Origin of the sequence: Saccharopolyspora sp. 6M, from assembly GCF_020176775.1 — a bacterium.
GTDB lineage: Bacteria > Actinomycetota > Actinomycetes > Mycobacteriales > Pseudonocardiaceae > Saccharopolyspora_C > Saccharopolyspora_C gregorii.
Genome location: NZ_JAIUJZ010000101.1, coordinates 1 through 43,363, shown reverse-complemented (window position 1 = coordinate 43,363; position 43,363 = coordinate 1). Strand labels below are relative to the sequence as shown.

Genomic DNA, 43,363 nt, shown 5'->3' with positions numbered 1-43,363 from the left:
GGGGCGCGGGGGGGGGCCCCGCGGGCCCCCCCCCCGCCGCCCCGCCCCCCCCGGGGGGGGGGGGGGGGGCCCCCCCCGCGGCTGGATCAGCGGATCACCACTGCGGGGGCTGCTGCCCCGGCTGCTGCGGGTACCCACCGGGCTGCTGCCCGTACTGCGGGGGCTGGCCGTACGGGGGCTGTCCGGGCTGCGGCTGGCCGTAGGGCTGGCCGTACTGCGGCGGCTGGCCGTACGGCTGCTGGCCCGGCTGCGGCTGGCCGTACTGGGGCTGGCCGTACGGCTGGCCCGGCTGCGGCTGCCCCGGCTGGCCGTACGGGTTCGGCTGCCCGAACTGCTGGCCGGGCTGGCCGTAGGGGTTCGGCTGGCCGTACGGGGGCTGGCCCGGCTGCGGCTGCCCGGGCTGGCCGAACTGCGGCTGGGCCGCGTACGGCTGTCCGGCGAAACCGGGCTGCGGGCCGCCCTCGGCGGCGGGCGCGGCGGCGATCCACTCGCGGGTGGCGGGCAGCACCGCCAGCACAGCAATGGCGATCGGGATGATCGCGCCGAAGATGTAGCCGATGAGCAGTGGCACGGTCGTGGCGAAAGCGATCGCGGTGATCAACGAGATCAACGCGGTGAGACCCGCTCCACCTGCGGTCAAGTACGGCCCGAGCTGCTGGCGCAGGATCAGGAACACACCGCCGACCGTCATCACGATCACGCCGAGGAGGCTCAGCAGCGCCAATCCGCCCGGGAACCCGATCCCTGGGATGAACATCCCGATGAGGGAGAAGAGCACGTTGAGCCCACCGAGGACGGCGGCCACCCAGCCGGTGACCTTGGCGAGCATGCCGTTCCCCGCCCCCGGCTGCCCGTAGCCACCCGGCCCGGCCTGCGGCGGCGGTGCGCCGAAGCCGGCCTGCGGCGCCGGGAACCCGCCACCGGGAGTACCGGCCTGCGGGGGCTGCTGCGGGAAGCCACCGGGCTGGCTCTGCGTGCCCGGCTGGCTGTACATCGGCTGCGGGGGCTGAGCCGACGGCGGCACCATCTGGGTAGCGGCCTCGCCGCCCTGCCCGGCGAGTCCCGGCTGCTCGTACATCGGCTGCGCGGGCTGCATCGACGGTGGCACGACCTGGGTGGAGTCCCCACCGGTCTGCTGCGGGCGCACCACCTGCGTGGCGTGCGCGGACGGCTGGTCCGCGGCCTGCTCCGTCTGCGCGGGGCGGACGACCTGAGTGGCGTCCGCGCCGGAGGACTGGTCGGTGGCCGGGGTCTGCGGGTCCAGCTGGGAACCGATCTTCGACTCGGCGGCCTGGGCCTCCGAGTCCGGTCCCTGCGGTTGCTGTCCCTGCTGACCGCCGTCCGGCGGCTGCGGAGAGCTCATCGGGTTTCCTGACCCCCTTGGGCGTGGAACGTGGATCTGCGGAGCGTGTTGATCGTGCACACGCTATCCGATGTGTCGCAGCGTAGCGGCCGTTCGTGACCAGAAGTCAACGTCCGGCGATGAAGGCGAGGACGTCCTGGCGCGTGACGACACCGGCCGGTTTGCCGCCGATGAGCACCATCGCCCCGTCCGCGTCGGTCAGCGCCGCCATCGCAGCGCTGACCTCCTCGCCTGCGCCGATGGTGGGCAGCGGCGGGGACATGTGCTGTTCGATGCGGTCGGCGAGCTGCGCGCGGCCGGCGAACAGCGCGTCCAGCAGGTCCCGTTCGTTCACCGCTCCGGCGATCTCGGCGACCATGACCGGCGGTTCCGCGTTGACGACCGGCATCTGGGACACGCCGAACTCGCGCAGGATCGCCACCGCCTCGGCGACGGTCTCGTTCGGGTGAACGTGGACGAGTTCGGGGAGGGTGCCGTCCTTGCGCAGCAGCACGTCCTTGATGGCGCCGCCCGCGTGGTCCGGGGACAGGAAACCGTACTTCGCCATCCACGAGTCGTTGAAGACCTTGCCCAGGTAGCCGCGGCCGCCGTCGGGCAGCAGCACCACGACCACGTCGTCCGGCCCGGTGCTCTCGGCGACGCGCAGCGCGGCGGCCGCCGCCATCCCGCAGGAACCGCCGACCAGCAGCGCCTCCTCCCGGGCGAGGGCGCGGGTCATGGTGAACGAGTCGGCGTCCGAGACGGGCACGATCTCGTCGCAGATGTTCCGGTCGTAGGTCGTCGGCCAGAAGTCCTCGCCGACGCCTTCCACGAGGTACGGCCGCCCGCCGCCTCCGGAGTACACGGAACCCTCCGGGTCCGCCCCGATGATCTTGACCTTGCCGCCGGAGACCTCCTTGAGGTACCGACCGATGCCGGAGATGGTGCCGCCGGTGCCGATGCCCGCCACGAAGTGCGTGATCCGGCCCTCGGTCTGCCGCCAGATCTCCGGGCCGGTGCTCGCGTAGTGCGACTCCGGGTTCGCGGGGTTGGCGTACTGGTTCGGCTTCCACGCGCCGTCGATCTCGGTGACCAGCCGGTCCGAGACGCTGTAGTACGACTCGGCGTGCTCCGGCGGCACCGCGGTCGGGCACACCACGACCTCGGCGCCGTAGGCCTCCAGCACGGCCCGCTTGTCCTCGCTGACCTTGTCCGGGCAGACGAACACGCAGCGGTAGCCCTTGCGCTGGGCCACCATCGCCAAGCCCACGCCGGTGTTGCCGGAGGTCGGCTCGACGATGGTGCCGCCCGGCTTCAGCTCGCCGGACTCCTCCGCCGCCTCCACCATGCGCAGCGCGATGCGGTCCTTGACGCTGCCGCCGGGGTTCAGGTATTCGACCTTCGCCAGCACCGGCGTCGAAGCCGATCCCGCCAGCGAGTTCAACCGCACCAGCGGGGTGTTGCCGACGAGGTCGATCACGTGCTCGACGTAGTCCACAGCGAGTCCCTTTCGCTCTCCGCGACGTTGTGCGGCTGAGCCTAAGCGGCGGTTTCCCGGCTCGTGGCGCACGGGTGGTCCCTGGGCGCGCCGCCCGGATCGCCCGAAGCGGCGGCCCGGTGGGAACGTTTTCCCGGCTGAGGGCGTATTCATGTACAGGACGAGAATTCGCGGAGCGTCGGTGTGGCGCGAGGAGGAGCGGGCATGGTCGGAACGCGGATGCTGCGGCTGGCACTGGTGGCGGCGGGAGCCGTCGGCGGGGTGTCCGGCGCCGCGTACGGCCTGCTCAACGGGCAGTCCTGGTACGCGCGCCGCGCGATCGGCGAGCCGACCGGGGTGCCGTTTCGCGCCGACGGGGTGCACCTGCCGGACGGCACCGGCCCTGTCGCCGCCTCCCCCACCGGTGAGTCCCCGCTCCTGTTCGCGGTGCTCGGGGACTCCTCGGCCGCCGGGCTCGGCGTGGACGCCCCCGACGAGCTGCCCGGGGTGCGCATCGCCCGCGGCGTCGCCGCCGAACTGGAGAACCCCGTCGAGCTGACCACCTACGCCATCGTGGGCTCCACCTCGCGGGACCTGGCCGCGCAGGTCGAGGCATCGCTCGTGGTGCCACCGCGGCTCGCCCTGATCATCATCGGCGCGAACGACGTGACCGCCCGGCAATCCGTGGCCGAATGCGCCGCGCTGCTCGGCGACGCGGTCGCCCGGCTGCGCGAAGCGGGTGTCGGCGTGGTCGTCGGCACCTGCCCCGACCTGGGGGCGATCCGGCCCATCCCGCAGCCGCTGCGGTCGGTGGCCTCCTCGTGGAGCCTCGCGCTGGGCCGCGCGCAACGGCACGCCGTGGAAGAAGCGGGCGGGTTCGCGGTGCCGCTGGCCGACCTGCTCTCCCCCGAATTCCTCACCCGCCCGCAGGAGCTGTTCAGCCCCGACCGGTTCCACCCGTCGGCCGCCGGGTACGAGGCCGCCGCCGGACTGCTGCTGCCCGCGCTGTGCTCGGCGATCGGCGAATGGCACGGGCCGCCGGTGCCGCAGCCACCGGTCCGCTCCTCCGCCGCCGAGGCCAGGCGCCCCACCAGCCGCGTCGTCGCCCGGCTGAACCAGCGCTTCGGCAGGCACCCCGGCAGCTGACCGGCCTGCCGACGGCGCTCCCACCGAGGTGCTGGTGACGGTCGTCTCAGCACGTCCCGGCCGGTGGCGGTCTTACAGTGGCGCGAGAAGTCGACCTCGCGGTCGGCGCCGCGACCCGTAGGCGAACGAAGGAGTTCCCGCATGCCCGAAGCAGTGATCGTGTCCGCCACGCGCTCGCCCATCGGCCGCGCAGGCAAGGGTTCCCTGGTCGATGTGCGCCCCGACGACCTCGCCGCGCAGATGGTGCGCGCCGCCCTGGACAAGGTGCCGGAACTGGACCCGGCGGAGATCGACGACCTGATGCTCGGCTGCGGTCTCCCCGGCGGCGAGCAGGGCTTCAACATGGGCCGCGTCGTCTCCGTCCTGCTCGGCTACGACCACCTGCCCGGCACCACCATCACCCGGTACTGCTCGTCGAGCCTGCAGACGACGCGGATGGCGCTGCACGCCATCAAGGCCGGTGAAGGCGACGTGTTCATCAGCGCCGGGGTGGAAGCCGTGTCCCGGTTCGCGAAGGGCAACTCGGACTCGCTCGACGACACGCAGAACCCCGTGTTCGCCGACGCCGAAGCCCGCACCAAGGCCACCGCCGAGCAGGGCGCCGACGAGTGGGTCGACCCGCGCGAGTTCGGCGAGGTGCCCGACGTCTACATCCCGATGGGCCAGACCGCGGAGAACCTGGCGCGCGCCAAGGGCATCGGCCGCGACGAGATGGACGAGTTCGGGGTGCGCTCGCAGAACCTCGCGGAGAAGGCCATCGCCGACGGCTTCTGGGCCCGCGAGATCACCCCCGTCACCACGCCGTCCGGCACCATCGTCGACACCGACGACGGGCCGCGCGCCGGGGTCACCAAGGAAGCAGTGTCCGGTCTCAAGCCGGTGTTCCGCCCCGACGGCCGGATCACCGCGGGCAACTGCTGCTCGCTCAACGACGGCGCCGCCGCGCTCGTCGTCATGAGCGATGTGAAGGCCAAGCAGCTCGGCCTCACCCCGCTCGCCCGCGTCGTCTCCACCGGCGTGTCCGGGCTGTCCCCCGAGATCATGGGCCTCGGGCCGGTGGAGGCGTCCCAGCAGGCGCTGCGGCGGGCCGGGCTCGGCATCGGGGACATCGACCTGGTGGAGATCAACGAGGCGTTCGCCGCGCAGGTCATCCCGTCCTACCAGGACCTGGGCATCCCGCTGGAGAAGCTGAACGTCAACGGCGGCGCCATCGCGGTGGGCCACCCGTTCGGCATGACCGGTGCGCGCATCACCACCACGCTGATCAACTCGCTGCAGTGGCACGACAAGCAGTTCGGCCTGGAGACGATGTGCGTGGGTGGGGGACAAGGCATGGCCATGGTCCTCGAGCGGCTGAGCTGAGACTGTTGTCTCGCTCGTTCTGCTGAGCGGGGTGGGTGGCGGAACCTCAGCGGTCGGGCCGGTTGCTCAGGTGGTCGTTGTTCAGCGGCTTCGCCGCTGACGGGATGAAGGCATGGGAAAGGGCCTCTCTCCTTGTGGAGGGAGGCCCTTTCTCGTCCTGGTGCTAGTCGTTCTGGAAGTACGACAGCAGTCGCAGGATCTCCAGGTACAGCCAGACCAGGGTGGTCATCAGGCCGAAGGCCACGTACCAGGCGAACTTGGCGTCCACCCCGCTCTTGATGGCCTTGTCGGCGGCGTCGAAGTCCAGCAGGAAGCTGAACGCGGCGATGCCGATGCACACCAGGCTGAACACGATGGCGAGCGGCCCGCCGTCGCGCAGCCCCAGCCCGCCGGCGGTGAAGAAGCCGGCGACCAGGTTCAGCAGCATCAGGATCGCCACACCGGCCGCCGCGCCGATGATCCACTTGGTCAGCTTCGGCGTGACTCGGATGGCGCCGGTCTTGTAGACCACGAGCATGGCCGCGAACACGCCCATGGTGCCCGCGATGGCCTGCATGATGATCCCGGAGCCACCGCCGCCGGTGAAGTTGTCGACCGCACCGCCGATGACGTAGCTGATGCCACCGAGGAACACGCCCTCGACCGCCGCGTAGGCGATCACGAGGGCGGGGCTGACCTTCTTCTTGAAGATGATGACCAGCGACAGCACCAGACCGATGATCGCCGCGGGCAGCGCGAGCGCGTACAGGCCGGAGACGTAGGTCGCCGCACCGGTCGCGATGGTCAGCGCGAGCGTGATCGCCGTCTTGGTGACCACGTCGTCGATGGTCATCGGACGCGTCGCCTGCGGCGGCGCGGCCGGTGCCTGGCCGGGCGCGCCGAAGCCGCCTTGGCCGTGGTTGAAGTTCGCGTACCCGCCGTTGCTCGGCAGGTTCTTGAACGCTGGGTTGCTCGTAGTGCGCAACTCGTCCTCCTGGGCGTGCTTTGCGCCGTCTCCGGTACAACGACCGAAGCTGCCGGTCGGTTCCCTGCGGGTAAAGCAGACTTTACCCCCGCCGCGACGGGCGGCTCCGCCCCCGGTTTCCGCGCCCGCCCGCGCGCGGCCAACTGGCGAAAACCCGGTCACGGAACGTCGCAACCTTTCACAGGTGTCGCCGCGCGTGCCTGGTCGGCTCGTGAACGGGTGTTGCGCTGCGACCGAACGAGTGAGGACCGGCGGAATCCGGCTGGGAAAAACGCGGCGCGTCATGGCCGCGAATAGATCGGTTGGCCCCTTGTGGCCACCCTGCGTGATCGGAAGGATGCGGCTCGGGTGTCCGTGTGCCGTGTCGGGGGCTTTCGCACCCGGTCCGCACCACATCGCGGTGGTGCGCGCCGGAGAGCAAGCACGCCGACGCCCTGATCTCCCAGACCGAGACTGGAGCATGCATGCGCACGTTCAGGAAGTTGATCACAGCGGCGGTGGGTTCCGCTGTGCTCGCCGGCAGCGGACTGCTGGCGACCACGGGAACGGCCATCGCCGCGCCGGAGGAAGGGATAGGCCACGAGACGACACCGGGACAGCCCTACGCGGGCATCGAGCGCGACCGGGACTGGCTCGGCTCCTACATCGTCGGCGACAAGCAGGTGTGGTGCGTCCGGTTCGCGCTGAAGGCGCCGGACACCGGCGAGCAGTACGAGCCGGGCGACGAACTGCTCACCAAGTGGGGTGACCCGCTACCGGACGACGTGGCGGCGAACATCTCCTACCTGCTGCTGCGCTACGGCAACACGCAGGACGCGGACGAGGCGGCGGCGCTCGCGCACCTGCTGCACTCGTGGACCTCCGCGCCCCGCGACCCCAGCGACCTCGACCCGGGCAAGCCGTTCCAGGAGATCGGCTACGACATCGACTTCCAGCTCGGCAAGCTGCCGCAGGGGGCCAAGGACGCCGTGGAGCAGCTGCGCGGGGACGCGGAGAAGAACCGCGGACCGTGGGAGGCCTCGCTGACCGCTCCCGAGCAGGAGCAGGTCATCGGTGAGGCCGCCGACTGGACCGTCACCGTCGAGCACCCGGACGGCACCGGCGTCACCGGCGTCCCGGTGAAGATCACCGCCACCGACGCCGAGGTCGAAGGCCTCGACGAGGACGGCACGATCACCACGCCGGACAGCGGCGACCCGCTCACCCTGAAGGTGACGCCCACCGGGCCGAATCCGAAGGTCGAAGGGGAGCTGTCCACCCCCGCCGAACGCCCCTACGTGCAGCAGGCCGTCGAGAACCCGGACGGTGTGCAGCGCGTGGTGTCCACCGGCGGGGAGGACCAGGTCAAGGTCGAGGACGTCACCACCGCGGTCACCGCGCCCGGCAAGGTCGCCGTCGGCAAGATCGACGAGGAGAGCGGCGCGGGCATCGCCGGTGTCGCGCTGCGGGTCAGCCTGCCCGACGGCAAGCCGGCGCTGAAGCAGGACGGCACCGAGCTCACCGGTCCCGACGGGCAGCCCGCCGTGGTCACCACCGGCGACCAGGGCACGGTCGAGATCGCGGACCTGCGCACCCCGCAAGAGATCATGATCACCGAGGTGGCGCCCGCGAAGGGCTACGAGGAGGCCTTCGACGCGGCGAACCCGCCGTCGGTCGCGGGCACCGTCGAACCCGGCGGCACGCTGGCGCTCACCGTGACGAACAAGGCCAACACCCCCACCGTGCCGATCTTCATCCCGGCCGGTGACCCGGGCACCAGCGGTGGCGTGGTGGAGCTGAGCGCCGTCGGTGGCGACGGTGCCGTCTCCCCCGGCCTGCTGGGTCTGGGTGCGCTGGCGCTCACCGGGACCGCGGTCGCCGGTGGCGTGGCGTGGCGCAAGCGGCTCGCGACGGCGGGTGAGCGTTGACCGCGCCGAAGCGGCGCCTGATCACGCTGGCCCTGGCCGGCGTGGTCGCGCTCGTCGCGGTGGTGGCCGTCGTGACGGGCATGGTGCTGCGCACCGAGGAACCGGCCGCGGCGCCCCGGGCGGCCGCGGTCGAGCCGGCACCCGCGCCCGTGCAGGCCGCGGACCTGCCGCCGCAACCGGTGCACGTCCCGGCGGGGCAACCACCGGGAACCGTCCGGCTACCGCAGGGCGGCCAGGCGGAGCTGGTGCGCAAGGAGCTCGACCGCAGCGGCACCCTCCCGGTGCCGGACGGCGTCGACGAAGCCACGTGGTGGGGTGCCGGGCTGGACTCCCCGAAGGGCGCGACGGTGCTGGCCGGGCACGTGAACTGGAAGGGAGCGGTCGGCCCGTTCGAAGAGCTGTGGGACTCCGCCCCCGACCAGCTGGTGACCGTCGTCGACGACGACGGGGCGGAGCACCGCTACCAGGTCTCCGAGATCGTCACGCTGTCCAAGGAGGAACTGCCCGCCCGCGCCGCCGAGCTGTTCGGCCAGGGCGGCGAACACCGGCTCGTGCTGGTCACCTGCGGTGGCCGGTACGTGGGCGGTGACCTCGGCTACGACGAGAACCGGATCGTGGTGGCCACCCCGGCCTGATCGAGGCCGGTGCTACGACGAGAGCGGGGTTCCCACTTCGGGACCCCCGCTCTTCGTTCGTCCAGGACCGGCCCGGCTAGCGCCGCTTCTTCTGGCCCTTCTTCGCCGAAGCCGCCTGCTTGCCCGGTCGCTTCTTCTGCTGCGGGCGCCGGTTGCCACCGCCCCCGCCGGAGTTCGCGGTGGCCTTGGCGCCGTTCACGGCGGTGGCCGAGGCGGCCGAGTCCTCGCCGCCGGACTCGCTGTCGGCGGTCTCCTCCGCCTTCTTCACCTGGCCGGGCTTCTGCCCCGGCTTCGGCCGCGGCGCGTCCTTCTTCGCCGCCAGCTCCTTCTGCTTCTCCCGCTCCTGCTCGCGGTCGATCTTGTTGCTCAGGAAGTGCTGCTGGCCCAGCGTCCAGATGTTGTTCGCCATGAAGTACAGGACGATCGCGATCGGCAGCACCCAGCCGGAGAACAACGTGCCGACCGGCGCGACGTACATCATGAACTTGCCCATCATGGCCGTCTGCGGGTTGGCCATCGAGGCGTCTGTCTGGCGCTTCATCGACATGCGCATCGTGGTGAACGTCGCGATGGACGCGATCACCATCAGCGGCAGGCCGACCGCGATCATGTTCAGCCGCGTGGTGCCGAAGGCTTCGAGGACCGCGGCGGGCTGGCTCAGCCAGTTGCCGAGCTTCGCGCCGAAGATGTCGGCGTTGATGAACGACTCGACCCCGGCGCGGTCGAAGATGTAGTTGCTCTGCGCCTGCGGCGTGAACCCGCGCAGCACGTGGAACAGGCTCAGGAACACCGGGATCTGCAGCAGAGCAGGAAGGCAGCCGCCGATCGGGTTCACCCCGTGCTCGGACTGCAGCTTCTGCATCTCCTGCGCCATGCGCTGCTTGTCGTTCTTGTACTTCTCCCGCAGCTTCTGGATCTGCGGGGAGAACTTCGCCATCTTCCGGCCGGCGCGCATCTGGCTGATCGCCGGCTTGAGCAGCACCACGCGCAGCGTGAACACCAGGAAGAACACCGACAAGGCCCAGGCGAACCCGTTGTCCGGCCCCAGCACGGTGCCGAAAACCCTGTGCCAGAACCACAAGATGGCCGACACGGGATAGAGGATAAAGTCGAACACTCAACCACTCCTGGTCATCGCCCGGCGATCGTCCCGGGCCCGCTCGCACGGCCGCGCCCGCCCTGTGCGCACCGGCCTCAGCCCTACCAGGGTGCCATGCCCGACGACCCGGTCGAGGCGGGGCGGGGTATTACCACGGAGGGTGATGGCGCGGTCGCGGAACGTCCGGCGCGAGCCGCGTGCGACCGATCTCGTCGCGCGAACCTCGGCACCACGCCGGGATGGCGCCGGATCGAGCGGCAGCGCCGCACGCAGGGCGAGGTCCGCGGGCGGCCCCGGAAGCTGATCCGGGACCGCCTCGCTCACTCCTCTTCCAGCACGTCCAGGAGTGACCGGCCGTACTTGGCCAGCTTGTTCTGGCCCACGCCGCTGATCGCACCCAGCTCGTCGAGCGTGGCCGGGCGCTGGGCCGCGACCTGGCGCAGCACCGCGTCGTGGAAGATCACGTAGGCGGGCACGCCCTGCTCCTTCGCGGTGGCCGCGCGCCAGGCGCGGAGGCGCTCGAAGAGCGGGGCCGCCTCGGCGGGCAGCTCGACCTGCTCGGACTTGCGGGCCTTGGCCTGCTTCGGCTCCTTCGCGGCCTTCTCCGGCTCGCGCCGCAACCGCACCTCGCGCTCCCGGGACAGCACCGCGCCGCTCGCCTCGGTGAGCACCAGCGTGCCGTAGTCGCCCTCCACCGCCAGCAGGCCCTGGGCCAGCAGCTGGCGCACCACGCCCCGCCACTCCGCTTCCTTCAGATCCGCGCCGACGCCGAACACGGTGAGCTCGTCGTGCCGGAACTGCTGGACCTTGTCGTTGCGCTTGCCGAGCAGGATGTCCACGACGTGCCCCGCGCCGAACTTCTGCCGACGCTCGTGCAGCAGCCGGTACACCGTGGAGAGCAGCTTCTGCGCGGCGATCGTGCCGTCCCAGGACTCCGGCGGGTTCAGGCAGGTGTCGCAGTTGCCGCAGGGCTCCCCGTCCTGGCCGAAGTAGGCCAGCAGCTGCACCCGGCGGCACTCCACCGTCTCGCACAGCGCGAGCATCGAATCCAGGTGCGCGCCCAGCCGCCTGCGGTGCGCGTCGTCGCCCTCGGAGTTGTTGATCATCTTGCGCTGCTGGACGACGTCCTGCAGCCCGTAGGCCAGCCACGCGGTGGACGGCAGCCCGTCACGGCCCGCACGGCCCGTCTCCTGGTAGTAGCCCTCCACCGACTTGGGCAGGTCCAGGTGCGCCACGAACCGCACGTCCGGCTTGTCGATGCCCATCCCGAACGCGATGGTCGCCACCACCACCAGCCCGTCCTCGCGCAGGAACCTCGACTGGTGCGCCGCGCGCGTCTCCGCGTCCAGGCCCGCGTGGTACGGCACCGCCGGGATGCCGTTCTGGCTGAGGAAGTCGGCGGTCTTCTCCACCGACGACCGGGACAGGCAGTAGACGATGCCCGCGTCCCCGGGGTGCTCGGTGCGCAGCAGGTTCAGCAGCTGCCGCTTCGGATCGCTCTTGCCGACGATGCGGTACTGGATGTTCGGGCGGTCGAAGCTCGCCACGAAGTGCCGCGCCCGCGTCAGGTCCAGCCGGGTCGCGATCTCCCCGCGGGTGGCCTCGGTGGCGGTCGCGGTCAGCGCGATCCGCGGCACGTCCGGCCAACGCTCGTGCAGCATCGACAGCGCCAGGTAGTCCGGCCGGAAGTCGTGGCCCCACTGCGCCACGCAGTGCGCCTCGTCGATCGCGAACAGCGAGATGTCTCCCTTGTCCAGCAAGGACAACGTGGATTCGACGCGCAGCCGCTCCGGCGCCAGGTACAGCAGGTCCAGTTCGCCGTTCAGGAACGCGGCCTCCACGGCGCGGCGCTGCCCGGCGTCCTGCGTCGAGTTGAGGAACCCGGCGCGCACCCCGAGCTCGGTCAGCGCGTCCACCTGATCCTGCATCAGCGCGATCAGCGGCGAGACGACGATGCCCACGCCGTCGCGGACCAGCGACGGAACCTGGTAGCACAACGACTTCCCGCCACCGGTCGGCATCAGCACCAACGCGTCACCGCCGCCGACGACGTGCTCGACGATGTCCTGCTGCGGGCCCCGGAACGAGTCGTAGCCGAAGACGCGGTGCAGCACCTCCAGCGCGTCGGGCGCGGCAGGTTCGGCGACGGGACTGCTCTGCGCGGAAGTCACCGGGCGATTCTACGGAGCCGTCACGACACCGGTCCGGCCCATCGCGCCTCGGTGTGTCGGCCCGGGCCGCGCCTCGCGCACCGCGGACCGGGCCACCGAAGTCGATCAGCGGGCGAAGTCGGGAAGCCGCTCCGCCACCCGCTCCGGGCTCGGCATCTCGGCGATCTCCGCGGCCACCCGGCGAGCGACGCGGCGGTGCGGCGAATCGCCCAGCAGCGCCGCGGCCGCGGTCCGCACCGACTCGGCGGTGACCTCCGCGCCGAGCAGCTGCTCACCACCACCCGCGGTGGTGATCGTCTCGGCGTTGCCGAACTGGTCGGCGCCCTGCGGCAGGAACAGCTGCGGCAACCCGGCCCCGAGCGCGGCCAGCGTCGTTCCGCTGCCGCCGTGGTGCACCACCAGGTCCACGTGCTCCAGCAGCTCCGCCTGCGGCACCCACTCGTGCACCGAGACGTTCGGCGGGAGCTCGCCCAACGCCCCCGCCTGCACGCTCGGCCCCGCCGCGACCAGCACGTCCACCTCCAGCGCGGCCAGCCCGTCGACCGCGGACCGCAGCACCGCCGCGTCACCGAAACCGGTGCCCAGGGTCAGGTACACCAGCGGCCGCGACCGCTCCGCCACCGCCTCCGGCGGCAGTGCGCCGGACGGCGCGAACGGGACGGGACGCAGCGGGAAGCGCGCCACCGATTCGAGGAATTCCGCCGGTTGCAGCGAAGCCGGGAAGATGTCCAGGAACGGATTTCCCAAGGTGCGCAGGTCGCCCTCCGGAAGTTCGATACCGGCGTCCGCCGCCACCGAGCGCAGCGCAGGGTCGAAACCCGCGTAGTTCGCCGGGGACTGGCGTCCGAAACCGTGGCACACGCCGGGAATTCCCGCTTCCCGCGCGGCCAGCCCTGCACCGTGGTTGCCCGCTTCGTGCACCACCAGGTCGGGCTTGAACTCGGTAAGCACCGGACGCAGGTCGGCCAGGTAGCGGCGCGGCAGCTCGGCGCCGAACACGAGGGAGACCAGCCGCAGCCATTCCGCGGAACCCGGTTCCGGCCGCGTCGACGACCCACCCGAGGCCGCGGCGAAACCGGCTCCGATCGGCACGCCCACCGCGGCGAAGCGCAGTCCGAGCTCCTCGATCGTGCCGCGGAACGGGTCGCCGGTGGCGAACAGGACGTCGTGGCCGTGCGCACGCGCGGCCCGCGCCAGCGGGATCAGCGGATACAGGTGGCCGTGGCCGGAAAGGCTGGAGAAGACGATTCGCACGTGCTCGACGGTAATCGTCGGACACCGGTTCTCGCCGGTGGATTTCTACCGCGCAGACCGCGATATGGGCGATTTCCCCCGAAAACGACCGATCGGCTCGATTCGAGCCGGGGTGACCGCAGCCCTCCTGCCGCGATCACCCGGCCCCCAGTTGATGTTCTTCAGCGCGGGACCGCCCGCGCGCTCAGGTCGCGGTTCCGGATTCCCGCGACGGGAGGTGCACCAGGATCAGGCCGATCGCGGCGATGATCAAGTTCTGCAGCGCGGCCTGCAACCCGTTCCACTTCTCGGACTGCCACATCATGAACCACTCACCACCGATCACGATGAAACCGCCGCCGAACAGCAGCACCTCCAGCAGCCAGCCCGCCGACGCCAGCCGGCGCGCGAGCTCCGCGCGCCGCGCATCCGCGTGCGACCGGAGCCACATGACGAGTGCGGCGACGAGCACCACCGTGATCAGCACTTCCCAGCCGATGACCACGAGGTACGCGGTCGTCGACAAACCGGGATGCGTGATCGACCGCCACATCGTGTCCGGTGAATTGAACGTCGTGTCCATTGCGAACACGTGCTGCACGAACGCCGCGTTCGTCCCGAAATCCGTGATGTTCCCGAAGGCGACCAGCCCCATCTGCGCAGCGGTGATGGCGACCAACACCGTGATCACCGCGCGCAGACTCCCCAACGTTGCCAGAAGACGCATGCGGCGGACTGTACGCAAGCGGCGGTGTCGAGACCGCTTGCGTGCCGCATTCGCAATAATCCGGATCAGAGCACGACACCACGACGGCACCAGGGAAGGAGTCCCATGCGGGTGTGCCTCGTCTCGCACCGCCTGGGCGGATTCGACGGCGTGAGCATCGAGGCCGCCAAGTGGGCGGCCGGGTTCCGCGCGCTCGGCCACCAGGTCACCCGGGCCGCCGGCCACTTCGTCGACCGGGAACCCGGCGACGTCGAGGTGACCGGCATGTGGGCGGACCGCCCCGGTGGTGATCCACCGCCGGTGGACCACGCGACGATCCGACGCCTCTGCGCCGAGCACGACCTGCTGGTGCTGGACAACGCCGGATCGCTGTGGAGCGCCCCGGACGCCTCCACCGCATGGGAGCGGCACGCGCTGGACACCGGGACACCGGTGCTGCTGCGCCACCACGACCCCGCCTGGCAGGGCACCCCGCTGCGCGTCGTGCACGGAGACGCGGTGCCGCTGCACCACCCCGCGCACCTGCACGTGCTGATCAACGAGCGCACCGCGGGCGAGTTCGCCGCCCGCTGGCCCGAACTGCGGCGGACGGGCGCGCTGCGCGTCGTGCACAACCGGGTGCACGTCGACCGGCTCACCGGCGGCGACCGCGACCGCACCCGAACCCGGCTCGGCGTGGCACCGGACGAGGTGCTCATGCTGCACCCGGCGCGGGCCGAAGGCGCGAACAAGAACATCCCCGGCGCGGTCCGGATCGCCGCCGAGCTGCGGGAACGGCTCGGCCGGCCGGTGCGCTACTGGCTCACCGACGACGCGCCCGCGCCCGCCGGACCGGTGGCGGAGGCGCTGGCCACCGTGCCCGCACCGCTGCGCGGGCACGTCGCCGAGCAGGCCGACATGTACGCCGCCGCCGACCTGGTGCTGCTGCCCTCCACCTGGGAGGGCTGGGGACTGCCGGTCGCCGAGGCCGCCGCCGCCCGACGGCTCGTCGTGGCCGGTCCCTACCCGGTGCTCGACGAGCTCCGCGCCCTCGGCCTGCACGTCCCCGGGCCGGACGCGGTGGGCGAGGTCGCGGCGCTGCTGCGCGACCCCGACTCGGCCGCCGAGCTGCTCACCGCGAACCACCGCGCCGTGCGCGAGCACCTCGACGCGGCGGTACTGCCCGCGGTGCTGGCCGAACTCGCCGACCTCGCCCGGCACCGCTGATCGACGGCCGCAGCCGAGGAGCCCCGCCGCACATGCCCGAGATCTTCGTCGTGCACCGCCGCGACCCGCACAACATCGGCGACATGGCCTGTCCGCCGTCCGACCACGTCGAGCACTTCCCGTGGCTGTCGGACGCCACCACCATCGACATCGAGCACGACGTCCCGCGCTACGCGGACCGGTTGCGCCACGCCCACGTCATCTACGGCGGTGGCGGGCTCCTCGGCACCGGGTTCTTCGACCGGCAGCTCGACCACCTGCTGTCGCTGCGCCCGCCGAAGCTCGTCGTCTGGGGAGCCGGGCACAACAACAACGAGCGGCACTCGATCGAGGAGCTCCAGGTCCTGGACCGGTTCGACCTGGTCGGGCTGCGCGACCGCCCGGGCCCCGGGGGCCGCGAGTGGGTGCCGTGCACGAGCGCCCTGCTGCCGGAACTCGACGATCCGGGCGAACCTCGCCACGACGTCGTCGCCTACCGGCACCGCGACCGGAAGCTGCCGTTCCCCGCCGACCTCGCCGAGTTCCCGATGCTCACCAACGGGCACCACGACCTCGGCGAGACGCTGGACTTCCTCGCGTCCGGCGAGGTGGTGGTGACGAACTCGTACCACGGCGCCTACTGGGCGACCTTGCTGGGACGGCGCGTCGTGGTCGTCGACCCGTTCGCGTCGAAGTTCCACGGGTTCCGCCACCGCGTGACCGTGGTCGACGGCCGCGACTGGCGCACCGCGCTCGCCGACACCCGCACCTACCCGGACGCGCTGCGGGAGTGCCGGGCGGCGGTGCTCGGCTTCGGCGACCGGGTGCGGGAGCTGTTCGGCCGCTGATCGCCGCGCCGCGGCCCCGCGGTCAGGTGCAGGGCGGCGAGTACGGGGTCTGCGGAATGGTCTGCTCCCACTGCGCGCGCGGCAGCACCCCGCGGGTGGTGGCGCAGATCCGGTCGATCGCGTACTGCTCGTCCAAGTCCCACAGCTGCGCGGTGTTGTCGCCGCTGGACGTGGCGAAGGTGCGGCCGTCCGGGCTGAACGACACCGTGTTCACCGCGGCCTGGTGCTCGGCGACGCTGTTGCCGATCGGCGACGGCCGCTGCGGGTCCGACACGTCCCACAACCGGACGGTGCGGTCTTCGCCCGCGGTGGCCAGCGTCTCGCCGTCCGGGCTGAACACCGCGGTCTTGACGATCTGGGTGTGCCCGATCAGCGGGTTCGCCCGCAGCCGGGGCGCGGCCGGGTCCGAGACGTCCCACAGCCGGACCGCCTTGTCCTGGCCCGCGGTGGCGATCGTGTTCCCGTCCGGGCTGAAGCTCGCCGTGTAGGTCTCCGTGTCGCCCGTGTCCAGCGGTTTCCCCACCAGCTTCGCGTGCGCGCGGTCGGAGACGTCCCACATCCGGACGGTGCCGTCGCTGCTCGCCGTCGCCAGCAGGCGGCCGTCCGGGCTGAAGTTCGCCTCGTTGATGTAGCCGCGGTGGCCGGTCAGCGGCCCGCCCACCCGCACCGGGTTCTCGGGATCGGCGACGTTCCACAACTGCACGCTGTGGTCGTCGTCGCAGGTCACCAACGTCCGCCCGTCCGGGCTGAACTCCACCTCGCCCGCGTAGCGGGTGTTGACCTTGAACGACCGCCCGAGCGGTTTCGGCGCCGACCGGTCCCGCATGTCCCACAACCGCACCGTGCCGGAGCCCCCGCCGGTGGCCAGGATGCGCCCGTCCGGTCTGAACGCCGCCGCGTACACCGACCCGACCGGGCCGTCGTAGACCTCCAGCGGACCGGCCACCTGGCGCGGCACCCGGGTGGAGACGTCCCACACCCGCATCGTGTGGTCGTCGCCCGCGGTGATCAACGTTCGCCCGTCCGGGCTGAACAGCGCGGTGTTCACGCGCGCGGTGTGCCCGGACAGGATCCGTTCCGGCAGCGACCACAGCCGCACCGTGCCGTCGTCCGCTCCGGTCGCCAGGGTGGCGCCGTCCGGGCTGAACCCGACCGCGAACACGGTGCTGCTGCCCGAGCTGAGGCTCTGCCCCAGCCGGGTCGCGTTCGCCGGGTCGGTCACGTTCCACAGCAGCGCCGAGCTGTCCGCGCTGCCCGAGGCCAGCGTGCGGCCATCGGGGCTGAACTTCACCGACCACACCGGGGCGTTGTGCCCGATGAGCGCGGGTCCGAGCTGCTCGGCGCGGGCCGGGTCGTGCACGTCCCACAGCCGGATCGTCTTGTCCGAGCTGCCGGAGGCGAGCGTCCGGCCGTCCGGGCTGAACGCCACCGTGTGCATGCCCCCGGTGTGCCCGGTCAGCGGCTGCCCCAGCGGCGTCGGGCGGGCCGGGTCCGCCACGTTCCACAGCCGGACGGTCCGGTCGTCGCCGCTGGTCGCCAGCGTGCGGCCGTCCGGGGTGAACGCCAGGGTGCGGACCTGCGCGAAGTGCCCGGTCAGCGGATCGCCCCACGGCACCGGCCGGGCGGGGTCGGTCACGTTCCACAGCCGGGCGGTCCGGTCCTCGTTGGCGGTGGCCAGCGTACGGCCGTCGGGGCTGAAGGCGAGCAGGTAGATGGTGCCGTCGGTGCCGCCGATCGGCGGGCCCAGCGACTCCGGCCGAGCCGGGTCGGACACGTCGTAGAGCCGCACCAGGTGGTCGTCGCCCGCCGCCGCGAGGGTACGGCCGTCGGGGCTGAACACGGCCGAGGTGACCCAGCTGCCGAACCCGGTCAGCGGCTTGCCCAGCTGCTTCGGGTGCATCCGGTCGGAGACGTCCCACAGCCGCACGGTCTCGTCGTAGCTGGCGGTGGCGAGCGTGCGCCCGTCCGGGCTGAACGTGGTCAGGTACACCGGCCCTTCGTGCCCGCGCACCGGCATGCTCAACGGCGAGTTCTGGGTGGACAGCAGCCGCGTGTACACGCCCTCGTCGTCCGGCCGCAGCCGCTCGGCCACCAGGTTCAGCTTGGCCGCGGCGGAGGGGTCTCCGGCCTGCAGCCGGTCGGCCTGCGCCAGCACCTGTCGGAACTCGGCGTCGTCCCGTTCCCGCACGGCGAGCACGGCCGCCACGGCGGCGACCGCGGCGAACACGCACACCGCGGCCGCCGTGCCGCGCCGGAACCACCCGGCCCGGCGCCGGTGCCGCATCGACGCGTGGAGGAACTCGTGGCTGATCGGCGCCAGTTCCGCCGAACCGACCTGGTCAGCCCAGTGCTGGGCCGTTTCCAGCCGCGCCCCGCGGTACAGCAGCGAAGGGTCCCGGTCCTCCTGCCGCCACGACTCGGCGTCCCGTTCCAGCCGCTGCCGGGCGAGGTTGCCCGCCCGGTCCTGGTCGATCCAGCTGCGCAGCCGGGGCCACGCGTACAGCAGGGCTTCGTGGCTGATCTCGGCCGAGTCGGCGTCCAAGGTGACCAGCCGCGCCGTGGTGAGCACGTTCAGCGCCCGTGCCGCGGCGTCGCGGTGTTCGGCGTGCTCGACGATCTCGGTGTAGGTGGCGCGCCTGCGGGTGTCCTGGGTGTCCTCGCCGACGTGCACCAGCCGCAGCAGCACCTGCCGCGCCGCGGCCTGCCCGCCTTCGGCGAGTTCCGCCCACGCGCGTTCCGCGGTGGCCGCCACCGCGCCCTGGATGCCGCCTGCCGCGCGGTAACCGGCGATGGTGAGCTTCCCCGACTGCCTGCGCTGCCAGGTGACCATCAGCGCGTGCGAGAGCAGCGGCAGCGCACCGGCGTCGTAGGCCCGCTGGGACGGTTTGCCGTACGCGCGGCCGACGCTGACCCCGAGGTCGCGCAGCAGCACGTCCACCAGGCCCGGTTCGATCTGCAGCCCGGTCGCCTTCGCCGGCCCGGTGATGGCCTTCCGCAGCTCGGCGACGGTCATCGCGCCCAGGACCATCTGCCGGTGCTGGAGCGCTTCGGCGAGTTCCGGGAAGTCCAGGCAGCGGGCGTAGAAGTCGGCCCGCAAGCCCAGCACCACCAGCCCCGGCGGGGTGCCGCCCGCGAATCCCGTCGTGCAGCAGGCGTTGAGCACCTGGACGAACAGCGCTCGCGCGCGCTCGTCCCGGCACATCGTGAACGCCTCCTCGAACTGGTCCACCACCAGCACCAGCCGCGCTTCGTCGCCGGCGGCGCGGCGCACGTGCGCGGCGACGGCGTCCCGGACCGACTCGGCGAAGCGGAACTCCGCTTCGGCATCCCGGTCCTCCGAGCCCGGGTCCTCCACGTCCTCGGCGCACCGGTCCGCTGCGCCCGGTGCGGCACCTCGGCGGTCGGCGGTGGCGAGGACCTCGTTGAGCTCGGGGATCAGCTCGGTGAGCGCGCGGAGCGGGTCCTCCCCCGGGGTGGTGGTGCGGACCGGCCACGTCGAGGAGCCCTGCTCGGCCAACGCCCCTCCGGTGAGCGCGGGGAGCAGGCCGGCGCCCAGCAGCGAGGACTTCCCGGCACCGGAGGCACCGACCAGCATCGTGATGCCGCCTTCGTCGGCAGCGGCGGCGAGGCGTTCCACCAGCGTGGTCGTCGCGCGCTCCCGCCCGAAGAACCAACCGGACTCCTCCTGCCCGAACGCGGCCAGCCCGCGGTAGGGGCACAGCCCTCCGTCGACGGGAGGGGTCTCGGCGGCATCGCTCTCCTCCGCGGCGGGTGCCGGGTCGGGAGCGCTCAGCGGGCTGGTGAGCGCTTCTTCCCAACGGGCCCGCCAGGCCGACAGGTCGTACAGTCCTTCCACCGGAGGTTGCGGTTGGTGCTTGCGGGCCTCGCCGATGAGGATTTCGAGCACCACGGAGAGCGCGGCGAACCGGGCGGGCACGTTGCGCCCGCGCCGCCAGTCGCTGATCCGCTGAGCGGTGGACCGGATCGGCCTGCCGCGCTCGTCGAGCCGCCGGGCCCGCTCCACGGCGTCGGCCACCCGCTTCAGCGGAGGGTCGCCCGCGGTCACGTACAGCAGCGCGAACCGTTCCGCGAACAGCGCCCGCACGCCGGTGCCCGTCGCCGAAGCCCCCGCTTTCCGGTCCGTCATCCCCGTCCTCCTCCGGTCCGGATCCGGACCGGAAAATCCGGTACCCGCCGTTGAGCAGGTACTTCACCACGCTCCGGACGCGGGCCAGCACACATCCACGCCGTCTCCTGCCATGCTCTGACACGGGCTGCGCCGAACGGGCCACGGACGGTCGATGCGCGCGAACCGACCGAACGGTCCGGACAGCAGCCGAGTGGCGGTAGGTGTGCCGCTGAGGTGACTGGGGGTTTCGTCAGCGGCACACCGCACCACCTGGCTTCCGCCGGCAGCAAGCGGAATCCGGTCCGTCACACCGCACCGGAATCGAGAACCACCGAGCGATCACGAGAGTACGCGGAAACACCCCGACCACTCATGGTGGTCGGGGAAATCCGCGTCTTCGTGATGTCCTGAGCACGGCTCCGCCGGGCGTCCGGTGCGAATGGGCTCGGTCCGCTCCACGGGGAATCGGGTACCCGGTCGAGCCGTTGCCGGGCTGCCGGGTGTGGAGGTGGCGCGCCGGCCGGGAACGCCCTCGGGGCGGTCGGATCGCGGGCGTTCGCCGCCGCGGGGACCTCGAAGCTTCCGGCGCGACGCCGTCAGCCGGGTCCCTGCGGGCGGGGCCCGCCGGGTGGTGGCGGGTCGCCGTCGTGCTGTGGTGCCCCCGGTCGGGATCGAACCGACACTCGGACGAGTTTAAGTCGTCTGCCTCTGCCAGTTGGGCTACGGGGGCTGGGCCTCAGCGCGCGACCGAGGAGGTCCTCGGGAGCGGGCCGAGCCGTAATGGTGCCGACCGGCGCTGGACCGTTCGCCACCGCCGGTTCGGACGCACCGACTCTGCCCCCGGTTCCCACCGCTCGGAAGCCGCCGAGCAGAGCAAGCCGCTCCCCCCGGTGCGCGGCGACCGGCGGACCGTGCGGCCGGCGATCACCGGTCCCACCTCGGCGCCGAGGTGGTCGCCGCGAGGTGCTCGTAGCGTTCGGCGACCCAGCGGTGCACGGCGGTGGAGACCGCGTCGTCCTGAGCCCGGTGCTCGAACCAGCGCCAGTCGCAGTTCACGTTGACCTCCAGGAACACGTGGTCGGACTCCGTGGCGAGCAGGTCGAACGCCGCCACGTGCAGCCGCCAGAAGCGGCACAGCGCCAGCAGCCGCGTCGCCAGACCCGCGGGCAGCTCGACCCGCTCCACGACCACCGAGTCCGGGTCGACCCACAGCTGCGCCGGATCGAGCTTGTCCACCCGGTAGCCGATGACCTCGTCGCCGACGACGAAGGCGCGGATCTCGTGCTCGGAGCCGACGTACTGCTGCACCAGCACCGGGGCCGGCTCGCGCGCTTCCGCGGAGTGCCGGATGTCCAGCGGCCGAGGGAAGAGCCCGCGCAGCGCGCCCGGTTCGGGTTCGAGCATGTGGTGGCCCGCGGTCTTGACGATGCACTGGCCGCCGCCCGGGCGGTTCCGGCCCGGCAGCGTGGTGACCGCGGTGCGCGGCACCCGGAAGCCGAAGGAGGCGGCGTCTCGCAGCTGCGTGAGCCGGTCCAGGTGCGCGCTGGAGCGCACCGGGTTGATCTGCTCCCAGTCGGCGCGGCCGGACAGCCAGCCGGACACCGCGCGCCACTGCTCGCGGACGTAGGCGCCGTGCACGGTCGTCGGGTCCACGGGCAGCGCCGTGATGTCGAAGTGCCGCCGCCACACGACGATCGGCCGCAGCAGCCAGCGTTCGAGCTCGATCAGCGGGGTGTCGGTGTAGACGGTGAGCGCGATGTCCAGGCACCGGTCGGCGTCGATGCGCACCATCCGGATGTTGCGTTCCGCCAGCGCGAGCGAGAGCTCGTTCATCTCCATGTCCGCGGCCCGCGCGAGCACCAGCACGCACGGGATCGGATCGCCGTCGCCGTCGTCGACCAGGTCCGCGCGGTGCACGCGCTCCTGGAAGTCGAGGCTGGTGTCGGCGGAGCGGAAGAAGTAGTCCTGACCTTGCAGCAGCAGCGGCCCGGGACGGAAGTCGGCGGCGGCGGGTCCGGTCGTGGGGCCGAACGGGTGCGCGAAGTCGTCCGCCGCCCCCTCGGTCATACCCCGGTCCTCCTGCGGTGCCGCCATCACCGGTGCGCGAATGGTCCGGCGGGTGCTGCGCTCGGTCAGTCGTCCTTCTTGCGGAACACCTCGGAAGCGGCCTGGTACTCGGCCGCGAAATCGGCGAGCGGGCCGTCCTGCACTTCGTCGCTGCGCAGCAGAGCCGCAAGTTCCTGGAGAGTCAAAGGATTCACCCCTTCCCCAACTGAGGCATCCTTTTGAGTGACGACGCCCCGACAGTCTTCGATTACCCGCTACTCATTGTCAAGGGTAGCGGGTCACCCGATCGCCTGCACGGAGCAGCCCCCACTCGTATGCGAATCACCGCGTGCTCATGGAGCACGCGGTGATCACCCGGAGTGCGGTCAGCTTGCCGCGGCCCGCTCGAAGTCGGCCTTCGGATTCTGGATCTGACCCATCGACACGGCTTCCCGCTTGAACAGGAACGCCAGCGTCCAGTCGATGACGATCCGCATCTTGCGGTTGAAGGTGGGCATCCGGCTCACGTGGTACGTGCGGTGCATGAACCAGGCGACGAAGCCCTTGGCCTTGAACCCGTAGACGTCGGCGACGCCCTTGTAGAGCCCGAGGCCCGCCACCGAACCGGCGTAGGCGTGGCGGTACTCCTTGGTGGACTTGCCACGCAGCGACGCCAGCAGGTTCTTGCCGAGCTGGTTCGCCTGGCGCACCGCGTGCTGCGCGGACGGCGCGCAGGTCGCGTTCGGGTCGGTGTCGGCCTTCGAGAGGTCCGGCACCGCCGAGCAGTCACCGGCGGCCCACACGTTCGGCAGACCCTCGACCTGGAGGTGCGAGGTGGCCCTGATCCGGCCGCGCTCGTCGAGCGGCAGGTCGGAGTTCTTCAGCACCGGGTTGGCCTTGACACCCGCGTTCCACACCAGCGTGTCGGTGTCGAACTCGGTCCCGTCGGAGAGCACGGCGTGCCCGTTCTCCACCGACTTCAGGAAGGTGTTCAGGTAGACCTGGATCCCGCGCTCTTCCAGGGCCTTGACGACGTAGACGCCCATCTTCTCGCTGACCTCGGGCATCACGCGCCCGGCGGCCTCGACGAGGACCCACCGCATGTCCTCCGGCGAGATGGACTCGTAGTAGCGGGTGGCGTAGCGGGCCATGTCCTCCAGCTCCGCCAGCGCCTCGGCTCCGGCGAAGCCGCCACCGACGAAGGTGAAGGTGAGCAGCCGCTTACGCAGCTCCTCGTCGGAGGTGTTGGCCGCCGCGTCCATCTTCGCCAGCACGTGGTTGCGCAGGTAGATGGCTTCACCGACGGTCTTGAGGCTGATGCCTTGTTCCGCCAGGCCGGGGATGGGCAGGAGTCGGGACACGGAGCCCAGCGCCACCACGAGCACGTCGTAGGGGAGCTCTTCGGGACCCGTCTGCGGGTTCTCGATCGTCACGACCTGGTCGGCGTGCTTGATCTCGGTGACACTGGCGGTGATCACATGACACCGCTTCAGGACTCGTCGCAGTGGCGCTACCACGTGGCGAGGCTCGACCGAGCCCGCCGCCGCTTCCGGTAGGAAGGGCTGGTAGGTCATGTGCGGCTGAGGATCGACCACGGTGACGGAGGCTTCACGACGTCCCAGCTTGGACTGAAGCTGAAGCGCCGTGTACATGCCGACATAGCCGCCGCCGAGGATGAGAATCCGGGTGGGTTCGGATTTACCAGCCATGCCGATATGGTCGCACCACTGGAATGGGACACGGTCCGCAGACCCCCCCTAATGTGACGCCAGTCGCGCGTGGCACTGATCACGATCGACGCGCTGTGCGCGGGCGGCTGCGCTCAGTATGCGGATCCGTCGAGCGGGAGGGCCGGAGTGCTCGCCACCCTACCGACTTTTCCGGCCGGATAGCCACCTCGCCGCAGCATCTTCCGCATTCCCGGGAGTTCGACGCCGGATCACCGCTCACCCGCGTTGACCAGGCACAGCACCGGGAACGAGCGCTTCGCGCGAGCGCGGACGGTGCCGTCGGGCCGTTCGCCCCGATCAAGAAACCGGTGCTCACAGGCGCTGAACCGGTACGGCGCAACGGATTCGCCACACCCGCCCGACCGGAGCGGCTCCGGCAACGGCTCACGCCTGCACCACGGCGATGCCCCGTCTACCGACCGCACGAGGCCCGATCTCCTCGCACGCGGGGGAATCGGCGGCCGAGCCGAGGTCGCCGCCGAGTTCCGCCGACACCCGGTCACCGCCACCTCCTGCCGGGTCCGTGAGCCCCGAGAGCAGGTGGCGCATGCCGTCCGGATCCTCGGTGAGCAGCACGACCGGACGAGCGAGCCCCAGCGCGACCGCCGCGACCATCGCGTCCACTGTGGAGTTGACCCGGTGGCCCGCCGCGCCACCGGTGGTGCAGTTCCCGCCGAGACGGGCGTCCTCCGGACGCACCGGGAGGACCTTGATCCGATCGAGCACCGCCGCGAGCTCCGACCCGGCACCGGAACCGAGCATCGCTTCGGCGAGCGTCACCGCGCTGATGACCACGTGGGCCCGGCGTGCGCGGGCGATCTCGACGTGCCCGCGGACGCGCACGTCACCGGCCGCGAGCTTGCGCACGGCAGCGGCGTCGAGCAGGAGCGTGCCGCCCGCGGCTATTCGTGGTCGGGCCATGCACACCTCGCCTTCTCCAGCACCGCCGACGGCACCGGTCCGTGTTCGCGTTCGAGCAGGTCGGCGAGCTCGGCCAGCAGATCCAGCTCCAGCTGCCGCGCGACCGCATCCGTGACGTACTGACTGAACGCGCCGCGCCCGACCCGCTGCTGCACCGCAGCCGTCAGGTCCTCCGGGATCGACACGCTCACCTTGCGCGCCCGACCCGACGACCGGATCTCCCCGGACGCTGCGGGGTGCACGACGTCAACGCCCCCTGGCGGCACCCCGGCCGACCGGTACCGCCCCACCAGTTCCGCCAACCGATCCGCGAACTCGGGCAACCGCCGCCCTTCGAGATCGGACGGCGCCGCGCCACCTCGTCCCTCTCGCTCCGCTCGCATACTCACATGCTACCGGCGGTGGCAACATCCGATCCACCCGAAGAACACTCGATCACCCCGTCGAGTGCCCCCGCAGACGGCGAACGCATGTATATTGCATGCACATGGTGGCCTTGCAGATTCGCGACGTACCCGAGGACGTGCGTGACACGTTGGTCGACAGAGCGCGCGCGCAGGGGCAGTCCCTGCAGGCGTACTTGTTGTCGCTGGTCGAAGCCGAGGCGCGCCGTTCGGAGAACCGAGCCGTCCTCTCCCGCTTCTCCGGCCGGTCGGACGGGAGCAGGGTCGCAGCGGGCGATACCGCCGATGAACTCCGCGGCATGCGCGACGAGCGCGGGCTCGACGAGAACGGCGGCGGCTAGTGCTGGTCGTGGACGCATCGGCGCTGGCCGATGCCCTGCTCGACGACGGTCCAGCAGGACGTCGGGCTCGGGAAGCACTGGCCACCGACGACCACTGGGCGGCGCCTTCGCACCTCCCCGTTGAGGTCATGTCCGTGATCCGCGGTCGGCTGCTGGGCCAGAAGATCACCCTCGAACGTGCTGAAGACGCCATGACCGCTCTGGTCGACATGGCGGTGGACGAGGTCGGCCCCGCGCGGATCCTCCCCCGCATGTGGGAGCTGCGCGGCAACATCACCGCGTACGACGCCGCATACGTCGCGGCCGCAGAGCTGCTGGGGTGCCCGCTGCTGACTGGAGATCGCAGGCTGTCCCGCGCTCGTGGTGTCCGTTGCGAGATCCGAACGATCTTCGACGCCTAGTTCGCCCTCGCTTCGGTGCTGCCGTTCGCGTTCGGGTCGTTGGCGCGGGTCAGCGGGGCTCGCACGTCGGAGGACGGTGCGGTGGTCGTGGTCGACGATCCGCACCCGGAGTTCGCCGCGGCGCTCCGCGACGTGCGGTGAGGTCAGATCCCGGCGAGCTCGCGGGCGCGGCGCAGCACGTCGCGCAGCATCTCCGGGGTGAGCGTTCCGGTGAAGGTGTTCTGCTGGCTCACGTGGTAGCAGCCCAGCAGGTTCAGATCCGCGCCGCCGTCCCGCGCCGGTAGCACCGCCTCCGCGCCATGACCGAACTTCGGGCGCGGCGACGGGACCGCCCAAGCCGCGTCGTGCAGCACCGGCAGCACCGCCTGCCAGCCGAAACCGCCCAGCACCAGCACCACCCGCACCGTGTCCCGCAGCAGCACCAGTTCGCGGGCCAGCCACGGCCGGCAGGTGTCCCGCTCGGCCGGGGTCGGCTTGTTCGCGGGCGGGGCGCACCGCACCGGCGAGGTGATCCGGGTGCGGTGCAGCACCAGGCCGTCGCCGAGCCCGTGCGCGTGCGGCTGCGACGCCAGCCCCACGTCGTGCATCGCCCGGTAGAGCACGTCCCCGGACCGGTCACCGGTGAACATCCGGCCGGTCCGGTTCGCGCCGTGCGCCGCCGGTGCGAGGCCGACGACCGCGATCGCCGCGTCCGGCGGGCCGAACCCGGGCACCGGGCGCCCCCAGTAGGTCTGGTCGCGGAACGCCGCCCGCTTCTCCCGCGCCACCTGCTCCCGCCACTCCACCAACCGGGGGCACGCGGTGCAGCGCGCGATCCGCTCGTCCAACACGCCCAGTTCGCGGGCACCGTGGGCCGCCGCGGCGGGATCGGTGACGGGGTCGTCGACCAGCTCGGAGATCACGCCTCCACGGTCGCAGAAACCTCGCCGTCCCGCGGGTTCCGGCACGTAGAGTTCGGTCATGGCAGCCACCGAAACGAGCACCGGCGAAACCGGGCAGGAAACGACGACGACCCCGGCCGAACCGACCGACGACCTGGTCAGCACGCACCACACGATCACCGCGGCGGGCGGTGAGCTGTCCTACACCGCGACCACCGGCCGCATCGTGCTGCGCGAGGAGGTCACCACCGACGGCAAGTTCGACGGGCTGAAGGCGAAGGCCGAGGTGCACCTGACCTCGTACGTCGTCGACAGCGCCGAACCGCGCCCGGTGACGTTCGCCTTCAACGGCGGTCCCGGTTCGGCGAGCGTATGGCTGCACCTGGGGGTGCTGGGGCCGCGCCGCGTGCTGTCCGGGGACACCGGATCGCTCGCCGCTCCGCCCTACGGGCTCGCCGACAACCCGGAGACCCTGCTGGCGGAGAGCGACCTGGTGTTCATCGACCCGGTCTCCACCGGGTACTCGCGGGCCGTCAACGGCGGCGAGCCCGCGGACTTCCACGGCTACCAGCGGGACATCGAGTCCGTCGGCGAGGTCATCCGGCTGTGGACCTCGCGGAACGGGCGCTGGATGTCGCCGAAGTACCTGGCCGGCGAGTCCTACGGCACGCTGCGCGCAGCGGCGCTGGCCGAGCACCTCCAGGACAAGCACGGGCTGTACCTGAACGGGCTGCTGCTGATCTCGTCGGTGCTGGACATGGGCACCATCCGGTTCACCGAGGGCAACGACCTGCCGCACGTGCTGTACCTGCCGACGTACGCGGCGATCGCGCACCACCACGGCAAGCACGGCGACCGGCCGCTGCCCGAGGTGCTGGAGGAGGCGGAGAAGTTCGCCTCCGGCGACTACGCGTGGGCGCTGTCCCGCGGCGCGCGGCTGCCCGCGTTCGAGCGCGCCGACGTCATCCGCCGCACCGCCGAGCTCACCGGCCTGTCCGAGGACTACGTGGACCGGGCGAACCTGCGCATCGAGCACCTGCGGTTCTTCACCGAGCTGCTGCGCTCCGAACGCCGCACCGTAGGCCGGATGGACGGGCGCTTCGTCGGCTGGGAGCCGGACGCCGCGGGCGAGCGGATGACCGACGACCCGAGCGTCTCCGGGATCATCGGCGCCTATTCCGCGGCCATCAACCACTACCTGCGCCAGGAACTCGACTACGCCAACGACCTGCCGTACGCGTTGCTGAGCAATCGGGTGCAGCCGTGGTCGTACAAGGAGTTCGAGGGTTCCTCGGTTTCGGTGGTGGACAAGTTGGGTGCCGCGATGCGCACCAATCCGCACCTGCGGGTGCACGTCGCCGCCGGGTACACCGATGGCGCCACACCGTATTACGCGGCGGAGCACGTGCTGGCCCGGCTGCCCATTCCCGAAGAGCTGCGCGACAACATCGAGGTCCGCTACTACCCGGCGGGCCACATGATGTACGTGCACGAGCCGTCCCGCGTCCAGCAGTCCGCTGACCTGGCCGAATTCATCCGCCAGGGCGGCTAGCGGCAGCCCCGGTGCCCGCGCATTCCAGGAATGGCTGATCACCGTGCGTTCGGAATCGGTGACGAATTGCAGCCGGACGTTTCGGTTGTGCATTCCCCTGGTTCTGGCGAGAACCGGTCAGCGCACCTGCGGTTCTGCACTTCGACCGCGGAACGGGCATGGTCAACTTCCGTTCCTTGTTGCAACATCAAAGGCATGGGCGCCAACGAGTACGACCTGTTCCGGAACATGCCCTCGGTGCCCGACACCGATCGCCCGAACTCGGCCCGCATGTACGACTACTACCTCGGCGGCTCCGCGCACTTCGCGATCGACCGCAAGGCGGCCGACGACGCGCTGGAGGTGCTGCCGCAGTCCGCGGTGTACGCGCGGGCGAACCGGGCGTTCCTCGGGCGGGTGGTGCGGTTCCTGCTCTCGGAGGGCGTCGACCAGTTCCTCGACCTGGGTTCCGGCATCCCCACCGTGGGCAACGTGCACGAGATCGCGCACCGCATCGATCCGTCGACGCGGGTCGCCTACGTCGACCACGAGCCGGTGGCGGTGGCGCACGCCCAGCGGATGCTCACCGGGCAGTCCAACGTGACGATCACCCAGGCCGACGTGCGGGATCCGCAGAGCGTGCTCACCGCGCCCGGGGTGGCCGGGATGCTCGACTTCTCCCGGCCGATCGCGGTGCTGGCCATCGCCATCCTGCCGTTCGTGCCGGACGACGAGGAGGTGCACCGGCTCGTCGCCAGCTACCGGGAGGCGAGCGCTCCGGGCAGCTGGATCGCGATCTCGCACATCTCGCAGGTGTCCGCCACCGACGAGCAGGTGCGGGTGGCGCACGAGGTGATGGCGCGGACGCCGACCCCGGTGCTGTGGCGCGACCGGGACAGCGTGCTGAGCCTGTTCGACGGGTACGTCCTGGCCGATCCGGGGCTGGTGCTCTCGCCGCTGTGGCGCCCCGATTCGCAGATCAGCTTCGGCGAGGCGGGGCAGGCGAACGCCTACGGCGGGGTGGGTCGGCTCGACGCGTGAGCGCGCGCCCCGCCCTGAGCCGGGCGGGGCGCGCTCGCGCGATCAAGCGACGACGTGCGGCCGTTCCTCCGCGAAGTGGCAGGCCGCCGGGTGTTCGCCCAGCCGCACCTCCAGCTCCGGCGCGCTCTCCGCACAGATGTCCTGCGCCTTCCAGCACCGGGTGCGGAAGCGGCAGCCCGACGGCGGGTTCGCCGGGCTCGGCACGTCCCCGGTCAGCCGGATGACCTCGCGCTTGCCGCGCAACGTCGGGTCCGGCACCGGAACCGAGGACAGCAGCGCCTGCGTGTACGGGTGCTGCGGGTGCTCGTAGATCTGCTCGTCGGTGCCGATCTCCACCATCTTGCCCAGGTACATCACGCCGACCCGGTCCGACAGGTGCCGCACCACGCCCAGGTCGTGGGCGATGAACACGTACGAGAGGCCGAACTCCTGCTGCAGCTCGCCCAGCAGGTTCATCACCTGCGCCTGGATCGACACGTCCAGCGCCGACACCGGCTCGTCGCAGACGATCACCTTCGGACGCAGCGCCAGCGCCCGCGCGATGCCGATGCGCTGCCGCTGGCCGCCGGAGAACTGGTGCGGGTAGCGCTGCAGGTGCTCGGGGTTGAGCCCCACCACCTCCAGCAGTTCCTGCACCTTGCGCTGTCGGTCGCCCTTCGGCGCCACCTCGGGGTGGATCTCGAAGGGTTCGCCGATGATGTCGCCGACGGTGCGGCGCGGGTTCAGCGACGTGTACGGGTCCTGCAGCACGATCTGCATGTCGCGGCGCAGCTTGCGCAGCTCGGCGCCGCGCATCTTGAACATGTCGCGGCCTTCGAAGGTGGCGGAGCCGCTGGTCGGCATTTCCAGCCGCATCAGCACCTGCGCCAGCGTGGACTTCCCGCAGCCGGATTCACCGACGATGCCGAGCGTCTCGCCCTTGTTCAGGTCGAACGAGACGCCGTCCACGGCGCGCACCTGCCCGACGGTGCGCTGGAAGACGATGCCGCGGTTGATCGGGAAGTGCTTGACCAGGTCCCGCACTTCGAGGATCGGCTCACTCACTGGTCATCAGCTCCTCGGCGAAGTGGCAGGCGCTGGTCCGGCCGCCCCCGAGCAGGTGCTGCTCGGGAACCTGCTCCTGGCAGCGGTCCTGGGCGCGCGGGCAGCGCGGGTGGAACGGGCAGCCGCTGGGGATCTTCATCAGGTTCGGCGGCAGGCCCTTGATCGTGTCCAGGTCCTGGCCCTTCAGGTCCAGGCGCGGGATCGACCGCATCAACCCCTCGGTGTAGGGGTGCCCGGGCTGCGCGTAGAGGCTGTAGGCGTCGGCGGCCTCGACGATGCGGCCCGCGTACATCACCACGATCCGGTCCGCGACCTCCGCGACCACGCCGAGGTCGTGGGTGATGAGGATCAGGCCCATCCCCCGCTCGCGGCGCAGCTCGTCGAGCAGGTCCATGATCTGGGCCTGCACCGTCACGTCCAGCGCGGTGGTCGGTTCGTCGGCGATGAGCAGCTTCGGGTCCAGCGCCAGCGACATCGCGATCATCGCCCGCTGCCGCATGCCGCCGGAGAACTGGTGCGGGTACTCCTTCACCCGCTGCTTCGCGTTCGGGATCTTCACCATGTCCAGCAGTTCCACGGCGCGGGCGGTGGCGTCCTTGCGGGACATGCCGCGCCGCAGCCGCAGCTGCTCGGCGATCTGGAAGCCGACGGTGAACACCGGGTTCAGCGCCGACAGCGCGTCCTGGAAGATCATCGCCATCGAGTCGCCGCGCAGCTCGCGCCGACGGGCGTCGGTGGCGGTGAGCAGGTCCTCGCCGTCGTAGCGGATGGCGCCGCCGGTGATGAAGCCCGGCGGGGTGTCCAGGATGCCCATCACGGTCTGGGCGGTGACGCTCTTACCGGAGCCGGATTCGCCCAGCACGGCCAGCGTCTCGCCGGGGTCGACGTGGTAGCTGACGCCGTTGAGCACCTTCGCGACGCCGTCGCGGGTGCGGAACTCCACGTGCAGGTCCTCGACGTCGAGCAGCCGCCCTGCCTTCTCGTCCTTGTCGGACACAGCGGTCCTCCTACTTCTGCTTCGGGTCGAGCGCGTCGCGGACAGCGTCACCGAGCATCACGAACGCCAGCACGGTGACCACCAGGAACCCGGCGGGGAACAGCAGCAGGTGCGGGGCGGTCTCGATGTAGTCGCGGGAGTCCGCGATCATCACGCCCCAGGACACCACCGGGTACTTCAGCCCGAGGCCCAGGTAGGACAACGTGGCCTCGGCGCCGATGAACCCGCCGAGCGCGATCGTGGCGTACACCAGCACCGGCGCGAGGCAGTTCGGCAGCATGTGCCGCAGGATGATCCGCGACGGCTTCGCCCCCAGGGCGCGCGCCGCCTTCACGTAGTCCTGCTGCTTAGCCGAGATCGCCGCGGACCGCATGATGCGCATCGCGATCGGCCAGGACAGCGCCGCGATCGACCCCACCACCTGCAGGATCACCCGGGTTCCGCTGGGGATGTCACCGGGCTGGTTGAAGGTGGTCAGGATGACGATGGCGCCGAGCACGAACGGCAGGCCGAGGAAGATCTCGGAGAACCGGGACAGCAGGTTGTCCAGCCAGCCGCCGTAGTAACCGCCGATGATGCCGACGACGGAGCCGATCAGCACCGTGCCCAGCGTCGCGAGCACGCCGACCGCGATGGACGCGCGGGCGCCGTAGACGGCGCGCGCGTAGATGTCCCGCCCCTGCACGTCGTAGCCGAACCAGGCGTCCGCGGACGGGCCCTGCCGCGCGTTGGTCAGGATCGCGTTGTTCGGGTCGGCGGAGGTGAACAGCTGCGGGAAGGCGACCATCAGCAGCAGCACGAAGATGATCGCCGAGGAGATCAGGAACAGCGGCCTGCGGCGCAGGTCCCGCCAGGCGTCGGCCCACAGGCCGCGCGGCTTCTCGGGCTTGATCTCGTGGGCCGCCATCGGGTCGGTCCCGGATTGCGTGGTGGTGACGACAGTGGCAGTCGGTTCAGTCATATCGAATCCTCGGGTCCAGGACCGCGTACAGGATGTCCACCAGGAGGTTCATAAGCAGGTAGACCAGCACCAGCAGCGTGACGATGCCGGTGACGGTCATGCCTTCCTTGGTGAGGATGGCCTTGTAGACCAGCCCGCCGATGCCCCGGATGTTGAACACGCCTTCGGTGACGATGGCCCCGCCCATGAGCGCACCCAGGTCGGTGCCCAGGAAGGTGATCACCGGGATCATCGAGTTCCGCAGCAGGTGCACGCCGACGACGCGGCGCGGTTCCAGACCCTTCGCGTAGGCCGTGCGCACGTAGTCGGCGCGCTTGTTCTCCATCATGCTCGTCCTGGTCAGCCTGGCCACGTAGGCCATCGACAGGCTGCCGAGCACGAAGCCCGGTACGAGCAGCTCGCCGAACGTGGGGTCCGACCCGACGGATGTCTTGATCAGCCCCAGTTCGGTGCCCAGCCACACCTTCAGCACGAACCCGGTGACGAACACCGGCAGCGAGATCAGGAACAGCGTGGAGACCAGCACCAGGCTGTCCAGGAACCCCTTGCCGCGCAGGCCGGTGACGATGCCGGCCAGGACGCCGATGACGGCCTCGATGACCAGCGCCACCAGGGCCAGCCGCACGGTGGTCGGGTAGGCGTTGGCGATCAGCTGCGAGATCTGGACGCCGTTGTAGGTCTCGCCGAAGTCCCCGCTGAACAGCTGCGCGAGGTACTTGAAGTACTGCACGACGAGCGGGTCGTCCAGGTTGAACTGCTCCGTCATCTCCTTGACGTACGACTCCGGGCAGGGCCGCTCACCGCACTTGCCGGCGAACGGATCACCCGGGACGGCCCACACCATCGCGTAGATGAGGAATGTGGTGCCGATGAAAACTGGGATCAACTGCAACAGCCGTCGCAGTACGTAACGTCCCACCGGTCCTCCTGTGCACGAAGAACGCGGCCCGGCCCCCCCCCGGGGGGGGGGGGGGCGCCGGGCGCCTCGCTCTGCTTACTGCTGCTTCAGCGTCACCGACGTCAGGTCCAGCTTGCGGAACGGCGTCGCCTTCGCTTCGGCCAGCCGCTCGGTGGAGAAACCGGCCTGGACCGGCTGCGTCCACAGCGGGATCACCGGCATGTCGTTGGCCAGCAGCTTCTCCGCGTCCGCGTAGAGCTTGTTGGCCGCTTCCACGTTCGGCGCGGCGTTGGCCTTGTCCAGCGCGGCGTCGAAGGCCGGGTTGGAGTACTCGCCGTCGTTCGAGGACGCACCGGTGCGGTACAGCTGCGTCAGGAACGTCTCGATGTTCGGGTAGTCCGCGACCCAGCCGGTGCGGTACATGCCGGTGAACTCGCGGGCGTTGGCCTGGCGGCGGAACTCGCTGAAGGTGGGGGTCGGCGTGTACTGCACGTCGATGCCCAGGTTCTGGCGGATGCTGGACGCGACCGCCTCGGACCACTCGTTGTGGCCGCCGTCGCCGTTGGTGATGATCGTCAGCGTGCCGTCGAACCCGCCGGCCTTGGCCAGCAGCTGCTTGGCCTTCTCCGGGTTGAACGTGCAGTACTCGCCGCACTGGCCGGGCACGAAGCCCTCGACCGACGGGGAGGTCCAGCCGTCGGCGGGCTGGCGGCTGCCGGCGAAGATCTGCTGGGTGATCGTCGGGCGGTCGATCGCCATCGAGATCGCCTTGCGCAGGTCCGGGTTCTTGAAGCGCTCGTCGTAGAGCGGGAACGCGATGTTCTGGGTCAGCAGACCCGGCTTCTCCTGGGCACCTTCGCCGAGGTCGGCGCGCCACTTGTCACCGGTGAGCGCCGAGACCGGCACCTGACGGATGAAGTCGAGGTTGCCCGAGACCAGGTCCTGGTAGGCGGTGTCGAGCTCGTCGTAGACCTTGAACTCGACCGCGCCGACCTTGGCCTTGTCGTCGCCCTTGAACTCGTCGTAGCGGGTGACGGTGAGGCTCTCGTTCGGCGACCGGGAGTCGAACTTGAACGGGCCGTTGCCGATCGGCTTGTCCTCGAACCCGTCCTTGTCGGTGTAGAACACCTCGGGCAGCGGGTAGAACGCCGAGTAGCCCAGCATGGTCGGGAAGATCGCCAGCGGGGCCTTGAGCTCGACCTGGAACGTGTTCGGGTCGAGGACCTTCAGCCCGGACATCGTCTCGGCGGTCGGCTTCGGGGCCTCCTGCGGGCCGCTCGCGCCGTCCGGGTCCGCGGGGTTGACGTCGTCGTAGCCCTTGATCTGCTCGAAGAAGCTCGCGCCCTGCTGCCCGTTCGGGCCGTAGGCGGTGTAGTTCCAGGCCTTGACGAAGCTGTCGGCGGTGACGGGGGACCCGTCGTGGAACGTCCAGCCCGGCTTGATCTTGATGGTGAACGACTTGTTGTCAGGCGAAGGAGTGATCTGCTCCGCCATCTCGTTGCTCACCGAAGCGTCGTCCGGCGAGTACTTGACCAAGCCGGAGAAGATCGAGTCGATGACGTTGCCGCCGTTGACCTCGGTGGTGTTGCCGGGGATCAACGGGTTCTCCGGCTCGCCCCACTCGACGGTGACCGTGTCCGCCGACGCCGAACTCCCGCCGCCACCGCAGCCGGAGGCCAGCAAGGCCACCGCCAGCGGGGCCGCCAGCATCGCGGCCAGACGTCCCTTTCGCATGCGTCCTCCCACTTCCCACGCGCGCCCCTGCGAGGATTTCTCGGGGTCACACCTCGCGGCGACGATGTTCACCACCGCGATAGATGAGCGTAAACATAAATGAGAAACCCCCACCCGCAGTGCCCCGTCACAAATCCGTCACTTTCTGGTTCGATCCAGAAACCAACCTATCCACACGCCGGAGGCGATCGACCACACTCTGAGAACTAGCTGATAGACAGGGCGATCCCGTCCAGGATGTCGTGCTCGGACACCGCGACCGCATCGATCCGGGCGCGCTCGGCCAGCTCGTCGGCGAGGACCTTGACGACGAGCGCACCACCACTGATCACGTCGACCCGACCCGGGTGCATGGAACCGATCGCAGCGCGTTCTTCATGAGTCATCGCCAACAGCTCCGAAGTCGTTTCTCCGAGCTGTTTCTGGGATAAACGGGAAAGGTGAATTGCCGCGGGATCGTAAACCGGCAAGTTCTGCGCCACCGCGGACAGCGTGGTCACCGTTCCGGCGACTCCGACCCAGGTCCGGGCGCCGGAGGCGTCCACCGCGGCGAACGCCTCGTCCAGGATGCCGCGAGCGACCCGCTCGGCCTCGGCGACGTCCGCCGCGGATGGCGGGTCGGTGTGCAGGCAGCGCTCGGTGAGCCGCACGCAGCCGACGTCGGCGGAGAAGGCCGCGTCGATCCGGGCCTGCGCGCCGTCCCAGCTCCCCACGACGAGCTCGGTGGAGCCACCCCCCACGTCGGTGACCACGAACGGGCCGTCGGCGGGGTCGAAGTCACCGACCGCACCGATGAACGACAGGCGCGCCTCCTCGTCCCCGGTGATCACCTCGGCGTCGACGCCGAGGGTCTCGCGCACCATCGCGAAGAAGACGTCCCGGTTCGCGGCGTCGCGGGTCGCCGAGGTCGCCACCATCCGGATCCGCTCCACGCCCTTGCGGCGCGCGATGGCCGCGTAGTCGACGAGCGCCGCCCGGGTGCGCTCCAGCGCTTCCTCGGCGAGCCGGCCGGTGGCGTCGACGCCCTGGCCGAGCCGGACCACCCGCATCTCGCGGTGCACGTCGCGCAGGTCGCGGACGCCGTCGGAGCTCGCGGTCACGTCGGCCACCAGCAGCCGGATCGAATTCGTCCCGCAGTCGATCGCGGCCACCCTGGACATGGGCTTCTCCTCGCTCTGGTCGGTGCTCCGGAGCGATTGCCCCGTTCCTCGATCGGCGACCACGCTAGCGGCTGCCGGGGAACGGTTCGGCGCGGACTCACCGGCGGCGTGTCGGCGCAACCCGGGACGGCGGACCGGCACCGGCCGGGTGAACGACTTCCGCCGCCGGTCAGGCGGTGCGGACCGACCGGTCCACCCTCGGGCGAGATTCGAGCTCACTCACCTGATCGGATGATCATGGGCGGGGCTTGAAGTCGGCGGGCACCTCGCACGCCTGCAGCGGACCGGTGGACGCGGGCCGCACGAGCACGACCTCGCCGGGCTTCGCCTCCCCCGGATCGCTCGTGCCCGCCTCCAGCCGAGGGGCGGCGGTCTCCCCGCCGCGCAGGACGAACCGGCCTTCGTCGAGCGCGCCGACCTCGCACGGGTCCAGGACGCCCGCGGCCTCCGGGAACGTCGAGGAGACCGGGGTGCTCGGTTCGGTCGGGTCGGTGCTCGGCCGGGAGGTCGGCTCCGAGGTCGCGGACCCGGGCGGGCGCGGTCCGGCCGTGGGTCGCCCTGGGTCGGCGGACGGCGGGGCGGTGCTCGACGGGACCTCGTCCGGGTTCGAGGGCTCCCCCGTCGCGGACGGCCGGGACGGCTCCTCGCTGGACGGCTGGGCGCCGGAGGTCGGGCCGGGGTCGCTCGGTTCCTCCGACGCCGGGGCACCGGGTTCCGTCGGGGTCGGACCGGCGGACGGCGGCGCATCGGACGGCGGGGCGTCCGAAGGCGGCCGGTCCGAAGGCGGCTGATCCGCAGGCGGGACCGAACCGGACGTCGGCGGGGCGGACGGGTCCTCCGGGTCCGAGCTCTCCGCGGGCGCGGGTGCGGGCGAGGTCGCACCGTCCTCCGGCGCCGGCTCGTCCGGCCGCCCCGGTTCCGGCGGTGCGTCCGCACCGGGGTCCGCGGTCGACGCCCCCGGCCAGGTGGGCCGCGCGGCCTCGTCCGGCGCGGGCGGCGCGCCGGGTGACGGCGGGGTCAGTGCCGACGCGCCCGAGCCGGGCTCCGGCGGCGCGGCGATCACCTGCTCCGGCCGGGCCGCGGGCAACCTGCTGCCCGCGAGCACGTCGCGCCCGTCGGGTTCCGGCAGCGGCTCCACCGGCTGCGGGAACGCGCCGTCCGCGTAGGCGTCGGCCCAGGTCAGCACCGTGCGCACGTAGTCGTCGGAGTGGTTGTAGCGGAACACCGCCTCCGCCAGCGCCCGCCGTTCCCGCAGGTCTCCACCGGCGCTGCACAGGTAGGCGCCCGCGGTGGCCGCCGCGTCGTGCACGTTGTGCGGGCTGAGCTCGCCGTCGTCGTTGCCGTCGAGGGCGTACTCGTTCCAAGTGCCGGGGATGAACTGCATGGCGCCGACGGCGCGGTCCCACACCGGGTCGCCGTCCAGGCTGCCGCCGTCGGTGTCCGGGATGGCGGCGACGCCGGGTCCGCCGCTGAGCCGGGGCCCGAGGATCGCGGAGAGGGCGTTGCCGTCGACGTCGACCTCGCCTCCGCGGGCGTGCGCGGATTCGATGCGGCCGATGGAGGCGAGCACCGACCAGTGCACGCCGCAGCCCGGGTGCGTGCCGACGAGCCGGTCGGCGGCACCGACGTAGGCGGCCATCATCGGCTCGGGGATGTCGAGTCGTCCGCTGGGCTGGTCGTCCGGCGGACCGGGCAGGCGCTGCGGCCGGCCCGCGAGGTCGAGCAGTTCGGTGCTGGGTTCGCGGGTCTGCGGCAGGTGCCCGCTGGCTCCGTAGAGCCCGCTGTCCGGGGCGGATTCGGCGCGCCCGTCGCGCACGGTCGGCGGCGGCAGCGAGAGCAGGGTGCTGGAGGCGGCGACGAGGAGCAGCGTGGGGGTGAGCGCGGTCGCGGCGCGCCACCGGCGCCGGTTCCGGCGGCGAGCGGTGGGACGGGTGTTGCGAACTGCCACGGTGCCTCCAGCCCCCACGAGATCGTCCGCGCTCGGGGCATCGCCACCGGCGCTGGATCCGTCACCACGGTGGCACGAAGCGGCGCGTCACGACTCTTGCGCTCACTCGATCGAGTGGCATTAATAGCAGCTTCGATCATGCTCTGTGATCAAGCCAGCTGATCGAACACGATGGAGTCGATCTCCGCAGGCCGAGGCCCCGCCGCACGCGGTTCCGCCGGCACTGCGCGAGAGGCACCACCCCAGGAGTGAGTGCTCCGGCGACGCGCGCCGCCGCCCCGCGACCGCAGCGGGCCGGGCGACGACGCGCAACCGATCAGTCCGCGGGCTCGGGCGCCTTCTCCGGCCAGCGGCGCTCGATGATCTCCAGCGCCTCGTCGCCGAACGGGTTCACCCCGGGCCCCGTGGCCAGCGAGTGCGCCACGTGGACGTGCAGGCACTTCACCCGGTCCGGCATGCCGCCCGCCGTGACCCGGGTGCCCAGCGACTCGATCGCGTCCCGCTCCGCCAGGTAGGACTCGTGCGCGGCGCGGTAGCGCTCCGCCAGCTCCGGGTCCGCGGCGAGCCGGTCCTGCATCTCACGCATCAACCCCTCGGCCTCCAGCGTGGAGCAGTGCGCCACCAGCCGCGGCGAGGTCAAGTAGTACAGGGTCGGGAACGGCGTGCCGTCCTCCAGGCGCGGGTGCGTCTGCACCACGGCCGGCTCCCCCGCCGCGTCGCGCGCCGCCACCGCGCGCAGCCCGCGCGGCGGTCGGCCCAGCTGGCGGGCGATGCTGTCGCGGTCGCTCGCGGCGACCGCCGAAGTGTTGCTCACGTCAGTTCCCTGTCAGCGACTTCCACAGATCCGAGTACCAGGCGCCGTCCTCCTCCGGTTCCGGCGCCGTGGGCGGCGTGGCCGGTCGGCCGGGCAGGTCCACGATGTACGGCGTCTCCCCGGGCCGCACGTACCCCAGCCGGGAGCGGGCCTCGGCCTCCACCCGCTCCGGGTCGGAAAGCTGCGCCTTGCGCAGTTCCAGTTCGCGCACCTGCTGGACGAGCTCGGTGCGCTGCTGCTCCTGCGCGGCGAGTTCACCGCGCTGGCTCAGGTAGGTGCGCAGCGGCACGGACACGCTCAGCGCCATCGCGCACAGCAGCAGCGCCAGCAGCGCCGCCCGCCGCGTCGAGGAGAGCTTGAACGCGCCCGCGGTCTCCGAGCGGGATCCGGTCTTCGACCGCGGGGGGGGGGCCCCCCGGGGGGGCCCCCCCGGGGCCGGCCCCCGGGGGGGGGGGGGGGGGCGCCCCCCCGGGGGGGGGCCCCCCGCCCCCCCGCCCCCCCCGGCGGGGGGGGCCGGCCCCCCCCCCCCCCGGGGCCCCGGGGGGGGCCCGGGGGCCCCCCCCGGGGCCCCCCCCCCGCGGCGCCCCCCCCCCGCGTCCCGGACCGCTTCGCGGTGGTCTGCGCCTCCGAACGGCGGCGCGCACCGTTCCCGCGCGTCGACGAGGAACCGTCCCCGCGACGGCGCTGCTGTCGATCAGAAGATCGCCCGCTCGGCATCGTCCGCACCCGTCGTCGTGGTCACCCGGCCTCGCGGACCGCTGGTGACCAGGATGTCACGCCTCCAGGTTGAGCCGCGGGAAAGCCAGCTCACCCGCGTAGCGGGCGGCGTCCCCGAGCGCTTCCTCGATGCGCAGCAGCTGGTTGTACTTGGCGACCCGCTCGCTGCGCGCCGGGGCACCGGTCTTGATCTGGCCGCAGCCGGTGGCCACCGCGAGGTCGGCGATCGTGGTGTCCTCGGTCTCGCCGGAGCGGTGGCTCATCATGCTCTTGTAGCCGCAGGAGTTCGCCAGGTTCACCGCGTCCAGCGTCTCGGACAGGGTGCCGATCTGGTTGACCTTCACCAGCAGCGCGTTGCCCGCGCGGCGGTTGATGCCCTCTTCGAGGCGCTCCGGGTTGGTGACGAACAGGTCGTCGCCGACCAGCTGCACCCGCTCGCCGAGCTCGCTGGTCAGCTGCACCCAGCCGTCCCAGTCGTCCTCGCCCAGCGGGTCCTCGATGGAGACCAGCGGGTAGTTGTCGAGCAGCTCGGTGTAGTAGCCGGTCATCTGCTCGGCGCTGCGCTTGGCCTTCTCGAAGGTGTAGGCGCCGTCCTCGAAGAACTCGGTGGCGGCGACGTCCAGCGCGAGCACGATGTCGGTGCCCAGCTTGAACCCGGCCTTGTCCACGGCCACCGCGATGAGGTCGAGGGCCTCGCGGTTGTTCGGCAGGTCGGGGGCGAAGCCGCCCTCGTCACCGAGCCCGGTGGGCAGGCCCTTGGCCTTGAGCACCGACTTCAGCGCGTGGTAAGTCTCCGCACCCCAGCGCAGCGCGTCGGAGAAGGAGTCCGCACCCACCGGCGCGATCATGAACTCCTGCACGTCCACCCCGGTGTCGGCGTGGGCGCCACCGTTGAGGATGTTCATCATCGGCACCGGCAGCACGTGCGCGTTGGGGCCGCCGACGTAGCGGAACAGCTCCAGGCCCGCCGAGTCCGCGGCGGCCTTCGCGACGGCCAGCGAGGCGCCGAGGATGGCGTTGGCACCGAGCCGGGACTTGCCCGGGGTGCCGTCGAGGTCGACGAGCTTCTGGTCGACGACGCGCTGCTCGGTCGCGTCCAGGCCGGCCAGCTCCGGGCCGATCTCGTCGAGGACCGCTTCGACGGCCTTCTCGACGCCCTTGCCGCCGTAGCGCTCGGCGTCGCCGTCCCGCAGCTCGACCGCCTCGTGCTCACCGGTGGAAGCGCCCGACGGGACGGCCGCGCGGGCCAGCGTGCCGTCTTCCAGTGCCACTTCGACCTCGACGGTGGGGTTACCGCGCGAGTCCAGGATCTCGCGGGCGCCGACCTGTTCGATGATCGCCACGTGTGCTCCTAACCAGGGTTTGAGGTATGGGCGGCCCGCCCCGCCTCGCCCGTGCGCGCGAGCGGGCGCCGATCGCCCCACGACCGCCCCCGAGCCTATCGGTGGGCGCGAGGCCGGTGCGGCCGACTTCGCGCACGCCACACCGCGCACGTCCGCCGGAACGGCCGAGATCGCCCCGGTGGCCACGCGCGGTGATCGCCGGCGGCCTGGACGGGCCCCGGTGACATCCGCTCGGCCGTCGAGGAACACCGGGCTCGGCACGTACCGTTGAGCGGACCATGAGCAGCGAAGGCACCGTTGAAGCGTTCCGCCGGGCGGAGAGCCTGGTCGCCCAGCGCCGACCTTGGGAAGCTCTCCGCGCACTGCAACCCGTGCTCGACATCGCCGAGGACAAGCCCTCCGTCCAGCTGCTGCTGGGGAGGGCTTACCTGTTCACCGCCCAGTTTCGCCGGGCCGAGGCCGCGTTCCTGCGGGTGATCGAGCTCGATCCGTCCGACCACTACGCCCGGCTGGTGCTGGGCCGCACCCTGCAGCGGCAGGGACGGCTCCGGGAGGCACGCAGCCAGGTCCAGCTGGCGGCGGTGATGAATCCCGACCCCGCCTACCAGGAGGCGCTGGGCGAGATCAACGCCCGGCTGGCCACCCGCGGCGGCTGAGCCCCGGGGTTCATCCCCGGCGGCTCGCGGCCGCCGAGTAGCTCTCCGCGATCGCGTACACCTTCTGCCCGTACTCCACCGAGTTGTTGTACGACATCACCGCGCCCCACCAGCCGGCGCCGGTGGTCAGGTCGCGCCCGCTGGAGCACAGGTAGCGCGCCGCGGCCATCGCCGCGTCGTCCAGGTTCTGCGGGTCGCCGATCCCGTCGCCGTTGCCGTCGGTGGCCCACTTGCGCCAGGTGGACGGGATGAACTGCATCGGGCCGACCGCCCGGTCGTGCACCGGGTCGCCGTCGAGCGCCCCGCCGTCGGTGTCGCCGATGGCCCGCACGCCGGGAGTGCCGTCCAGCGCCACGCCGATGATCGGGCTGGAGGGCACCGCGTCGTCGCCGAGCACCCGGTTCCCGTAGCGCCCGTGGTTGGACTCGATGCGGCCGATCCCGGCGAGCATGGCCCAGGAGATGCGGCAGCCGGGCTGGTACTGGCGCATCGCCAGGTCCGCGTTGACGTAGGAGATCAGCGCTCGGGACGGCACGTCCGCCGAGGCGGCGACGTGATCGGCCCATTCCCGCACCGGGTCTTCGCCCGCGGGCGCGGACTGCTGCGCGGGCTCGGGGACGAGGGGCGCGGCGGAGCCGGGCAGCACCGGCGCGGGTTCCACCACGACCTGCTCGGGCGGTGGGCCGGCCGCGGGTGCGGCTTCGGGCCGGGTGAGGGTCGAGGCCAACGCGACCCCGGCGCCCATCGTGGCGACGAGGGCCAGCGCCACGGCCAAGCGTCCGACGGCGGCGGCCACTCCGCGCAGCCGGGAGGCGGTCGGGTCGGTCACGCGATCAGGCTACTTGCCGGTAGTCGCGAGAACTAGGAGCGAACACGAATCGACCATCCGCCCTCGGACCAGGGACTCGATCAGTCGGTGCCGAAGAGGGTGCGGCTGGTCTTGCCGTAGTGGTCCGCGTGGTCGAGCACGTCCTGCCCGTAGTCGTGGCTCTCGTTGTAGTCGAGCAGCGCGACCCAGAACCGGTCCGGGTCCTGCAGGTCGCCGCCGACGGTGCACAGGTACTCGGCGGCGGCGAGCGCGGCGTCGTCGATGTCGTTGGGGTCGGCGACGCCGTCGCCGTCGGCGTCCACGGCCCACCGCTCCCAGGTGGTGGGGATGAACTGGAGGGGCCCGATGGCCCGGTCGAAGACGGGGTCGCCGTCGAGCCTGCCGCCGTCGGTGTCCTCGATGCGCTTGACGCCGTGGCTGCCGTCCAGCGGCAGGCCGATGATCGGGATGGTGGGTCTGCCGGTCTCGTCGAGGCGGGCGCCGCCGTAGCGGCCGTGGCTGGATTCGATGGCGCCGATCCCGGCGAGGGTGGTCCAGCCGAGCCCGCAGCCGGGGTGGCTCTGCGCGACGGCTCCGGCGGCGTAGCCGTAGGCCTGCAGGGCGGCGCGGGGGATGTTGAGCTCGTCGGACATCGATTCGGCCCAGGCGGTGAGCTGCAGCTGGGGCCGTTCCGTGGTGGGCAGCGGCGGGCCGCCTTCGGGCAGCACCCGGACCGGGGGCGGGTCGACGCCGCCGTCGGGG

37 protein-coding genes and 1 tRNA gene are annotated in these 43,363 nt (G+C 71.6%); 12 read left to right on the top strand and 26 right to left on the bottom strand.

Going from position 1 to position 43,363, the window contains the following annotated elements; all coding sequences use genetic code 11:
- Nucleotides 1-94: 94 nt before the first annotated feature.
- Entirely contained in the window at nucleotides 95-1,363 is a 1,269-nt protein-coding gene (locus tag LCD31_RS15410) for a hypothetical protein (RefSeq protein WP_224958941.1), read from the bottom strand.
- A gap of 106 nt (nucleotides 1,364-1,469) precedes the next feature.
- Nucleotides 1,470-2,840: a cystathionine beta-synthase gene (locus LCD31_RS15405; RefSeq protein ID WP_224958940.1), complete on the bottom strand. Its 1,371-nt coding sequence runs from the start codon at nucleotides 2,838-2,840 to the stop codon at nucleotides 1,470-1,472.
- A gap of 204 nt (nucleotides 2,841-3,044) precedes the next feature.
- Between LCD31_RS15405 and LCD31_RS15400 the strand changes: the two genes are divergently transcribed.
- Both LCD31_RS15400 and LCD31_RS15395 read left to right on the top strand, forming a co-directional pair.
- Entirely contained in the window at nucleotides 3,045-3,965 is a 921-nt protein-coding gene (locus tag LCD31_RS15400) for an SGNH/GDSL hydrolase family protein (RefSeq protein WP_224958939.1), read from the top strand.
- Between the two features lie 141 nt (nucleotides 3,966-4,106).
- A complete protein-coding gene (locus tag LCD31_RS15395) occupies nucleotides 4,107-5,327 on the top strand; it encodes an acetyl-CoA C-acetyltransferase (RefSeq protein WP_224958938.1) in 1,221 nt (406 codons plus the stop codon).
- A gap of 163 nt (nucleotides 5,328-5,490) precedes the next feature.
- Here LCD31_RS15395 and LCD31_RS15390 read toward each other — a convergent pair whose 3' ends face one another.
- Nucleotides 5,491-6,291, bottom strand: a complete 801-nt coding sequence (locus tag LCD31_RS15390) for a Bax inhibitor-1/YccA family protein (RefSeq protein WP_224958937.1) — start codon at nucleotides 6,289-6,291, stop codon at nucleotides 5,491-5,493.
- 464 nt (nucleotides 6,292-6,755) lie between these two features.
- Here LCD31_RS15390 and LCD31_RS15385 point away from each other — a divergent pair, with 464 nt between their 5' ends.
- Both LCD31_RS15385 and LCD31_RS15380 read left to right on the top strand, forming a co-directional pair.
- Nucleotides 6,756-8,198 carry a hypothetical protein gene (locus tag LCD31_RS15385; protein ID WP_224958936.1) on the top strand — a complete coding sequence of 481 codons (1,443 nt, stop codon included), beginning with the start codon at nucleotides 6,756-6,758 and terminating at the stop codon, nucleotides 8,196-8,198.
- Nucleotides 8,195-8,833 (top strand): class F sortase, encoded by a 639-nt coding sequence (locus tag LCD31_RS15380; RefSeq protein ID WP_224958935.1) that lies wholly within the window; start codon nucleotides 8,195-8,197, stop codon nucleotides 8,831-8,833. Before LCD31_RS15385 ends, LCD31_RS15380 begins: the two co-directional genes overlap by 4 nt.
- A gap of 76 nt (nucleotides 8,834-8,909) precedes the next feature.
- Here the strand turns inward: LCD31_RS15380 and yidC are convergent, their stop codons facing one another.
- The 4 genes from yidC to LCD31_RS15360 all read right to left on the bottom strand — a co-directional run bounded on the left by yidC (nucleotide 8,910) and on the right by LCD31_RS15360 (nucleotide 14,063).
- Complete coding sequence (gene yidC / locus LCD31_RS15375; RefSeq protein ID WP_373689984.1) at nucleotides 8,910-9,926, bottom strand: membrane protein insertase YidC; 1,017 nt, start codon at nucleotides 9,924-9,926, stop codon at nucleotides 8,910-8,912.
- Between the two features lie 326 nt (nucleotides 9,927-10,252).
- The gene (gene recQ, locus LCD31_RS15370) at nucleotides 10,253-12,103 is read right to left on the bottom strand and encodes a DNA helicase RecQ (protein WP_224958932.1); all 1,851 of its coding nucleotides are present in this window, start codon (nucleotides 12,101-12,103) and stop codon (nucleotides 10,253-10,255) included.
- 105 nt (nucleotides 12,104-12,208) lie between these two features.
- Nucleotides 12,209-13,357 (bottom strand): glycosyltransferase, encoded by a 1,149-nt coding sequence (locus LCD31_RS15365; RefSeq protein ID WP_224958930.1) that lies wholly within the window; start codon nucleotides 13,355-13,357, stop codon nucleotides 12,209-12,211.
- 184 nt (nucleotides 13,358-13,541) lie between these two features.
- Nucleotides 13,542-14,063: a DUF2165 domain-containing protein gene (locus LCD31_RS15360; RefSeq protein ID WP_224958928.1), complete on the bottom strand. Its 522-nt coding sequence runs from the start codon at nucleotides 14,061-14,063 to the stop codon at nucleotides 13,542-13,544.
- A gap of 105 nt (nucleotides 14,064-14,168) precedes the next feature.
- Here LCD31_RS15360 and LCD31_RS15355 point away from each other — a divergent pair, with 105 nt between their 5' ends.
- Together LCD31_RS15355 and LCD31_RS15350 are read left to right on the top strand one after the other, a co-directional pair.
- Complete coding sequence (locus tag LCD31_RS15355; RefSeq protein WP_224958926.1) at nucleotides 14,169-15,269, top strand: glycosyltransferase; 1,101 nt, start codon at nucleotides 14,169-14,171, stop codon at nucleotides 15,267-15,269.
- A 32-nt stretch (nucleotides 15,270-15,301) separates the two neighbouring features.
- Nucleotides 15,302-16,096, top strand: a complete 795-nt coding sequence (locus LCD31_RS15350) for a polysaccharide pyruvyl transferase family protein (protein ID WP_224958925.1) — start codon at nucleotides 15,302-15,304, stop codon at nucleotides 16,094-16,096.
- Between the two features lie 22 nt (nucleotides 16,097-16,118).
- Here LCD31_RS15350 and LCD31_RS15345 read toward each other — a convergent pair whose 3' ends face one another.
- The 6 genes from LCD31_RS15345 to LCD31_RS15320 all read right to left on the bottom strand — a co-directional run bounded on the left by LCD31_RS15345 (nucleotide 16,119) and on the right by LCD31_RS15320 (nucleotide 25,305).
- Nucleotides 16,119-20,243 (bottom strand): AAA family ATPase, encoded by a 4,125-nt coding sequence (locus tag LCD31_RS15345; RefSeq protein WP_224958924.1) that lies wholly within the window; start codon nucleotides 20,241-20,243, stop codon nucleotides 16,119-16,121.
- 635 nt (nucleotides 20,244-20,878) lie between these two features.
- A tRNA-Leu gene (locus LCD31_RS15340) sits at nucleotides 20,879-20,955 on the bottom strand.
- Nucleotides 20,956-21,149: 194 nt separating this feature from the next.
- Nucleotides 21,150-22,292, bottom strand: a complete 1,143-nt coding sequence (locus LCD31_RS15335; RefSeq protein WP_224958923.1) for a RimK family alpha-L-glutamate ligase — start codon at nucleotides 22,290-22,292, stop codon at nucleotides 21,150-21,152.
- Nucleotides 22,293-22,657: 365 nt separating this feature from the next.
- The gene (locus LCD31_RS15330; protein WP_224958922.1) at nucleotides 22,658-23,980 is read right to left on the bottom strand and encodes an NAD(P)/FAD-dependent oxidoreductase; all 1,323 of its coding nucleotides are present in this window, start codon (nucleotides 23,978-23,980) and stop codon (nucleotides 22,658-22,660) included.
- A gap of 405 nt (nucleotides 23,981-24,385) precedes the next feature.
- Nucleotides 24,386-24,922: a type II toxin-antitoxin system VapC family toxin gene (locus tag LCD31_RS15325; protein WP_224958921.1), complete on the bottom strand. Its 537-nt coding sequence runs from the start codon at nucleotides 24,920-24,922 to the stop codon at nucleotides 24,386-24,388.
- Nucleotides 24,904-25,305 carry a hypothetical protein gene (locus tag LCD31_RS15320; protein ID WP_224958920.1) on the bottom strand — a complete coding sequence of 134 codons (402 nt, stop codon included), beginning with the start codon at nucleotides 25,303-25,305 and terminating at the stop codon, nucleotides 24,904-24,906. The genes LCD31_RS15325 and LCD31_RS15320 overlap by 19 nt, the downstream gene beginning before the upstream one ends.
- 104 nt (nucleotides 25,306-25,409) lie before the next feature.
- On the opposite strand from LCD31_RS15320, the gene LCD31_RS15315 reads away from it, so the two are divergent.
- Genes LCD31_RS15315 through LCD31_RS29125 form a run of 3 tightly spaced genes read left to right on the top strand, consistent with a single transcriptional unit; the run spans nucleotide 25,410 to nucleotide 26,209 of the window.
- A complete protein-coding gene (locus LCD31_RS15315; protein WP_224958918.1) occupies nucleotides 25,410-25,667 on the top strand; it encodes a hypothetical protein in 258 nt (85 codons plus the stop codon).
- On the top strand, nucleotides 25,667-26,068 hold the full coding sequence (locus LCD31_RS15310) for a type II toxin-antitoxin system VapC family toxin (RefSeq protein WP_224958916.1): 402 nt from the start codon (nucleotides 25,667-25,669) through the stop codon (nucleotides 26,066-26,068). Before LCD31_RS15315 ends, LCD31_RS15310 begins: the two co-directional genes overlap by 1 nt.
- A gap of 15 nt (nucleotides 26,069-26,083) precedes the next feature.
- Nucleotides 26,084-26,209, top strand: a complete 126-nt coding sequence (locus LCD31_RS29125; RefSeq protein WP_255614397.1) for a hypothetical protein — start codon at nucleotides 26,084-26,086, stop codon at nucleotides 26,207-26,209.
- Between the two features lie 2 nt (nucleotides 26,210-26,211).
- Here LCD31_RS29125 and LCD31_RS15305 read toward each other — a convergent pair whose 3' ends face one another.
- Nucleotides 26,212-27,030 carry a uracil-DNA glycosylase gene (locus tag LCD31_RS15305; protein WP_224958914.1) on the bottom strand — a complete coding sequence of 273 codons (819 nt, stop codon included), beginning with the start codon at nucleotides 27,028-27,030 and terminating at the stop codon, nucleotides 26,212-26,214.
- Between LCD31_RS15305 and LCD31_RS15300 the strand changes: the two genes are divergently transcribed.
- Both LCD31_RS15300 and LCD31_RS15295 read left to right on the top strand, forming a co-directional pair.
- Nucleotides 27,029-28,501, top strand: coding sequence for a S10 family peptidase (locus LCD31_RS15300; protein ID WP_224958912.1), 1,473 nt, complete (start codon nucleotides 27,029-27,031; stop codon nucleotides 28,499-28,501). The two genes, LCD31_RS15305 and LCD31_RS15300, sit on opposite strands and share 2 nt — an antisense overlap.
- A 195-nt stretch (nucleotides 28,502-28,696) precedes the next feature.
- Nucleotides 28,697-29,521, top strand: coding sequence for an SAM-dependent methyltransferase (locus tag LCD31_RS15295; RefSeq protein ID WP_224958910.1), 825 nt, complete (start codon nucleotides 28,697-28,699; stop codon nucleotides 29,519-29,521).
- A gap of 42 nt (nucleotides 29,522-29,563) precedes the next feature.
- Here LCD31_RS15295 and LCD31_RS15290 read toward each other — a convergent pair whose 3' ends face one another.
- From LCD31_RS15290 to eno, 10 genes are all read right to left on the bottom strand, one after another.
- Nucleotides 29,564-30,565, bottom strand: coding sequence for an ABC transporter ATP-binding protein (locus tag LCD31_RS15290; protein ID WP_224958908.1), 1,002 nt, complete (start codon nucleotides 30,563-30,565; stop codon nucleotides 29,564-29,566).
- Nucleotides 30,558-31,562, bottom strand: a complete 1,005-nt coding sequence (locus tag LCD31_RS15285) for an ABC transporter ATP-binding protein (RefSeq protein ID WP_224958906.1) — start codon at nucleotides 31,560-31,562, stop codon at nucleotides 30,558-30,560. Before LCD31_RS15285 ends, LCD31_RS15290 begins: the two co-directional genes overlap by 8 nt.
- A gap of 10 nt (nucleotides 31,563-31,572) precedes the next feature.
- Nucleotides 31,573-32,523 carry an ABC transporter permease gene (locus LCD31_RS15280; protein WP_373689986.1) on the bottom strand — a complete coding sequence of 317 codons (951 nt, stop codon included), beginning with the start codon at nucleotides 32,521-32,523 and terminating at the stop codon, nucleotides 31,573-31,575.
- A complete protein-coding gene (locus LCD31_RS15275; protein WP_224958904.1) occupies nucleotides 32,516-33,442 on the bottom strand; it encodes an ABC transporter permease in 927 nt (308 codons plus the stop codon). The genes LCD31_RS15280 and LCD31_RS15275 overlap by 8 nt, the downstream gene beginning before the upstream one ends.
- 75 nt (nucleotides 33,443-33,517) lie before the next feature.
- A complete protein-coding gene (locus LCD31_RS15270; protein WP_224958903.1) occupies nucleotides 33,518-35,155 on the bottom strand; it encodes an ABC transporter substrate-binding protein in 1,638 nt (545 codons plus the stop codon).
- A gap of 206 nt (nucleotides 35,156-35,361) precedes the next feature.
- Nucleotides 35,362-36,315, bottom strand: coding sequence for a Ppx/GppA phosphatase family protein (locus LCD31_RS15265; RefSeq protein WP_224958902.1), 954 nt, complete (start codon nucleotides 36,313-36,315; stop codon nucleotides 35,362-35,364).
- A 235-nt stretch (nucleotides 36,316-36,550) separates the two neighbouring features.
- Nucleotides 36,551-38,263, bottom strand: a complete 1,713-nt coding sequence (locus LCD31_RS15260) for a lytic transglycosylase domain-containing protein (protein ID WP_224958901.1) — start codon at nucleotides 38,261-38,263, stop codon at nucleotides 36,551-36,553.
- 316 nt (nucleotides 38,264-38,579) lie between these two features.
- Nucleotides 38,580-39,077, bottom strand: coding sequence for a DUF501 domain-containing protein (locus LCD31_RS15255; protein ID WP_224958900.1), 498 nt, complete (start codon nucleotides 39,075-39,077; stop codon nucleotides 38,580-38,582).
- A gap of 1 nt (nucleotide 39,078) precedes the next feature.
- A complete protein-coding gene (locus tag LCD31_RS15250; RefSeq protein ID WP_224958942.1) occupies nucleotides 39,079-39,396 on the bottom strand; it encodes a septum formation initiator family protein in 318 nt (105 codons plus the stop codon).
- 454 nt (nucleotides 39,397-39,850) lie between these two features.
- Nucleotides 39,851-41,137, bottom strand: coding sequence for a phosphopyruvate hydratase (eno, locus tag LCD31_RS15245; RefSeq protein ID WP_224958899.1), 1,287 nt, complete (start codon nucleotides 41,135-41,137; stop codon nucleotides 39,851-39,853).
- 278 nt (nucleotides 41,138-41,415) lie between these two features.
- Here eno and LCD31_RS15240 point away from each other — a divergent pair, with 278 nt between their 5' ends.
- Nucleotides 41,416-41,793: a tetratricopeptide repeat protein gene (locus tag LCD31_RS15240; RefSeq protein WP_224958898.1), complete on the top strand. Its 378-nt coding sequence runs from the start codon at nucleotides 41,416-41,418 to the stop codon at nucleotides 41,791-41,793.
- A gap of 10 nt (nucleotides 41,794-41,803) precedes the next feature.
- On the opposite strand, the gene LCD31_RS15235 is transcribed toward LCD31_RS15240, so the two are convergent.
- The gene (locus tag LCD31_RS15235) at nucleotides 41,804-42,622 is read right to left on the bottom strand and encodes a lytic murein transglycosylase (protein ID WP_224958897.1); all 819 of its coding nucleotides are present in this window, start codon (nucleotides 42,620-42,622) and stop codon (nucleotides 41,804-41,806) included.
- Between the two features lie 80 nt (nucleotides 42,623-42,702).
- Nucleotides 42,703-43,363: lytic murein transglycosylase (locus LCD31_RS15230; protein ID WP_224958896.1), on the bottom strand; the 661-nt coding region annotated here is incomplete at its 5' end.

Bases quoted from the DNA above. Each gene is read 5' to 3' on its own strand.
- LCD31_RS15410 (WP_224958941.1), bottom strand. From the start codon at position 1,363: ATGAGCTCTCCGCAGCCGCCGGACGGCGGTCAGCAGGGACAGCAACCG.
- LCD31_RS15400 (WP_224958939.1), top strand. From the start codon at position 3,045: ATGGTCGGAACGCGGATGCTGCGGCTGGCACTGGTGGCGGCGGGAGCC.
- LCD31_RS15395 (WP_224958938.1), top strand. From the start codon at position 4,107: ATGCCCGAAGCAGTGATCGTGTCCGCCACGCGCTCGCCCATCGGCCGC.
- LCD31_RS15385 (WP_224958936.1), top strand. From the start codon at position 6,756: ATGCGCACGTTCAGGAAGTTGATCACAGCGGCGGTGGGTTCCGCTGTG.
- LCD31_RS15360 (WP_224958928.1), bottom strand. From the start codon at position 14,063: ATGCGTCTTCTGGCAACGTTGGGGAGTCTGCGCGCGGTGATCACGGTG.
- LCD31_RS15355 (WP_224958926.1), top strand. From the start codon at position 14,169: ATGCGGGTGTGCCTCGTCTCGCACCGCCTGGGCGGATTCGACGGCGTG.
- LCD31_RS15350 (WP_224958925.1), top strand. From the start codon at position 15,302: ATGCCCGAGATCTTCGTCGTGCACCGCCGCGACCCGCACAACATCGGC.
- LCD31_RS15345 (WP_224958924.1), bottom strand. From the start codon at position 20,243: ATGACGGACCGGAAAGCGGGGGCTTCGGCGACGGGCACCGGCGTGCGG.
- LCD31_RS15335 (WP_224958923.1), bottom strand. From the start codon at position 22,292: ATGACCGAGGGGGCGGCGGACGACTTCGCGCACCCGTTCGGCCCCACG.
- LCD31_RS15330 (WP_224958922.1), bottom strand. From the start codon at position 23,980: ATGGCTGGTAAATCCGAACCCACCCGGATTCTCATCCTCGGCGGCGGC.
- LCD31_RS15325 (WP_224958921.1), bottom strand. From the start codon at position 24,922: ATGGCCCGACCACGAATAGCCGCGGGCGGCACGCTCCTGCTCGACGCC.
- LCD31_RS15320 (WP_224958920.1), bottom strand. From the start codon at position 25,305: ATGCGAGCGGAGCGAGAGGGACGAGGTGGCGCGGCGCCGTCCGATCTC.
- LCD31_RS15315 (WP_224958918.1), top strand. From the start codon at position 25,410: ATGGTGGCCTTGCAGATTCGCGACGTACCCGAGGACGTGCGTGACACG.
- LCD31_RS15300 (WP_224958912.1), top strand. From the start codon at position 27,029: ATGGCAGCCACCGAAACGAGCACCGGCGAAACCGGGCAGGAAACGACG.
- LCD31_RS15305 (WP_224958914.1), bottom strand. From the start codon at position 27,030: ATGACCGAACTCTACGTGCCGGAACCCGCGGGACGGCGAGGTTTCTGC.
- LCD31_RS15295 (WP_224958910.1), top strand. From the start codon at position 28,697: ATGGGCGCCAACGAGTACGACCTGTTCCGGAACATGCCCTCGGTGCCC.
- LCD31_RS15280 (WP_373689986.1), bottom strand. From the start codon at position 32,523: ATGACTGAACCGACTGCCACTGTCGTCACCACCACGCAATCCGGGACC.
- LCD31_RS15270 (WP_224958903.1), bottom strand. From the start codon at position 35,155: ATGCGAAAGGGACGTCTGGCCGCGATGCTGGCGGCCCCGCTGGCGGTG.
- LCD31_RS15265 (WP_224958902.1), bottom strand. From the start codon at position 36,315: ATGTCCAGGGTGGCCGCGATCGACTGCGGGACGAATTCGATCCGGCTG.
- LCD31_RS15240 (WP_224958898.1), top strand. From the start codon at position 41,416: ATGAGCAGCGAAGGCACCGTTGAAGCGTTCCGCCGGGCGGAGAGCCTG.